Raw genomic sequence first — 57,671 nt, forward strand, 5'->3', positions numbered from 1 at the left:
TAGCGAATTAAATATTCTGTGGGAGCATTTCCTTATAAGTAGGCAGCTTTAGATATGATGAACATTTATTGCCTAGCTAAGTCATACTTTATAGACCTATATATAAGCGTATTAACCATCCTGTGTATTTTCTAGTAAGTGTTTTGAAAGTATGAAGCGTGCAAGGCATTGACGATTTCTTTCATAAATCATGTAAGTTTGGAAAATTGGGCATTTGTCCAAATTTGTACTGGTATTGGCAAAAGTTAAATCTGTGGTGGTAAAGAAGCTTGCTGTTTGCATGCTGATTCTATTTTTTATTCGTCTATTTCTGTGTTTGAACGGTATATGTGTTGAATAAGTTTCCTTTCTTCTTGTTTATACCTTTAGGTGGAATCTACCGCATTGAGTCTTTTTCTATAAATGAATTGATAAAACAAGGCTCGAATGCTTTCCCACGGAAAAAATTTATCTATATACGTGTAATTCACGGTAGAATGCCCGAAATCTATATGGCCTGAGAACAAACATGGCAAAACATACGCAAAATTCATCACCTTTGGCAGAACTGATTGCAGAACAAAAACTTTTATGTGAAGAAGTGGGTTCTGCATATGTAGAAGTGCAGGGCGATGATGTAATTGCTGTGGCTGTCCATACCTTAAATAAAGATCCAATAGTTGGTATTCGTAAGCCTGCAGAAGGTGATGAAAATGTCAGTTGGTATATTTATGGTGGTGAGCTTGAAGGCGCAGATAACTTTGAAACAATGACTGTGCGTAAACTGCAAGATATCGTGCCTGAAGTGCTACCGTATTTAGCTTTGGATGTAGGCTATCGTTTTATGATCGATGCTGATGATTATGAAGATGTCTGGAAAGAAGGTGATGAGGCTTAATTTATGCATTCTCCATTGATGTATAAACTTTATGTCTTTATTTTCTCAGTGTTTACTGCTTCTTTATTATATGCAAATGTGAAAGAAACGGTTACGCCACAACTGACTCAAGCCGAATATAATGCTCAGATACAAGCATATACTGAGCAAATTAATTCAACCAAAGCTATTTTGGATGATCCTGCATCTACTGCAACGGGTCAGCAGCAAACTCAAGCATTTTGTTTAAGATTGAATGCATATCGACAGATTTTAGAAATATCTCAGCAAAACTCAGCTCTTGAAATGGCCAATCTAATGCGAGTGGCTTCACAGCATTATTTACAACAACAGCAACAGAGTATGCAGTCATCTGGCTTAAACGAAAGTGCATTTTGTTCGAGTCCTACAAAATAATCTAGGTTTAAATTTCTCTTCTAAAGCTTTTGGGCTCTAGTCTAACTTTTTTTCATTTTGTTCTATTTTTCATAATTCGAAATGGTCTAATATTTCAAAATTATTACAGCATTATTCACTATAGGTACAGTTTCTAATAATATTAGAAATTGAAAATGCAGATTGTCAGGAAATGATATGAAATATGCTTAAAATGATAAGTCCATCACATTATTATGATCAAGTTAGAACGATTTATATGCAACAAACATCCCTGGTCCTGTTGCATAGGTCAGTCCTAATACATCAACTTGTTGATGTCGTTCTCTTTTGGCCACTGAATAAGTGGCTATTTTTTTGTGAAAAATTAAATGCTTAATCAGATTATAAATCGAATTTGGATAAAATTTAAATTTTTCATGATGTGGCATCCCCATACATTGACTCATATGTGCAGTTTGGTTCGAGGAATACAATCAAATGATTAAATCACTTTGTATTTTATCATTTCACTCTCGGTATGACTGATGGATAAATAGACAAATATTGCAAGTATGATAAGATAATTGAACACATTATTTTTGATGTTTGAGGAGTTGTTTACATGACAGCTTATACTTCAGTAATGAAAGCAAGCCAATATGAGGACGATATGATCCCGAGCCTTGCTATCCATGCATTTCGCCATGCTTTTGAACAAGCAAGTGCGTCATCCACTGTGGTTTATGTAAAAGGTCTACAACTGGTTCAACGTCTACAAAATGGTCAAGAAGTACAATTAAAAGATGTTTCAGCCGACTTTGTACAAGTGGATGATCTACCAAAAATTTTAAAACGAAAAAAGAAAATAGAGGAAATTGTTTAATACATGCCTCCACAACCTCGCATTAGAATGTTCGCGGGTCCAAATGGTTCAGGTAAAAGCACAGTTAAAGAATATTTATTGCCCCATCATATTGGGGCATATTTAAATGCGGATGAACTCGAAGCTCAACTGAAACATTCACACCGGCTCAATTTGTTGGATTACCATCCCGCTTTAAAATCCGAAGCACTAATTGACTTTCTATATACGAAAAAGCGTCCCGCTGATGGAGAATTTATTCCGCTATTAGCACGTAAACCTCAGATATTAGATCCGTGGAAAATTGAGTTTCATCCAGATCAGATTGACTCATATCTTTGTGCAAGAATTATCGATTACATTCGTTTGCAGTTTTTAGAACTAAAAATTAGTTTTACCTTTGAAACGGTGATGTCCCATATTTCAAAGGTGGAGTTTCTACGCGAAGCAAAAAGAAAAGGCTTTAAAACCTATCTGTATTATGTTTCCACTATTGATCCTGTTATCAATATTTCACGTGTTCAGTACCGAGTGAAAACGGGTGGACACGGAGTGCCAGAACAAAAAATTCGCGAACGTTATTATCGAAGTATGGATTTGTTAATGCAGGCGGTAGAAGCAACGGATCGTAGTTATTTATTTGATAACTCTGCCGATGGACAGCATGCTTCTTTCATTGCGGAAATTGAACAAGCTGAAATTTTAAAGATGAATTCAGGTATTCAGCGTTTACCGTGGTGGTTTGTAGATAAGGTGCTTAAAGAGTTTGAGCCAAATTAATATCAACTGAATATAATATAAAACAAAATAACAGGATGAACCTATGCAAAATAACGACTATAAATTACAACAACATGCAAACTCATCTTGATCAAGCCATTGAGCCGCAAGTTGAACAAGAACAGCAAAAAAATAGTACATCATCTGATCCGTTGTCTTCTGTAGATTTGACTGACTTAGCTGAAATTGGTTCGAATATTATAGAATTGGGCTCAGATGCTTTAACGTGGGTGAGCGATGCACTCAGCGATATTAGTATTGATCTATAAATTATTTATTATTTCAATTAACTTCATAATAAACAGCCTTTATTGAAAAATCTCCGAGGATATATTTTGTGATTTTTCAAGTTTATAAATTAATTCTAAATAAAACTAATCAAACACTCTTGAAACGTTAAATTTTTCAATCAGGAAAGGCATGTCAGAATGAATATTTAGACTGGTGGCAGTTGGTTACTTCAATAAAATAGCCTAAGTATATAATAGATTTTAGAAACGCATGTGCACGCAGATCACTTAACCGCATCTCAATATTTAAAACAAGTTCTTGGTGGTAAAATTGCGATGAGCCATAACATCAAGATTGTGCAGGAAACATTCAGCGCCATTTATAATTTTGATGTGAAATATTTTAATTCACATCAGTCTTTTGATTATTTATTTGCAGATCATGAGGCATTTAAAATCGGTGCATTAAATGCGTATAACAATTCAACGCCTGAACATACACCTGCTTGTCTGAGCTATGTGGTTGTTGATGATACTGTGTTTGTCTTTGATAGTTTATTTATGCATGATTTTGGGCACAGCACATTGTGATTTTCCCAAGGGCAGTGCGGCAGTATTATTCGACTCTGTACAAAAGATTTATCAGTTAGCACTTGAAAATGCGCGTGTTTTTATGTCATGACTATTTACCAGAAAACCGGTCAAAATACTGCTGCGAAAGCAGTGTGCATGCGCAAAAACAGCAGAATATTCATATCCACGTTGGTACGAAAAAAGAAGATTTTGTCACAATGCGAACTCAGCGTGACGCAAATTTGGCTATGCCAAAACTGATTTTACCTGCAATACAAATCAATATGGATGCAGGTAAATTTCCACAACCAGAAGGGAATGGTATCCGTTATTTAAAAATTCCTTTTAATTACTTTAAATCTGCAAATTAAAGACAAAGAACCTTTAGGTCGAATGCGGTTGGCTATTTCATTTTATAAAATAGCCTAAGCAAATTAAATATTTGCTACCTACAAATAGCCTAAGTAATATTAATAAGTTTTAACTGTCATTTGATTTCATTCATTCAACTAGGCATCATAATATCAACATAGCAAAGTATTCAAAAATGATCCTAAATTACGAATATCATCAAAAATTAGAAGGCGAAACACACCCACTTGTCTTTATTCACGGTTTATTTGGAAGCCTCAGTAACTTAGGGATGCTTGCCAGAGCTTTTCAAAATTCATATTCTGTCATTCAGCTTGATTTACGAAACCATGGTAAATCACCTCAAAGTACAGAAATGAATTATCGTGAGATGGCAAACGATGTACTCGAAACATTAGATGCGATTGGCATCGATAAGTTTTCAGTGATTGGCCATTCCATGGGTGGCAAGGTCGCAATGCAATTGGCTTTAATTTCAGAGCGGGTAGAGCAACTTGTTGTATTGGATATCGCGCCCTTTGCATATCAAGAACGTCATCATGATGAAATATTTAAAGCTTTGATCGCTGTACAAAATGCGCAAATTCAATCTAGACAACAAGCGGTTGAAATTATGCGTGAGTATATTCATACAGATATGGTGATACAGTTTCTACTCAAATCGTTTAGTAAAGGACAATGGTTGTTTAATGTAGATGCGTTGTATAAACAGTATGACCAAATTATTGGTTGGGAAAATATCGGAAATATTTGGCAACAGCCTGCATTGTACCTCAAAGGTGGACAGTCACCTTATATTTCAAAAGCAGAACATATCAATGCGATAGAACAACAATTTCCACATGCGAAAATTGTAGAAATAGAAGGTGCAGGCCATTGGTTACATGCAGAAAAAACAACTGACGTTTTAGAGCAAATACAAAATTATTTAAATTAATACGGTGTGCCTTCAATTATATTTTGCAGGCACAACATCGAAATTACTCAATCGAAATATTATTGGCTTGAAGCTGACCTTCAGAGGTCAGTAGTGCGGCCATCTCTGCAGTTTTTTTCAGGCCTGGCATACGATATTCAGTATGACCATAATCTTGAATAGATTTCCAGCGTCCACCCCATGTTAAACCGACAGACTCAGCGGCTTGACCATAAAGTTGATAACCACGCATAGCCCAAGGGTCTCGTTCAGTAATGACCACTTTGCCATTGCGTTTAAAGGCGACATCAGCTGCTAAACCAAACTGATGATAACTTTGGAAACCACGGGCACGAGTGGTATTTTTATTGGTGGCTAAATTATTTTGACGTTCAGGACTACGATAACCTTCAAGCAAAACCATTTCATAACCATGCTGTTCACGCATAATTTTAAATACCATTAATAAGCGCTGCTTATAACGAGGGTTCATTTTATGCCATTTACGATCTGCTGAAGGCACATCTGTAGAATATGAATGCGTATGTATATCTTGAACTTCTGGATTGAAACTTGAGGCCATAACAGATGGCTGCTCAATCATTGCTGCTTCTTCAGCGATCGCTTCTTGAACAAGATATTCTTCAACCTCAGGAGGCGCATCTAAAACCTGTCCATCAAGCATGGCGTAAATTTGTGGGTCGACTTTACGCAAATAATCAGCTTCCACTTTACTTGCAGTAATCGGGCGAGTAAAAGCAAATAATAAAATACTGGCAAACAGTAAGAAGCCTGCAAATAAAATCCACCATTGTTGTAAATGCCAGTGTGATTGAATTTGTTGTGGTGCTGCTGCATAGTTCAGTTCATAAGCAAAATTTTTGGCGTGCTGAATTCTTTTTTTACTTTGTGGAATGATTTGAAAGAAAAAATCCTGAACTTTAACTCTGAGTTCATAAGAAAAACAAAGCACTGTCACCAGTGCTAAGACAAAGAAACAACTAACCAAAAAGATGATCATGGGGAAACTGTAGCGCTCACAGTCGCATTAGCAGTGTTTGTTGCAGCAACCACTTTCGGACGTTTGGTTTCAGAAATTTGCGTTCCACCCATCGGTTCTTCAAAGTATTCTTCTTCTTTTGCTGCTTTCGTAGAAGGCTCTGTAGGTTTGGTCACCTTAGCTGTTGTTGGCGCAGCTTTTGGTTTTACTAATGTAGTTGGAATATGTTGTTTAACGGTTGTTGTAGCAGCTACAACAGGGCGCTGCGGTTGGGTAATTTCAAAAGGCGAACGGTTATTCGCTACAGCTTGAACAGGCTGAGTCACTTTAGCCGTATTGCCATGATTGAAAGCAGTAGCTAAATCATTCGAATATAAACCATTATCCTGATCTTTTTCGTCCATAGCATGAACGCTTTGCAGTGCTTTTTCAGCTGAAGATTGCTCATTTTCACTTTGACGGGGTGCAGTGGTTGCTTCAGTTTCAGCTTTATCTTCAGTTGGGGCAGAAGTAGTCATTTCTGTATTTGCAGGCTGATCGTCAGAACTTAGATAAAAATATCCCAGGCCAGCAACAATAATGACCGCTGCACCAACAAGAAAGCCAATCGCAGCATGAGCTAAAGGCGGTAAATTATTCTTTTGAGTCGACTGTAAAATTCTAACGTTATTCGATTTTTCGTTTGCCATGGTGTCTAAGTCTTATGGTAAATGAATGGTGATATAAGCCTGTTCCGATGGTGCAGTTATGACATTTTGATATTGTGATAACGCCTGATTATTTTGACTGGATAACATATATTTCAGTCCACCAAATGCTAATACAGCAAACAATGCCCAAAAGATAATGATCCAAAAAAATGGTAATTCACGGTGAATAATGTTTTTAATTTGATCCGGCAGTGCCGCGAAAGGCGAAAACGCCTTTTTACCTTTCATATAATCAATTTCATCACCGACACGTGCAACGAGTGAATTGAGCATTTCAATCGATTCAAGTCGGTATTTACCATGAAAACCAAGGAGCATGCAGTAATGATAAACTTCAAGTGCTGCTAAGCGATCTTTATTCTTAGAACGAATTTGCTCTAAATTTTCAAAAAAACGATAACCTGCTAGCTGTGAACCAAAAAGACTTAATTGCAGTGGATTCATCATCCAATTGTTTTGTAAATCAAAAAAACGTGCATCTTGTTGGGTGACAATGGTTTCATCTAATAAAGCGCAATAGGCATATTTTGCGTCCGTGATATCTTCATTGCTGAATTGAAGCTTACGGGCTTGGCTTTCAAATCGGTTTAATAGATCCATAATTTTTGTCCTGAAACTTTCAGGGCTGGATGGAACATATTGATTTTTGAGTAAGAATACGATGTAAAAACCATCATGCAGTAGATCAACTAAATTGGTTGAACTGTTGATTTTCGGTTCAGCACTTGGTTTTGAAGAGCCTAATCCAATTTGACCGTCGTCAAAAAGTGAAGGGGCATTATTTGAAATATTCATGATTGCTCCTTAACCATTCATCACTGCAATAAGTTCAATCGAGATATCTTGGAAGCCAGCTGGTATGTAAACGCAGATCGATTCAGAATCAAGCATACGCTGATACAAATCATTATTTGGCTCAATTTCAAAATAACTCACACCTGAACGAACTGGAATTGCTGTTGGCACTTGCATCATATGTTGCAATGGAACAGCAGGTAATGCTGCCATGACACGCTGTTCAACATCAACGGTATTACCGACTTTAAAGCGCAGTGGTACATAAGAAATAATGTCATGTGTAGGCATCACACTACTTGAAACAGCTAAATACAGGCGCGAATCGCGAGTAATTTTGTCACTTTCAAGACTGCCCACCCAGTAGGATTGACGGGTTTCTTTCAAGTTAATACTGATATATCGATTTGAAATAATCGTATCGAGCAACTCACGTAAAATCACATCTAATTGAGCAAAACTTTCTTGCAAATTATGATGTTGATACTGTGGGAGTTGATCTACTTCATAAGCTGTAGAGAAGGTGAGTAAAGAACCTGTCAGACGCAATAATTCAAAATACAAACGTTCAGGATGAATCAGTGGATATTGCAATAAATGATTTAAGGTCGCATGTGCAGTATTCAGCGCATTAACCAACCAAAATGAAACGATATCACCAGAACGGAATTCAATTAACTTTTGTTCGTTTTCACGATTATTCGATTGAATAGTTTTAATTTTAGCTTTGATAATATTGAGCGTTCGTTTAAGCCCAGTAATCAGTGAATCACACGAACTAATATGTAATATTGGTGGGATAAATTGATAATCTAAAACAAAATTACCTGAACTTTGGCGCTTGATGCGGCCTATAGGCATGTAAAGAAAACCATCAAGATTGTGCTGTGGTTCTTGGCCTAATTCAAAGATTTTAAACTCTGCACGGCGGCGTAATAAAGTGATTTCAGCAGCCGTCGCATCTGTAAACAAATCATGAGTTTCAGTCAAATGTGAATGATAGCGACTCGATTGGGTATTTTCTTCAAAATTGACGTTTCGTTTATTCGGTTGAACAATCGGTAATGCTAAATAAATTTGCATTTCACCGCGTAAATTTAATGAATCAAGTAGTACAGGCTCAGGTAATAAGTCTTGTGCAGGTGCTTGATAAATCTCACCATCTTGCCAAATCATTTCGACTTTATTCAAAGCTAATGTGTTGGTACTGAGTTGCGATTCATCAAAAATTAAACTTTGAATACCATAAGCGAACGGTATTGTTGCGCGAACCGTATGGTTTAAACGCTGTTCATGATAAGCATCTTGTAATTGAAAGTGTTGCGGGCGTAAAAATAATCCTTCACCCCATAAAATTTTTTCTGCTTTAAACATTGTTTTTACCAGTCGCTATTCGATTCATTACTTTGTTGCTGAACACCTAACATTTCTTGTACAGCTTCAAGAGGGTTTTCATCCTTAATCACATGAGTTAACCATTCATGCAGTGGCATTTGTGACCATTTAATGGTTTTTTGCAGCATATAACTGACAGGGCTATGCGGCTCATTCACTTGGAAATAGTCCGCAATATCTTGCAAGACTTTCATGGCTTGTTCACGGTTTTCAAGATGATTTTGCACTTGAGGTTTAAATTGCTGTGTATGCTGTTGTTGTATTATTTGCATATCATTCTGCACGGAAGTTACAGTGGAAAGTGTTTGGCTTTCAATTGGAGAATTTGATTGAACCTGTTCAGCGCTCGATGAATTGATAAAAGCATCTGCTTTATAGATTTTTTTTAAGCTCAAGTGAATCATTTCGATTTGAGAGTCAATGCCAGCAAAGCTTGGCGCATCTAAACCCATCAAATCATCAAGAGTCGTTTTTAAGTTTTCCCAATGGTTTAAAATATCTAAAAACTGTTGGTAATACTGGTATTGAATTGATTTTGACGTATTGAACAAGGCATGTTCAAACTGTTCCATACCATTAAAAGACTCTTCTTGATCATCATCTTCATGGTTGGATTTACGTCTTTGGTTTTGAACATGAAGTAGTCGATCATAGTCGGATAGGGAATAAGCTACCGCGCCATGAACAATTGAAACTGATTTAATTAATGTTGGGATTTGATTAATTATCCCTTGTAATAAACCTAGACGTTGATCAAGGTCATCATCTTCAATTTCAGGATGAAGTTGTAGCCAAAAGTCTTGCAAACTTTTTTGTGTAAGTTCAATCCCTTTGGCAATCCCTTCGAAACCATGAATGTGAGTCCACGCTTCAAGCAACCAACCATATAAGCGAATATCTTTTGTATGTTCGCGAAGTAGATCTGACGATTTTTGGTGCACAAAGCCCCAATCTGCCTGTTTTGGTTCTGCGATCCAGTCGCCTTGATCCAAGAGCGGGTCATCTTGTGTTTTAGCTTTTTTAATTGCATGAAAATCATTTGAAAATGAAAAATCACTACCGCAAGGTAAATCATCCGTAATCGGTTGCAATAAAGCGTCGAGCTCTAAACTCATATTCTACATCGTTCCTAACTTATGCTTCTAAGGTTTTAGTCTTTTTGCTGCTGCGTTTTTTCGCAGGTTTACTTTTAGGATCTAAAACATAAATAATTTCATCGTCTTTGACATCGATTTCAATGACTGATGGAATCTTTTGTTCACTCATCGCCATCAACAATTCAGTGGCTAAAGCAGGTAAGACCGTCGCATTTAAAATGTTGTCGACATTACGCGCACCACTATCGACCTCAGTACAGCGACTTAATAATAATTCGACTAAATCATCGGTATAGCGTGTTTGCGTACCATATTGTTTTTCAATACGCGCGGTGATTTTGCCTAATTTATGCTGAATAATGCGTACGAGCAGATCATCGTGCAATGGGAAATACGGCACGATACGCATACGACCTAAAAATGCCGGCTTAAATTGTTTATATAAAGCTGGTTTTAATACATCTAGAAGTTCTTCTGCTGACGGCCATTCTTCTACTGGCTGATTTAAACAAGCCTGCATAATGGCACTTGAACCTGCATTTGAAGTCAATAAGATCGTGGTATTTTTAAAGTCAATGACACGACCTTCACCATCTTCCAAAGTACCTTTATCGAATACTTGGTAGAATAGCTCTTGAACATCGCTGTGTGCTTTTTCAATCTCATCGAGCAAAACCACACTATATGGATTTCGGCGAACTGCTTCTGTCAGTACGCCACCTTGGCCATAACCGACATAACCTGGAGGAGCACCTTTTAAAGACGAGACGGTATGTGCTTCTTGATACTCAGACATGTTAATGGTGATTAAATGAGACTCACCACCATATAACTCGTTTGCTAACGCAAGTGCAGTTTCGGTTTTACCCACACCACTTGGGCCAACCAGCATGAAAACGCCTTGAGGTTTATTTGGATCTTCCAATTTTGCCTTGGAGGTTTTAATGCCTTGTACCAGTTGATGCAGTGCATAATCTTGACCCATCACACGTTGTTCTAACTGTGCTTCAAGCTTCAAAATTTGCTGAATTTCATCATTCACCATTTTACCAACAGGGATGCCGGTCCAGTCTGAAATGATTTCATTAATAATTTGAGCATTTACACGTTCAAAAACCAGCGGCGTTTGACCTTGTAACGTTGCCAGTTGGTTACGAATATTGCTTAAAGTTTCAATATTTTCTGGTTTTTGCTCGGACTCTTGTTCAAGCGTTTTAATCTGTTGAATGATTTCGAGTTCTTTTTTCCACTGCGTTTCTGTTGACTGAATCTCTTGTTCAAGCGCGGATAATTGTGTTTTTACACTTTCAATGCGTTCGTGGTGAATCGGAATATTCTTATGTTCATTTTCAAGAATCGCCAATTCAAGCTTCAAATTATGTAATTGAGCTTGAAGTTGATCCAATTTTACAGGTTGTGCATTTTGCGTTAACGCAACACGCGCAGAAGCTGTATCTAAGACACTAATCGCTTTATCAGGTAATTGACGGCCAGTGATATAACGGTGCGAAGCATGGACTGCAGTAACGATAGCTTCATCGTCAATTTGTAAATTGAAATGTTTTGCCATCACTGGAATCATGGCACGCAGCATATCGATTGCGACTTCTTCAGTCGGTTCTTCAACCTGAATTACTTGGAAGCGTCGGCTTAATGCGGCATCTTTTTCAAAATACTGCTTATATTCAGCCCATGTAGTTGCGGCAATGGTTCTTAACTCACCACGTGCAAGCGCCGGTTTTAACAGGTTTGCTGCATCATTTTGACCTGCTTGACCACCCGCACCAATCAACGTGTGTGCTTCATCAATAAATAAAATGATTGGATGTGCAGAGGCTTGAACTTCATGAATGACTTGTTTTAAGCGATTTTCGAATTCACCTTTAACACTGGCACCCGCTTGTAGTAAGCCCATATCTAAAGTATGAATGCTGACATTTTTTAAAGCATCTGGAACTTGGTTGGTTGCAATTTTTAATGCAAGACCTTCAACAACGGCCGTTTTACCAACACCAGGCTCACCCGTTAAAATCGGATTGTTTTGACGACGACGCATCAAAATATCGAGCATTAAGCGGATTTCAAACTCACGACCAATCACAGGGTCAATGCCACCATTTTTAGCTTTTTCAGTAAGATTAATGGTGTATTGGTCTAGAGCTGGTGTTTTAACTGGCGTAGTTGCATTCGTTTGTGCTGCTGATTTTTCATCTGGTGATGCAGTTGCTAAATCTTCATTTTCAATGCTCTTTAGGCAAAGATCTAAAAATTTATGTTTAATCGTATCTATAGGTAATAAATCGAAAAGAGAAGAAGCTCTTGCTGCAATTTGGTATAAATCTGGCGCGGTAAGGAGCGCAACAAGTAAATGACCACTACGAATTTGTGGATTTTGTTCAGCAGATGCTAATAACCAAGCTTGTTCAAGTAAGCGCACAATGGATTGGGCAAAAATAGGAGTGCGCGTATTTCCTTTTGGAAGTTGAGCAATACTTTCTTTGAGGTCATCTGCCAAACCATCTGCAGAAACTTTGTATTTTTCTAAGAGTATTTGAAGGTCATTTTTATTGTTATAGGTTAATAATTCGAGTAAAAAATGTTCAATTTCGATTTCATAATTTTGCTGTGAAATACATGTATTGGCTGACTTTTCGAGTGAAATGCGGGCGTGAGGTGAAAGTTTAGTAATTAAAACTTTTAAATTATTCATAAATAACTCATCAAATTTAGAATCCACAGTACAAAATTTTACAAGTTTGACTGTGATCTCTTTTTTCTTGCTATAAAAATAAAAACTTTAAAATCAACACCTTATATATTATTAGTGTCTTGCTTTAGGCGATATAATACAGACTAAATAAAAAAAGGAAAAAGATTTTTTTATAAAATGAAACAAAAAAAAACAAATAGTCAACAAACTTTGGAGTATTTGGCACATTTTTGTATTGACTCTATGTGCTTATTTTTTGTTAAATCTGCAGCATATTTTTAATTTTGATAAATGAAGAGAAAACCCGCGGGAAAATAAGTGGTGATTTCTCCACATAAATTAAGTTTTAGCACGTAGAAATACAGAGGCAATTTTGAATAAATTTAGTGTTTTATTACCTATAATTTTAGCAGCCAGTTTAACACAAACCGTTTTTGCAAAAGATAAAGCGGCATCTGTGAAAAAATCCTGTTTAAAGGATTATCCACTGGCAGTAGGTGATACAGATCCAGAGATTATTGGTTTTTATAATCAGTTATGTGACAAAAAAAATAAGAAAAATGAGAACTTAAAAAATGAAATTTTTGTAGATATTGCCAAAAAATATCAAGCTAATGGTTACAATTTAAAAGCATTGCAAGCGGTCAATCTGCTGCGAGAAAAGAACTATCAGTCGCCTGAACTTACTGATGTTACTTTTTTAGCAGGTATCGCTATTTCTTATAATGCGCTGAATCATATGCGGAGTAATGAAAATCGTACTCTAGATGAACAGACCTATTCTCCTGCCAAAGTGTTGTCGGATAATATTCGTTATATTCAGCCGACGATTGATAAATCTACGTCTGCTGCAGCAGATGTTCGTGAAAAAAGTACAGAATCTTCGAGCAATGTGAAATCTAAACAGACAACACCAGCTAAAAAACGAACCAATACAGCGTCTACCAAGTCTAAACAAACGACTACAGCAGCAAGCAAAAAGAAAACTACCACGACAGCAAAAACGCAGACTACAGCGAAAAAACCTGCTGCCAGTGGTTCACCTTTCGATACATTAAAAAATAAATAACAAGGAAAAGCACTCATGGCAAAACGTGAAAGTGTACAGAAAAAACTTCAACGAATTCGTCCTCCTCGTGTTCAATTGACTTACGATGTTGAAGTTGGCGACGGTAAAGAAATTAAAGAATTACCATTCGTTGTAGGGGTGTTGGGTGATTTCTCAGCGGCATCTGAAGTCGAGAAAACCAAATTAAAAGACAAGAAATTCATTAATGTTGATTTAGATAATATTGATGAAGTCATGGAGTCTTTAGCGCCACGTGCTAATTTTCAAGTTGAAAATACCTTGACTGAAGATGGTGGAAAAATGTCGGTAGATCTTACATTTAAGAGCATGGCCGATTTTACTCCTGAGCAAGTTGTACAACAGGTTGATCCACTACAAAAGTTAGTTGCTGCGCGCGAGCGTCTGTCTGACTTGCGTAATAAAATTTCAAATAATGAACGCTTAGAAGATTTATTGGATGAAGTGTTACATAACACTGATCAAATTCGTAAGTTGAGCGTGGAGGCAGAAAATGAGTAATTATAATACTGCTACTGCTGCAAACGTTGAAGCAACCGAAGAATATTCACTTTTAGATTCAATTGTCGAACAAAGTCGTATCGCGCGTACAGATCAAGAACATGATCGTGCAAAAAGTTTGATTGGTGAACTTGCTAAAGAAGTGATGGCAGGTACCATCACCGTTTCAGACAATATGACTTTATCAATTGATAAGCGTATTGCTGAAATTGATGCGTTGATTTCATCTCAGTTAAGTAAAATCATGCACCATGCTGAATTTCAAAAAATTGAATCGACATGGCGTGGTTTGTATTATTTCTGCCAAGAAACACCTTCAAATTCTTTAACAAAAATTCGTATGTTAAATACGACGAAAAAAGAATTGATTAAAGATTTCCAAGGTGCGACCGATTTTGACCAAAGCACGTTGTTCAAAAAAATCTATGAAGAAGAATATGGATCATTCGGTGGTGCGCCTTATGCAACATTGATTGGTGACTTTGAGTTTGACCGTACACCATCTGATATGTATTTGCTTGAGCAAATTTCACATGTCGCGGCGGCTGCACACGCACCGTTCATTTCGGCTGCAAGCCCAAATATGTTGGGTCTAGAATCTTTTACTGATATTGATCGTCCACGCGATGTTTCTAAAATCTTTGAAACCGCTGAATATGTACAATGGCGTTCATTCCGTGAAAGTGATGATGCACGATATGTTGCATTGACAATGCCACGTGTATTGGGTCGTTTGCCATATGATCCAAAAGAAGGTATTGCCACTGAAGGCTTTAACTTCGTTGAAGAAGTTTCCGGCGAAAACCACAATGAATATTTATGGATGAACGCGGCTTATGCCTTTGGTACACGTCTAACCAATGCTTTTGATATGCATGGTTGGTGTGCTGCGATTCGTGGTGTAGAAGGTGGTGGTTTAGTTGAAGGCTTGCCTGTCCATACGTTCAAAACCAATGATGGCGAAGTGGTCTTTAAATGCCCAACTGAAATTGCCATTACTGACCGTCGTGAAAAAGAACTGAGTGATCTTGGTTTTATTCCGTTGGTACACTGCAAAAATACGGATTATGCAGCATTTTTTGGTGCGCAATCGACGCAAAAACCTAAAAAATATGATAGCGATACAGCAAATGCCAACTCTGCATTGTCTAGCCAGATCCAATACATCATGGCAGTTTCACGTATTGCACATTATTTAAAAGCAATGATGCGTGACAAAGTGGGTAGTTTTGCATCAGCGGGTAATGTTGAGACCTTCTTAAATGAATGGTTATCGCAATATGTATTACTCGATGATGGTGCATCTCAAGAAGCTAAAGCTCAGTATCCATTGCGTGAAGCTTCTGTAAAAGTTGTAGAAAATCCAGCTTTGCCTGGTCACTACAAATCTGTGGTTTTCTTAAGACCACATTTCCAGTTGGATGAGTTGTCAGTTTCATTACGACTTGTGACCGAGTTACCTCAGTCCTCAAATTAATTTTGGGTCAACACTATAATAACTTTAAATAAATAGGTATTCAGAACAATGAAAGATATATACATTCAATTTCGTGGTAAGTACAAAGTAGACGGCGAATCTCGTGATGCAGAGCACAAGAGTTGGTTAGAAGTTAACTCTTGGACGCATAACATCCGTCAACCTAAATCTGCGACTTCTTCAAGTGTGGGTGGTCACACCGCAGAACGTGTAGAACATTCTGACATGGTTTTTGTTAAAGATTTAGATGCGACAAGCCCTAAACTTTGGGAAGCATGTTCAGCAGGTTATACATTTGATGAAGTTCAAATTGATTTTTACCGTGCGAATGGCGACAAACGCATTAAATATCTTCAAATCAAACTGAAACATGTGTTGGTTTCTAGCGTGACACCAACTGTAAATGATGAAGGTGTTCCACACGAATCATTTGGTTTGAAATATGCTGCAGTAGAGTGGACATATAACCAACAAGATATTAACGGTACTGCGAAAGGTGCTGTTACTAAGAAGTGGTCATTATCTAACAACACTGCTTCATACGCAGCGTAATAGATGGATTCAGATAGAGGCTTACTTGGGTAGCCTCTATTTTCATTTTTTTAAATATTTATAAGAAGATATGAATCTCGATCAGCTTTATCCTTATGGTTTTAGAACGACTTTATTTGACCGCTTATTACCAGCAGATGCTCAGCAGACTCAAGGTCTGTCTTTGCAAGAACTTCGTGAATCTGTTGCTTCCGATTTAGAGGATCTCCTCAATAGTCGGGTGGCAAAGTTAGATGAACTGATTGATGACTTTCCATTAGCAAAAAAGTCTATTTTGCAGTTTGGCATTATCGATTTTGTGGGCTTATCGACAGCAAATCCATCGGATCGTGACAAAATTTGTCAGTCAATTGAACAATCGATTGCTGCACATGAACCGCGTTTAAAGCAGATTCGAGTCGAAATGCTCATGGATGGCCATAATATGGGGGCACTATGTTTAAGTATTCAGGCATATTTAAATATTCATCCTTTATACGAACCAGTTATTTTTGATGCCTTATTAAAACCAACAACACAACAATATGTTATTTCTCCAAGAGCTTAATGAAGTGGGTTATCTGTGATTGAAGAGCTGTTACCGTATTACGAAAAACAACTACAGGAATTTGGACAACAGTCCCGTGAGTTTGCCAGTAAATACCCCAAAATCGCCCAGCGTTTGTCTTTAAACCAAGAACAAATAGATGACCCGCATATTGAGCGTTTAATTCAAGCCTTTTCTTTAATTTCTGCACGGATTGATAAAAAACTTGCAGATAGTTATGACGTTTTTACCCGATCAATTTTTGAGGTGATGTTTCCTCAATATTTAAAACCATTTCCTGCATGTTCTGTGGTGAGCTTCGAAGATATAAATAAAATTAAGCAATTAACAGATCGACACGTTATTCCAAAGGCGACCAGTCTAAAAGCCAAAAGTACGCGCGGTGTTCAATGTGAATATCAGACGGTACAAGAAGTCACATTATTACCGATTCAATTAAAACAGCTCAATTTCAAAACTCATCCATCGGCACATATGCATTTAAATCAAAATGCCACATTGAGCTTAGGATTTGAAATTTTTTCGAATAAGCACGCTTTACTCAAAAATGAAACTTTGCCGATCTTTTTAGACGCTATTTCTAATTTTCCTTTGCAGGTTTTGGATAGTATTTTTAAATCCACTACAAGTTTTTCGATTCGTGTAGGGCAGCACATTTTTGATATTGCCAATCCATTTGAAATTATGGGCTTTGATGAAGTTCAAAGTGTTCTACCTATCGATCAACATACGCATCATGCATATCGTTTATTGATGGAATATTTTTGTGTTCCTGAAAAATTCAATTTTTTAAATCTAAATCTAGATTTCATTAAGTTTTTAAGTTTAGAACATAGTGAATTTGATGTTCAAATGCACTTTAAACTCAATTTAAATGATCAAGCAGCGATTCGAAATTATTCTGAATTAAATGCTGCAAATTTTAAATTGTTTGCTACACCAATTGTTAATCTTTTCAATAAACAAGCAGAGCCGCAAAAGATTAATCATAAGCGAATGGAATATCCATTGGTGACAGATGCACACCATCCTGAATATTTTCAAGCCTATAGCATTTTAAAAATGAATATGGTGCGTGAAAAAAGTAACCAAGATGAAGTGTATTATCCGGTACTGCCTTTTTTTGCAATGAGTCATTATCATCAGGATAAAGTCCAGTTTTTTTATAGTTTAAATCCGCAGCAGATGAAGAATAAACATCAGGAATTAAACTATTCAATCATATCTCGTGCTTTAGACCCACATAGCACTCAGTCCGATTTTATTAGTACTGAACTACTATGTAGTAATCGTGAGTTACCTTACGAAAGTTATAATAAAGATCAAAATGCATTAACTCTGAATGATAGTAATTTGGCACGTCGTGCTCTGATGCTCAAACGACCGTCGTTACCGTATTATTTTGAGCAAAATAAACAAGAACAGTGGCGGGTCATTTCACATTTATCTTTGAATAATATGTCTTTAATGAAAGGCGATGCGGTCTCTCATATTAAAGAACTTTTGGAATTGTATAATTTACCTAAATCAAAAGAAAACCAAATTATTATCGACTCCATAAAAAATATTCAGTTTTCTACCACACAGAAACTTGTAGATAGTAAACCGTTTCCATTATTTGTCAGAGGTTTAAAAGTACAGCTCGATATCGATGCGGATATATTTAGAGGGCATAGCCTGTATATATTTAGTCAATTGCTAGCCCATATCTTTAATTTAAAAGTCAATATGAACAGCTTTGTCGATGTCTCGGTTTTTGATGCAAATAGTCAACAGGAGTTATACCAATGCGTGCAGAACGTTGGTGGCAAGAAAGCTCTGTAATTGACGGACTTTTCCAAGAACCGAAAGCCTACGAGTTTGTTCAAGCTACTCGTTTGTTAAGACATGCACCTTATGGAGCAGCTCAAGTCCATTGGGCCAATGACTTTGAGTTTAATAGTTCACTTAATTTGAACTTCCCGAACACTGAAATTGAAAGTTTAGAGTTCAACGATGAGAAAGTTGAACTGACAAATTTAATGGTGGGTTTAACGGGTATTCAAGGTGCATTACCTTATAGCTATACCAATAAGATTAAGCTCAGCGGGCGACATCAGCGACACGAAACACAAAAGTTTTTAGGGCTGTTTAATCATAAATTAACAGCACATTATGTTGATGCCAGTTTAAATTATCATTTACCTATTCGTTATGAAATCGAGCAGGATAATCACTATCTTGATATTTTACATGCATTAAATGGTTATATCCGTAGCCAGCATGATCAGCCAGATTTAGATGATTATTTTGCTGAATTCTCAGGTTTAATGCAGGGGCAAAACAATACAGCTTATGCATTAAAAACCATGCTGAATTGTATCTTTAAGCAGAAATTTGATATTCGAGAATTTATCCCTGAAACTTTTGTATTTGAAGAAGATCAGAGAACATGTTTAGGTGGATCTCAGCCGAGCTTATTGGGGCTGAATACTTTTTGTGGTGAGAAGATTCAACAGATTGACGAAAAAATTGAAATCGTGATTGGACCTTTAAATCATGAAGATTATTTAACATTTTTACCGAATCAGGCACGCAGCCTAAAATTAAAACAAATGATTCAAACTTGGTGCAGTCCAACATTAATGGTGGATGTGCGCTTAATTTTACAAAAAGAAGAAATAAAACCGGTGTGTTTAAATTCTTTGAGCGGAATTGGTTTAGCTCAGGGAGCATTTTTACAGCCGAATAAACAGGTCGATAATACAGAAACCTGTTATGCCTTAATGGGGAATTTATAATAATGCTGAAATTAATAATTGGAACCTTTAGTACGCTTTTTGTTTTGTGTACTGCTTTCGTGATTTTTTACTGGCGAGATACAGGCTATGACCCGACAGCTTTTGATCTGGTCACCTATTTTCTAATTCTTCCTGTCGCTTTATGTGCAATTATTTTGTCGCCTTATTTAATTTATAAGGGCATTCAACATCAAAAAGAAAAAAAACTTGAAGCTGAAAAACGTGCAGAAGAACAAGCTGAGCAACAACAACTTGAGGCCATTGAACAAGCAAAACCAAAGCCTGTCGATGTACAGCAATTTCGTTTAAATGTTTATTCTTCAGCGGCTTGGCATAGTTTTGGTGAAAACGAACAAATTATCCAAGATATTCAACAATTCAAAAGTCCTGAACTCGATGATAAATTATTCAATGCATACGGTTTGCCTGTTCTTTCATTTCGAATCAAAGATTTAGATGAACTTACTAGTGAAGAAGCAGATGATGAATATAGTGCCATCACCATGCGTGAAAAACGAATCCAGTCACTTATTCAGCAACAACTAGAGCAACACGTTGAAAGTCTATTTTTAATTGCTGAGCATCTGAAGCAATCAGCACTCTTTTATGATAGTGAATTGGCATATCAGTACCGTATGCATCCGGGTTGGGTGGATCCAGATTATACGCAAGATGAACATCCAGAACATTTGGCGAACAATGCACAGCAAGTTTCACGTTTAAATCGTTTAAATGTCCATATTTTGCTTGCTGATAATTTGATTCATCAATGGAATGATGATTATGCTCAAATTATTCAGCAGTATCTATCTGACGGATTTTCGATCATTCCCGAACAAATTCATATCGAGCCACATTTTATCGGCACTCAAGTCGCTTATTCAGAATGGTTAAGCATTTTAGAAATGATTTCAAAACAAAAGTTTGAAGTCAGTTTGATTCTCAATGCTGACTCTGAAATCGACCAAGAATGGATTGATGAAAAAATGTGGTTACAAGAAAAATACATTGCTGCAGAGTTTGCATCGAGTTGGTGTTTGGCTGCTTCAGACGTTCAAGTTCGAGGTTTAACTCCAAATAAAGTGCTACAAGTGGTGGCACATGAGCCTGAGTTGAAACGTAATTTAGAGCTTAAAGCACTGAATAATTTAGATCAGTATGATCAAGAACAACCCTTTTTATTGATGTTAGATGATGCAACGGATATGAAAGTGGTGAAAAAATTACAGCATAAATTTAATGAAACCGCGATTGAAACCTATCATTTTTTATATACAAAACAGAATCTTGGAAATACCCAGCAATTGGCAAAAATTTTTGGATTCATGTTGGGTATGCACTTGCCAGAAGAGTTAACTGCCATGATTTATAGCACAGACCAAGAATCGACATTTGCTTTTATTCAAGCATTTTCAGTAGAAGATGAACTTGAACAAGAAACTGTTTAATTAGAATTAAGACGAAATTGAGAACATTGTGAACACACTATTTTATACGATCCTCGGTTATGTTTGGCAGTACGTCACCAATCCTAAAGCGATGGTGGCTTTGTCATTTTTTGTGGCTATTGTTGCCATGCATAATTCGATTCCGCAAAAGACTTTTTACATTGTGGTTGCTGTTTATATTCTCGGATTAATTCTGTGGGGTATTTATGAATTAGTGCAGCATTATCGTCATAAACAGCAAGGCGAAGAGCTTGCTGAGGCGATTGCCAAAGATAATGAAGCTGAATACGGTAAACAAAAGAATAAAGAAGAACTTGCGCTGATCAATCAGCAAATGAAAGACTCGATTCAACTTATCCGTAAATCAAAACTCGGCGACAAAAAGGGTAATGCAGCCCTATATGAATTACCTTGGTACATGGTGATTGGTAACCCAGCAGCGGGTAAAAGTTCGGCGATTTATAATTCTGGACTTAGATTTCCATTTGAAGAAACTCATCAGAAAATGGTGTCTGCAGGTTTAAGTGGGACACGTAACTGCGATTGGTTTTTCTCTACAGATGGTGTATTACTCGATACCGCAGGTCGATATTCTGTTTATGCCGAAGACCATTCAGAATGGTTAGGTTTCTTAAATATTCTCAAGAAAAACCGTTCTAAAGCACCAATTAACGGTTTAATCGTGATTGTTTCTGTGGCGGAGCTTGTTAGTCAAAGTCCTGAAAAATCAATCAAATTAGCCAAAAACTTACGCGCACGTATACAGGATTTGACGGAACGTTTAGAAATTTTTGCGCCAGTCTATATCGTTTTTTCAAAAATGGATTTGATTGCCGGCTTTACTGAATTTTTTGATTGTTATGATAAGGATGAATTTGATCAAGTTTGGGGTGCAACACTGCCTTATGATCCAGACTCATCTGAGCATGCCGTTGAGATGTTCGAAAAGCATTATTCAATTTTATACGATGGCTTGAAGAGCGTCAGTACTACGCACTTGAGTCGTCGTCATTCGCAAAATATTTCTCCAAGTGTAATGACATTTCCACTTGAGTTTAAAAGCTTAAAGCCTGTGTTAAAAACTTTTATTGGTACGTTGTTTCAAGACAACCCTTATCAGTTTAAACCAGTTTTCCGTGGGTTCTATTTCACCAGTGCGTTACAAGAAGGTGTAATTGAAAGTCCAATGACCGAGCAAATCGCTGAAGATTTTCATTTGGTGAAAAGTACGGATAGTGAGTTTGGCATTCCTACGAATTCTGTTTCGCAAGACCATGGTTATTTCTTAAAAGGACTCTTTTCAACCGTCATTTTAAAAGATAAAAATCTAGTTAAACAACATATCAATCCTGCACGTAAACGTCAGCGCTTTATGGCATTTATTGCTGCATTGTTATTGGTTGCTGTGGTGCTTGGGTTATGGGTTTGGTCGTATCGTAATAACCAACAACTCGTGGCGGAAGTTCAAGCTGACTTAGACAAAGTTGTGCAAATGGAAAGCCGTAGCGGAAGTGAGCTTTCGACTCAATTGGATGCATTGCTGATATTACAAGGGCATTTACAGCAGCTCGATCACTTTGATGAAGATCGTCCTTTGAAATACAGCTTTGGTTTATACCAAGGGAATAAAATCCGTGAAAAACTTAAAGTTGAGTATTTACGTGGTATTCAACAAATTGTATTGGCACCATCTCAGCAAAATATGGCGCAGTACTTACAACGCGTTAAAGCCAATGAAGCGACGTTGAAAGAAAATCACGTCAATGTGCAAATCACTCAAGCTGTGAAATCAAATCAGCCCTATTTAGAACCATCAGATACTAACCCTCAGGATGCATATAATGCACTGAAGGCTTATTTGATGATGAGCAATCACAAATATATGGAATCGAGCCATTTGAGTGACCAAGTTACTCGTTTCTGGCGTTCATGGTTAGATTCAAATCGCGGTCAAATGCCACGTGGGGAAATGATTCAAAAAGCTGAACAAGTTTTATCTTATGCGATGACTTTAGCTGCTGATCCTGCGTTCCCGCAAATGGAATCTGATCCTTTATTGGTTGATCAAACACGTCAATTATTGACGGCTGTTACTATGGGTATTCCTGCACGTGACCGCGTTTATAATGAAATTAAAATGCGTGGTTCGGTACGTTTCCCTGCAGTAACTGTGAAGCAAATTTTAGGTGAAACAGGCCAAAACAGCATGTTAGGTAGTTATGCCTTGCCGGGTATTTTTACTTACCAAGCATGGAATGATTATGTAAAAGATGCGATTAACCAAGCTGCGAATAATCCGACAGATACCCAAGATTGGGTACTCAATACCAATCGCTCTGATGACCTGACGTTTAGTGGTAGTCCAGATCAGATCAGTAAACAGTTAACCGAACTTTATAAGCAGGAATATATCGCTGAATGGCGTAAATTTTTAAATGCTGTGCATTATGGAAAAGGTGCAGATGTTGCTCAGCAGTCACGTTTTATCGATATTTTAGGTGAACCTGAGAATTCGCCAATTCGTAAAGTGGTGGACCGTATTGCGAAAGAAACCAGTTGGGATAATCCAATTGTTCAAGCAGAACTGGCTGCACCTCAGAAAGGCTTTATTGCGTGGTTTAAACGTAAAGTCCTCAGCCGTGATGATGCGCAGCAGGCACAGCAAGTTGCTTCTAAAGCCGGTCAAGGTGTTATTGCAAAAGAATTTGATGTGTTCTATCAATTGGTTCGTAAGCGTGATGATCAGCAAAACAAATCTATTTTAGATGAATACATGCTGTCTTTGAGTCAAGTGCGTAGTAAGTTCAATGACTTAAAGAGTGGCGGTGATATGGGACCTGCAAGCATGACATTGGTGAAACAAACCATCAATGATCAAAGCTCTGTCTTTAATAGCACACAAAAATTCGTAGATGAAAAAATGTCTGTGGGTCTAAATGAATTAGATCAACAGTTGATTCAAAAACTCTTTATGCAGCCGGTAACTCAGTCATTTGAAGTTCTTTTGATCCCTGCTCAAAACGAAATTAATAAGTTGTGGGCAATGCAGGCGTATCAACCATTTACAACCAATCTTGCACCTAAATATCCATTTAATAGCAATGCTACTTTACAAGCGACCAGTAATGAAATTAGCCAAATTTTTGGTGAAAACGGAAGTATCGCTCGCTTTGTAAAAGAATATTTAGATCCACTGGTGATTCGTCGTGGCTATACCTTAACCACGAAAACATGGAAAGATTTGGGCATTGGTTTAAATCCACAATTTGTAGCGAATTTCCAACGCTATGTTGCGCCAAGTAATGGCGTTGCTACAGGGGAATTGAGTCAAGCAGCACCTGCGGCAACCAATCAATCGAACTTCCAATTCTTCCCATTAGAAAATACACAGTTGCTTTCATATACCATCGATATTGATGGTCAGCGTATGGTGTATGAAAACGGTGTTCAGCAATGGGTGAACTTCGTTTGGCCAAATAAAGGGGCAATTCCGGGTGCACGTATTACCGCGATTGACTTGGAAGGTCAAACGCATACGATTTTTGATGAGCCGGGTGAATATGGTATTAACCGATTGGTTGAAGGCGCTCAGCGTACACAAAATGGTAATTCATTTGAAATGGTGTGGCGTAGCAAACAAAATCCAAAAGTGTTTGTTAAAGTGAATTTCCGTTTAATTAGTGGTAACGCATCTGGCCCAACTACAGGTTCAGGCTATTCAGGTATGACTCTTGTTGATCAAGTGGTGACGAATAAAGGTGTTCGTGTCGTCGCAGCGCAAACGATGCCTGCAGGACAAGCGCCTGTAGCGCCACCAGCGACTTCACCGATGAGTGTTGTACAAGGAACAGCAACACCATGATGATGAATTTAAAAATGAGAGCGGTGGCATTCGTGCAAAAGAACAAGGAGTGTGACGATGTATGAAGTGAGAACGACACCGCTGTATTATGGAAAATGTCCAGCTCGTGGTGACTTCTTAAAGAGCCGTGAACAATATTCACTGATTCAGTTAATCGATCAGTGGATCACGGAGGCGCTTGAGTTCGCTATGCGTTCAGACAATTTTAATGCAGCGTATAACTCACTACCTTCATTAGATTTCTTTATTGCCAGTCCAAAAGATAAGCGTTTTTTGGTTGCCAATTTGATTAGCAGTGAAGACAGTTCAAAGCGTCAATTTCCAATGGTGCTGGCTCATTTGCTAGAAATTGATGATCCTTTCGATAATATTTTGTATGCACCATATCGTTATAAACAGACCTTAATTGACTTATATCAGCGTAACCGAGTGATGCGTTCTATTCGCGATCCCGATATTTTGCTCGATAAATTAGGCAAACTGAATAACGAAATTCAAGTGTTCGGGACAGAAGAAACCTCTTCTTTTTATGAGCATCATACGTTGCATTCATTTGCACGTTTATTGAATTTTACGCCTTATCAGTTGGCGCAAAGCATGATTGGTCTCGGTTTGCTGCTACAACCGATTATTCATCAGGGTACGTCTCGGTTGAATAAAGTGTTGATCTTACCGATCAATAATATTAGTTACTGTTATGAAATTGCGGCTTTTTGGGTCAATTTAATTAGTCGCTTTGTCGAAAACCAAGATGCTGAGTTACTCATTGGCATCCTACACAGTGATTCACCTGTTTTACTATTTGGTTTTCAAGGTGCTGATATTACTGCACTCAATGATGTTTTTACCCAAAATATGCAAAGTGATCATTGGGTTTCCCTGATCGATGCCAGTTGGATTGATCCTTATCTTGAACAAAATGCAGGCTTAGCCGTTTTGGAACAGTCTTTGAGTGAGCGTCAGATCAGCCTTATTCATGGCATTAAACTTTTTAGACAGACTTTTATAGAAGAATAATGATGCAAAGAATCTTACCAATGTTGCCCAAATTTATTGCGAGTGTATGCATTTTAGGTTGTTCGACTTTGCTTTGGGCAGAGCCTATTGTGATTGAAGGTGCTGTACCGAATGAAGCAACCAAGCAAGAAATATTAAATAAAGCCTATTTGACCTATGGTCAGGCAAATGTGGTTGATAAAATTCAGGTTCGAGCGGTTACAGCACCTAATGGTTGGGGTAATAGCGTAAGCCAAATGATTAATGATGACCTAAAAAAAGTAAAACAGGGGAAACTCTCTGTACGCGGAACGCAAGTCGATTTAAGTGGCAAGATGTCAAATCAAAATGATATCCAACCCACGACCACCAAGTTTCAGTCTTTGGTCACAGCACCTTTTCGTTTCAATGCACAGCTTTCTGTCAATCAGGCTGAACAAGCCATTATTGATGCGGCTTTACGTAATCGTATTATTGAATTTGAATCGGGCAGTGCTATTTTAGCGCCATCTGGGGTACAGATCTTAGATGAAATGGTTGTCGCACTGAACCGCGTCGGTGGGAAAAAAATACGAATTATTGGTCACACAGACAGCTCAGGGAATCCTGAGAAAAACTTAAGTTTAAGCCAAGATCGTGCTAATGCAGTTAAAAACTACCTAATTTCAAAGAATATTGCGGCGGCGAACTTAAGTACTGAAGGGATGGGCTCAAATAAGCCTGTAGCAGACAATGCTACGCCTGAAGGTCGTAAGAAAAACCGTCGTATTGAGTTTGAAGTACTATAAATATTGTAACTACAAAGGCAAATGCGGCGAATGAACCCAGTGTATCTAGACTGGGTTTTTTATGCCAATTGATTCGGTAGATTATTTTTATATCTAAAAAATACATCATTTAAAGCAGCAGTGTGCATGCACATTAAAAATATAATTTGAATTGGGATGATGCTATTAATTTTTGCATTTTATATCACTAAAGCCTTCATATTTTGAGCAATAAAACAGTGGATTCTAAAATCAATTAAGGTTAAAACATAAGAATCAGTTTTGGATATGCGTTTCATATCTACTGCTTTCAACCTTGTCGATAAAGAATAATCACTTTTGACATGGTACAAAGTTTTAAAAATCTGCAGGACAGTGCGGAAAAACAACAACTCAATATGGATGAATGTGGGAGCAAAGAATGCTTGGTAATATGATGTTTAAACCGCTTTTGATTAGTAGCATGATTGAACATGCGGGTCGCTATCATGCGGATAGTTTAGTCATTTCAAAAAATACAGACACGACAATTACGAAAACCACTTGGGGTGAAGTCCATAAAAATTCAAAACGATTTGCCAATGTTCTTGCTTCACTCGGTTTAAATTTAGGAGATCGTGTTGCGACGATCGCTTGGAATAACCATCGTCACTTAGAGTCTTGGTACGCTATTTCAGGTAGCGGCTATGTTTGTCACACCATTAATCCGCGTTTATTTCCAGAACAATTAATTTTTATCATCAATGATGCCGCAGACCGCGTGATGTTATTTGATAAAACCTTTTTGCCTTTAATCAAAGCAGTAAAACCTTTATTAAAATCTGTTGAACATTTTATTTGTTTAGATGCACCAGATGCAGCGATTGTCGAAGCGGTGCCAGATGTTAAATTTTATGATGAACTTATCGCGGGGCAATCTGCAGACTATACATGGCCAGAATTAGATGAATTATCGGCTAGTTCTTTATGTTATACCTCGGGTACCACAGGCAATCCGAAAGGCGTGTTGTATAGCCATCGTTCAACAGTCTTACACAGTTATGCGATTTGTATGCCGGATTCATTAAATATCTCAGCGCGAGATATTATGATGCCTGTTGTGCCGATGTTCCATGTCAATGCATGGGGTACGCCGTATGCTGCGGCAATGGTAGGATGTACTTTAGTGCTGCCAGGCCCAGGTTTAGATGGTGCGAGCCTGACGCAAATGATTGATGATTATAAAGTATCCGTAGCATTGGGTGTTCCAACAATTTGGCAAGGTTTGATTAATGCTGCGCAACAAGCGGGTAGTCAGCTTGAAAGTTTAGTGCGTAATGTGGTGGGTGGATCTGCTTGTCCTCCTGCGATGTTAAAAGTGTTTAAAGAACAATTTAACTGTGAAACGATTCATGCTTGGGGAATGACCGAAACCAGTCCATTAGGTTCTTCAAACCAGTTTAAAGCCAAACATTTGTTATTATCTGAAGAAGAACAATTACAAGTACGATTATCACAAGGTCGTCCACCATTTGGGGTCGATTTACGTATTACCGATGAAGAAAACGGTACACACGAAGTTGCACGTGATGGCGAAACGACGGGTAATTTACAGATCCAAGGGCATTGGATTATTGGCAATTACTTTGGCAAAACAGAGTCTGCATTAACCTCAGATGGTTGGTTTGATACAGGGGATATTGCAACCCTGAATGAGGATGGTTTCTTAAAAATTAGTGACCGTTCAAAAGATTTGATCAAATCTGGCGGTGAATGGATTTCTTCTGTTGAGTTAGAAAATTTAGCTATGGGACATCCTAAAATTGCAATGGCGGCAGTGATTGCAGCAACCCATCCAAAATGGGATGAGCGTCCTGTATTGATTGCAATTAAAAAGCCAGATGTCGATTTATCTGATACAGAAATTTTGGATTATTATGCAGATAAAGTCGCTAAATGGCAGGTGCCAGATAAAGTGATTTTCGTGGATGCTATTCCATTGAGTGGAACAGGTAAAATTCTGAAAAAAGATCTACGTGAGCAATTTGGTGCTGTATTACTAGAAAGCTAACTTAATATAAGTCACTAACTAAATGTTGGTAAGGAGCAAAACGCAAAGGTAACATGCCTTTGCGTTTTTTTATAAAAACTTAAATTTTGATAAATACCATATGCTTAATATGAGGTTTTTAAATAAATTTTTTTCAACGAATCCATAACCAAGTTCAATGAATAATCTAGCCGTGTTGGGTCGCATTCAATTCAATAAAAGCGTAAATTGAAGAGGCATCCACCGTTAAACCACCTTTCTTATGTTTCCAGTTTGGATCTTATTCACTTTAATGGCTGCTTTTATGCAGTCATGGCGCAATGCATTTCAAAAGCAACTCAGTACCACTGTTGATGTGTATGGTGTCACCCTTGCACGGTTTATTTTTGGGCTCCCATTTGCCTGCATTTATTTATATGTGCTGTACCAACAACAGCCTGTGACTCAGGTGACCACATTTACACCTATGTTTTGGGTCTATGTGGTGATTGCTGGACTAAGTCAAATTTTAGCGACGATTTTAATGGTCTTGCTTTTTAAGCAAAAGAATTATGCCATCGGCGTCGGTTTAGCGAAAAGTGAAGCCATATTTGCGGCCATAGTGGGGGTGATTTTCTTAAGTGAACATTTAAGTTTATTTGGTTGGATTGGTGTTTTGGTTGGTGGCATAGCCGTTTTTCTTTTAAGCAAAGGTTCTCAACGACAAAAGTTATCTTTGCCAACGTTATGCATCGGTGTAGGGAGTGGATTAAGTTTTGCAATTACCTCTTTATTGGTTCGTGAAGCCAGTTTAGAGCTAAGCGATATACCGACTTTGCATCGTGCGGCGTGGGTGTTGTTGAGTGTAATTGGCTTTCAATGTGTGATTATGCTGCTGTACCTCAGTCTATTTAGCCGTAAAACGCTCATTGCTATGTGGGATAGAGTCGGTCTGACCTTTCGCGTTAGTGTCTGTAGCTTTCTAGCGTCTTTGGGCTGGTTTACTGCTATGAGTATGCAAACGGTTGCGATTGTCAAAACCTTAGGTCAAATCGAAATCTTATTTAGCCTCTTAATCTCTGCATATTTCTTTAAGGAAAAACTCGCAAGAACCGATCATTGGGGATTAGCCTTAGTGGTGATTGCGGCCATTATGGTGATTTGGGCTTAATGTGTGCTTTAAACAATCATGAAGGCAAATAAAGGCCGAATTTAAGTCAGTTTTTCGAATATATTTTTAATTAAAATATGAGAAATATTCCATGTCCACTAGGATATTGATTATGGAATTGTTTATGATTTAAAGGATGACTAAACTTTGAACATGATTGAAAATGTTCAAGTTGTATATTTATTTTTCGAATTTTAGCGTTAATTTTTTTTAATTATTTTTTATTTATATTGCTAATATAAACAATGTATTGATGGGAGGGCTTAAATTTGGAAATACTCATACAAACATTATCCTTCCCAGCATTGTTAACTATTTTAGCTTCGGCTTTAGGTTGTGGACTGCTCATCGGTTTGGAGCGTCAACGTAACAACAATTTGGACAGTGAACAGAGTTTTGCTGGTTTACGCTCATTTACCATTTGCGCGCTGTTTGGAGCATTGTGTTTTTTAATCCATTTAGCTGTTGGTGTAATCGGTGCAATTGTCGTCAGTATGTATAGCTATTATGGATTAAGCCAGCAAAAACAAGATATTGGCACAACCACAGAACTTGCTTTTGTTATGACCTATTTAATCGGCGCTGCTTGTGTATTTAATATTCCATTGGCTGCGTGTTTGGCTGTGGTGCTGACCCTCATATTAGTTGGAAAGAAAGACTTACATCATTTTGCAGCGCATTGGATCAAAGACTATGAGTTAAGAGATGGAGTCTTTTTACTGGCATTGATCCTAATTGCCTTACCTTTAACGCCGAATCAAGCCTATTGGGGTTCAGTATTAAATCCCTATGTGATTTTAAAATTACTGATATTGATCTTGGTGGTGCAGTCATTAGCACACATTTCCAAGCGGCTATTATCCTCTGATAAAGCCATTATTTTATCGACCTTGGCATCAGGTTTTGTGTCGAGCACAGCAACAATCGCAAGCTTAGGCATGGAAGTACGAGCAGGAAAAGCCAGTGCCAAAAGTAATGCAGGGGCAGGACTTTTTTCATGTGTTGCGACATTGGTTCAACTCTTGATCATCGTCCTTGGGGTGAGTTTTGCATGGTTTAAAATATTAGTTATACCAAGTATCGTCGGCATCTTGATATTAGTCCTTGCTGCGCTATATCTGATTTATGGCTCATCTCAAGTTCAGCATAATAAAGAGACAGAACCCGAAAAACTTTTTGTAGAAGCGAATGAACCAGCGCCGTTAGAAAATACCGATAGTCGAATGTTTAGCTTAAAACAGGCGGCAATCATTGCCATCACGCTTACTTTTATCCAATCACTTGTTTATGGATTAAATCTCGCTTTAGGTGATAAAGGCTTAATTTTAGGGACATTATTAGCATCACTCTTTGAAGTCCATGCAGCTATGGCAACCGTTGTGATGCAAGGTAATATCGATAATTTGACACTGGTTTATGCTGTGGTGATTGGATTATCAGCCCATGCAATTTCAAAATGTGTGAATGCATTTCTCACAGGTGGCTGGAAATATTTTCTATATTTTGCACCAACACAGTTACTTCATATGCTGTGCCTAATCGCGGTTTTGTTATTCAGTTTAAGATAAATGAGCCAAGTGACTGCTTCATATTATTCATGGCGCAATTGCATTAATTTGGCTTTTATTTGTGGCCAGCTGGTTGAAATCCAACATACCAGCGAACCTAATGTCACCAAAATGGCACCATGCCAAAAACTTAAACTCAGTGGTGTCTGTAATATAAACATTGAAATAACCGAAGAAAAAATCGGACTAAAATACGATAAAGTCACCAATATCGTAATATTGCCTTTAATAATACCTACATTCCACGCTGCATAACCCAATGCGGTCACGATGGACACGATTAACATATACTTACCGGTATGTAAGTCTACGGCAGGCATTCGCGGGATACCGTGAAATATCAACATTTTTAGCCATAGCACAATGGTGATCACGACGAAAAAGAATGAAATAGGGTTATGTCCATGACTGTATTTACGGGTAATCACACAGTAGAGTGACCATAAACTCGCGCCCATAAAAGCAAGAAAATAGCTTAATGGATTGGACTGAATGTTGGTAAAGACTGTAGACCAGTTAAAACTTCCGTTAACAGTTTGGATTAAAATAATGCCGCCCAAACTAATGGCTAAACCAATGATTACGAAAAAGTTAAACTTTAATTCTTTAAATAAGATTAACGCGGCAATTGTCAGACTCGGCCATAAATAATTGACCAAACTGATTTCAATCGCTTGTTGAGCTGTTTGAGCCAAAGCAATGGCATACGAAAAACACAACTCATAAATCACAAATAAAAGGGTGGCGTATATCAAAAATTGGCGCGGAACCAGTTTAAGGTTTGGAATTTTAAATAAGAGCAATAGAATAATTGCGCTCAAGGTATACATAAAGAGCACAGCAAGATCAGGGCCAATACTGAAACTAATTTTCTTAAGTAAACCAACAATAGAAGACCATTGTAAGATTGCACTGAATCCAATCAGCGTTGCAAGATTTTTGGACATGATTGCTCGAAGATTTCGCAAATGGCGAATGAATTTTTAATTTTTATTATAGTCTTTATTCAGTCGTTTAGTATAAGCGTGAAATTATCAAACTCTATTTAATTAAAAATATTTAGAGCTCGTCGTACGTCAAGAGCAGCATGGCGATGAACTAGGTTTAGGTTCTGGTTTAGTAACACAAGATTTAAAACTTGGACAATGTATTCATGCCTATATTCGTGCGAATCCAAATTTTGACTTAGCAGAGGGCGTTAAGTCGGCAATTATGATTGGCAATGGCTCAGGAATGGCGGGTTTGCTTTCACATCTTAAGCAACGTGTCGCAACAGAGCACTATCAAAACTGGTTAATTTATGGTGAGCGTCAACAAGCTTTCGATGCAATTTTTGCTGATGAACTGCATGAATTACAAAACCAAGGTAAAATTGCAGAAATCGATCGGGTATTTTCTCGTGATGGATTTGCTGAAAAGTATGTGCAAGATGTCCTAGTTGTAAAAAAGCTGAATTGATTGATTGGCTAGAGCAAGGGGCTTGTCTCTATATCTGCGGCAGTTTGAATATGGCTAAAGCGGTAGATGCCACTTTGCAAGAGATACTGGGCATTGAACAACTGCATACACTGCGTAAAGCAGGTCGTTACCGCCGTGATGTGTATTAAATAATTGATGTCTACTGAAGAAGTAAAGTAATGATGCAGTTCGTAATGAGATGGATCGATAGTTTAAAAAGGAATAATAATGGATAAATTTGTAATTAGAGTTTATCACGATTATAAAAGGCTAATTATAGCTATTTTTTTTTATTATTGAGTTTTTGATTTTTTTAATAAAGTATTACTTTTTTGGGATAGGTTTCTGGAGTTTTATTGGTGCAGTAGTTTTTTTTATTATCTTTGTTGATCTAATTTATAATGGGAGTTATTTGTTGATCGGGAAGATAAAAAAAGAAAGTGAAGTTTATGAATATTATATTAGGTTTATCTATATTTTTGTAATTTATTTATTTTCAATATATTGCATTGTTGAGTGAAGAGTAAAATTTAAAATTATGAGTAAATATTTTTTTTAATATTTTGTAGAGTTTTGCTCGTTTATAGCTCTATTGCATAAAGATTCTTAAGGCAGACCACCATAAGTCACTAAAAATTAAGTAACTTACTTGGATATGAGGTGGGCCTAATCAAAATGTTTTGTCTTCTCCAAAGCATGGATTAATCAATTGCTAGCCAATCTTATTGTTTGAATCTTTTATTTGGAACTGAGTGAAAATGACTTATGAGTATAAATTAATTTTCAGAGTTAGGTGTTTTGATTTTACAAAGATATTTGATCATGATGCTTTAAATTTAAGTATAGTTATACCATTAAAAAATTTACTAGATTAAAAAATCAATGAGAATGCATATTTTTTTAAATTCCTTACTTACGATGTATTGTTCAATTTCAATATTTATGGTCATTTTTATATATTTTTTATCTAATTGGAAAATATGGGAAAAACATTTTACATTCATTAGCATAATTTCTTTTTTAATATTGGCAATTTGTTTTTACTGTAAATACAACGAAAAATTGAATGATGGTGATATTTTATTCAAACAGTTACCAATGAAAGTGAAGCTGCCAATAAGAACTACAACAATATTGTTTTTAAACATAAATTTTGGTTTTGTCTTATTTATATTGGCAGTGCTTACGATAGTAATTACAGCTAATATATGGTTTTTTACACTTTGTATTTTTATTATTTGGAATGCAATAGTTTGTCATCCTCATATTTGGTTTGTAGATTCAATTGATTTAAAACAAGATATAAAAAATAAAACAAACGAATTTGAAATTCTAAGACAGGATAAAGGTGATTTTGAATATTTTAATGATGGTTTCACATACACTATAACTGGGCCTGAAATAAGCACTAAAACTATATTATGGAAAGATATTCAAAGTATAGATGTCGTACGCCAAGATCTTGGAACCATTGATGAGATTCAACTCTATATATTGTGTTCAAATACAATCATTTATATTACGGAAAATACACCAGGTTATTACTATTTCATTGATCAACTGCATCAGAATTTTCCAGAAATAGATGAAATTTGGCAAATTTCAATCATTGCAGATGATTCAGGGCAACCATTCAATATCTTAAAAAAAGGCAATGGTCATTGATATGAAAAGCTATTTAGCCGTCTACGACATTGGCGCATAATTTGCTTGTTTCTAACTAATTTTTTACTGTTTGATATAACAAATTAGGAAGTTGAAGTGACTACAGGCTACTTACGCGGGCAAGACTTAATTGACCAGATCCAACAACAGGATTATTCCAGAGACCTAATTGGATATCATGGCGATGTACCTCAAGTCGTATGGCCTAATCAGGCACGTATCGCAGTGCAGTTCGTGTTGAACTATGAAGAAGGTGGAGAAAACCACATCGAACATGGGGATGCAGGATCAGAACAATTCTTATCCGATATTATTGGAGCGGCCAGTTTTCCTGCCAAACATATGTCGATGGACTCGATGTATGAATATGGCTCCAGAGCCGGTTTTTGGCGGATTCATGCAGAATTTAAAAAACGTGATTTACCCATGACGATCTTTGGCGTTGGTATGGCTCTAGCGCGCAATCCTTATATCGTCGATGCGATCAAACAATCCAACTATGATGTGGTTTCACATGGTCAACGCTGGTTACATTATCAAGATATGCCGATAGAGCTAGAACGTCAGCACATGGATCAAGCGATTAGTGTGCTTGAAGCTTTATTTGGAAAGACACCTATTGGCTGGTACACAGGGCGTGACAGTCCCAACACACGTCAGCTATTGGCTGAATTTCCGCAAATCAAATATGACTGCGATCACTATGGTGATGACCTGCCTTTTTGGAGTCGTTTGACAAATGAAAATGGTCGAACCCGTCCACATTTAATTATTCCTTATACACTTGAAAGCAATGATATGAAGTTTTGTTCACCGGGTGGTTTCAACAGTGGTGAACAATTTTATCAATACCTTAAAGACGCATTTGATGTGCTATATGAAGAAGGTGAAAGCGCGCCAAAAATGTTATCGATTGGGATGCATTGTCGTATTTTAGGGCGACCAGGCCGTTTTAAAGCACTACAACGATTCTTAGATTATGTGCAATCACATGAAAAAGTGTGGATCTGTCGCCGTGGTGATATCGCGGAACATTGGTATACACATCATGCAGTCTAATAAAAAATATTTGGATAAAGAGGAGCTTAGCTCCTCTTTTTTTAGGCCTGTACTTAGGTAACTGACATCATAGACCTAGGTTGGCACTGATATTGCAAAACTAAATTTGAACAATCATTCAATAATTTTAGGCGATTTTATAGTGCAACTTGTTGAATTTAATAAAGCATCCGAAGCAGATGTAAAAACTTTTTTAAAGCACTGTGTGCAAATTGAAGGCTGGGCAGAACACATTGTAGCGCAGCGTCCTTATACCTCTGTCACGCAAATCACAGAGCAAGCAGTAAAAGCCGCAAATGCTTGGACTTGGGATGAAATCAAAAATGCTCTAGATAACCATCCACGGATTGGTGAAAAAAAGGCACAGGCTGAATTAAGTAGTTTGGAGCAACAATTTTCTAATCGAGAACAGTCTGAAATTTCAGCAGATGAAGAAACTCAGTTTGCATTGCTCAAAGGCAATATCGCGTATGAGAAAAAGTACGGATATCTCTTTTTAATCAAAGCTTCTGGCCTCAGTAGTGAAGATGTACTACAGGCGCTGCAATATCGATTATTGAATGATCCTGAAACCGAAAAACGAATTGTTCATCATCAACTGGCTGAAATTGCCTTATTAAGATTAAAACAGGAGCTTAGCGCATGATTAGCTCACATATTTTAGATACCAATCTAGGCAAACCCGCAGCGAATGTCAGCATTCAATTATTTAATGCGGAAGGTAAGTTACTAGGTTCAGCCCAAACCAATGCGGATGGTCGCGTTAATGATTTTGCGCTGAAGGACTTTACAGCAGGTGCTTATAGCCTTGAATTTGCGACAGCTGAATATTTTCAGACTTTAAATACCGAAACCTTTTTTCCAAAAGCTGTGATTCATTTTTATGTAAAAGATGCCTCGCAGCATTTTCATATTCCTTTACTCATCAGCCCATTTGCATATTCAACGTATCGTGGCAGTTAAGAGCAAAGTTAAAAAAATAGGGGATATAAAAATGACAGAACAAGATAAAACAGTTTCACCAGAACATGAATATTTAGGCGCAGCAAAAAGCCTTGCCTATGGTCTACAGCATGTATTAACCATGTATGGTGGTATTATTGCTCCACCATTGATTATTGGTACAGCCGCGGGACTTGAACCTGCGCAAATCGGTTTATTGATTGCGGCAGCACTTTTTGTCGGTGGCTTGGCGACCATACTACAAACTGTAGGTGTGAAATATATCGGTGCAAAATTACCCTTAGTTCAAGGGGTTTCATTTGCAGGTGTGGCGACGATGATTGCCATAGTAACCGCAGGCGGTGGGCTTTCTGCTGTTTATGGTGCGGTGATTGTTGCATCTCTAATTGGCTTTTTCCTAGCACCTTATTTTTCAAAAATTATTCGTTTTTTCCCACCGATTGTGACTGGCTGTGTGATCACTGTGATTGGTCTTTCATTGCTGCCTGTAGCGGTACGCTGGATGATGGGGGGAAACAATAAAGCACCAGACTGGGGAAGTGCTGAGAACATCAGCTTGGCATTTTTGACTTTGGGTATTGTGATTGCGCTGAACTTAACCCGTAATGCAACCATCCGACGTTTATCTATTTTGTTAGCCATCGTTTTTGGTACGGTGCTGGCTTATGCCTTTGGCTTTGGAGATTTTTCTAAAGTTGCAAATGGTAACTGGATTCAATTTCCAAGCTTCTTTGCTTTCGGTATGCCAACTTTTGAGTTAAGTGCCATTATTGCCATGCTGATTGTGACTTTAGTGATTATGACTGAAACCACAGCAGACATTATTGCCGTTGGGGAAATTGTTGGTACTAAAGTGGATGCTAAGCGCATTACCAATGGCTTACGTGCAGATATGCTATCTAGTGCAGCAGCACCAATCTTCGGCTCATTCATGCAAAGTGCTTTTGCACAAAATGTCGGTTTAGTAGCGATTACAGGCGTGAAAAGTCGCTTTGTTGTTGCAGCGGGTGGAATGATTTTAGTCGTATTAGGCGTTCTGCCAATTATGGGTCGACTGATTGCAGCAATTCCAGTCCCTGTCTTAGGTGGTGCTGGTTTAGTTTTGTTTGGAACGGTTGCGGCAAGTGGTATTCGTACCTTGGCGAAAATTGACTATAACGAGCAAAAGAACCTCATCATTGTTGCGACTGCGATTGCAGCAGGGATGATTCCAATTATCGATCATTCTTTCTATGCAAACTTCCCGAAATGGGTGCAAACACTCTTTCATTCAGGTATCAGTTCAACTTGTTTGATGGCGATTATTTTAAATATTGTATTCAATCATTTAAATTTATTTAAAAATAAAGAAGTGATTATGAGCAAAGATCAGGTTAAAAAACCAAGCATGGCAATAGATGTGCAACATTAATCATGGCAGATTTTAAGTCTTGAACCTTGCGATGATGCATAAAATATAGTTTGTATAGAATAAATAAAGCCCTCTAAATTGAGGGCTTTTTATTGCGTAATATTTAAATAAATTAATACCAAGACATGAAATAAGATATTTACTAACAATTGGTTAAGTGATTTTTAGTCTATTGAACTCTAAGTATTTAAGCTAAAAATACATTAATTTGAAATGTGAATAGGCGTTGGGAACTGAAACACATCACAATTATGCCCAGCGCCAATACGATCGATGACGGCAAAGCTACTCGGTGCTTCGAGTGTTAGGAGAGGATGATGCCATGTTCCTGCACGATAATTGACTCCTTGGCTACCATCAGTAATGAAAGCATATAGCTGTGTAAGATCGGGACTGTGATCATCTAACGCAGGTGCAACAACCACTAAAAAAGCCTGTGCTTGCATTGGAATAAAAGCTTGCGAGCCGTTGGGATGCCGCTCTAACATCGAAATCGTAAAAGGCAACTCAGTCGTTTTGATATTTCTGAAGATGCTAATTCCAGCAACCGCATCACCTGAAATTTCTGCTTCCACGAGCGCATGATATCGCTCTGTATGTGCGTCATTGATATGGAAAAAATCATGTCCAGTTGTACAAATAACCTCACCAAAAGGCGCAAAGCCTTCAATACTTAGAGCTTGTAATTTTATGCTGTGTGTCATGTTTAGATATCTTATAGGGCATTTAATTAAAAAAATTGAAACAATACAAATAGGAAGCCCGAAGGCTTCCTATTTGATTAACACTGCAATTAAAGATGTATTTTTCCCCATAACCGTATGCGACTAATGCCCCCGTCAGGAATCATATTGATGCGGATATGCGATATTTTTTCATGCTTTAAAATCTCACTGACAAAGCTATGAATATGATCCATCTGCATGTCTTGTGCATCGAGTAAAAACGGCCAGAACATACTTTGCGGAATCAGTTGAGGGTCAGTGGCATCTTCTACATAAATCGCTTGTATGGAAACCTGCGCAGGGAAGTTGCCTTTAAAATGGGCAGTATCAATATCAATTTTCTCTATTGCACCAGATTGGCCCAAAGCCAAAATGCACCAGTCAAAACCTGGTGCACGGCGACGTTTAGTTTCCCAACCATCTCCCATATTGATGCCGCGACCAGGGTTAATTAAGTTTCGTGGATGTCCAAAGTGAGCATCACTATAAGCAATAACACGTCCACCATTTTCTAGTGCAACGAGGTCTAATGTGCTCGTACTGTCTTGAATTTGAACCTGAACTTCACCATAGACTTTAAATCGTGCAATACCGCCGTCTGGATATATATTTAAACGCACATGGGTAAAAACCTGATCAGTTGAGACCTTCAATATATGGTGTTGGCTCGGGCCCAATACGGTATTGCCTAAGATATTGACCCATGCTGCCTGTGCTAGTTCACCACTCGGTGCAAAGCAGGCTTCAACTGATGCGGAAGCTGGATAATTCCCTGTAAAGAATGTTGTATCAATATCTAAGGCTTGAATTCGACCAGCGACACCGAGTTGGATAATTGCCCAATCATAACCTGCATGGCGTTTACGACGGGTTTCCCAACCATCCATCCATTTGCCATGATCATCAAATTTATCTTCGACAAAGATTGGTGCATTAAATTGCAGCATGCGTTTTGCTTCTGCAAAAAAATCATCTGAACAATCAAGTATTTTTGCACCAATACGGTCATCAGCTAAATTTGTAAGTGCCTGTAATTGTGCAGGAATATCAAAACTTGGTGCGAGTAAAGTCGCCATATATAAAATCCATTCACTATTTTCATTTAAAACATATGCATTTTGTTTTCAGTGTTAAAAATTTAACATTTGATAAAAACAAGCATTTACACGTGTTTAGAAGCACAGCGTGTGCCAACTTTAGATTTTTTATTGCTTGTTTGAAAAAATGGCATGCTTTTCGCTTTTTAGGAGAAAGATATTTAAAAAACACAGGGGAGTTATAGATGGACATTACAATTATTGGTGCAGGTATGGCGGGCCTAACGACTGGGATCGCTTTGAAAAAATTTGGACACCAAGTAACCATCTATGAACAGGCAGAACAAATTTTACCTGTTGGAGCCGCTATTTCTTTATGGTCTAACGGTGTCAAATGTTTGAACTATTTGGGGCTAACCGAACAAGTCGAAAAGCTCGGTGGCAAGATGGATCATTTAGCCTATATCGATGGCTTAACGGGCGATGTTATGACGCAGTTTAGTCTGTTTCCTTTAATCGAAGAAGTTGGACAGCGACCTTATCCCGTTTCACGTGCTGACTTACAAAATATGCTTATGGATGAATTTGGTCGTGAGAATATTCATCTAGGCAAAAAAATGGTGAGCTTCTCAGAACAAGATGATCAAGTGATCACACATTTTGCTGACGGAAGTGAGGTTCTGGCTGATTTATTGGTTGGCGCCGATGGTACACATTCATTGACACGGGCGTATGTATTGGGGGAACAAGTTGAGCGCCGCTATGCAGGTTATGTCAATTGGAACGGTTTAGTCGATATTTCAGAAGAATTTGCTGCGGAAGATCAGTGGACGACATTTGTAGGTGAAGGTAAACGCGTTTCGCTGATGCCCGTTGCCGACAACCGATTCTATTTCTTCTTTGATGTCCCTTTAGCAGCAGGCTTAGAAAATGACCGCACACAATATAAGGCCTTATTTAAAGAATACTTTAAGGGCTGGTGTGAACCGGTGCAAAAGCTAATTGATGCTGTAGATGCCCAAAAAACCAATCGGGTAGAAATTCATGATATTGAACCTTTTGCAGATTTCTACAAAGGTCGCGTGGTGATTGTGGGTGATGCAGCACACAGTACAACGCCGGATATTGGACAAGGCGGCTGCCAAGCAATGGAAGATGCAATTTATTTAGCTCGTTCTTTACAAATCAATACTTTGGGCTTGCAAGATTCATTGCGTCGTTATCAAAATAAACGTAATGAACGTGCCAATGAATTGGTTCTGCGAGCGCGTAAGCGTTGTGATGTGACCCATATGAAAGATGAAAGTGTGACGCGTGAATGGTATGCAGAACTGCGTAAAGAACAAGGCAATCATATTATGAAAGGTATTATCAGTAATATTGTAGGTAATCCATTGGATTAAAAATAAACTAATAAAACTTTAGCTTTCAGCAGCCAGTACGAATTATTCGCACTGGATTTTTTTTACAAAAAATTAAGTGACAAAAAAGCTTAAATAATGGTTTTAAGGGTTCAAAGATTTTAAATTGATCTTAATTTCTTCCATTTTTTCCACCAAAAGATTAATCATGATCTGAGAAATTCGAGAGGTTTGGCGCTTCGATGCGACACATAAAGCGATGGTCAAACTGTGTAAGCCTTTTTCACGTATCGGTTTAAAAATAATCTTATTATTCTCAAGCAGTGGTAAAGCATCCATGTATGACATCAAACTGATACCTAATTGCTGTTGAACCAATGACAATATCATTCTAATGTCATTACATTCGATCTTTTGAATCGGACTAAACTTATGATGTTTATATAAAGTCTGTACATATTCACTAATAATGAGTGGATCACTCGGCAAAATATGCCGTTCATTTAACGTATCTGAAAGATAAATTTTATCCATCCCACCCAAGGTATGATGCGGCGACATCACAAAACCCAAAGGAATTTCTATAAAGGATAAAATCTCTAATTGGCTATGGCTTTTGGGATTTAAAATAATGCCAAAATCTAATTCTGCATCGACGATTTTTCTGGATATATCATCACTGCTATTCATGCTGATGTTGAGGTTGATCCACGGATAAGTTTCAGCCATCTTTTGAATGCAGTCGACGACAAAACTGTCATTCAAAGCCGCAATAAAGCCCATTTCAATGTTTCCACGGTTTAAGCCTTGGATTTCATCAAATCGAGTTCGTGTCAGTTGATATTCTTTTTGCCATTTTAATAAATCGGCATACAGTAATTCACCCGCAAGCGTCAGTTTTAAGCCCTGAGGTAGTCGTTCAAATAGGGCAACCCCCAGTTCTTCCTCTGCTAAAACGATTTGTCGATGTACTGCCGAGACTGAAATAAAGAGTTGTTCAGCAGCTTTGCGTAGACTTCCAGTCCGTGCAACCGCAATAAAATATTCAGAAAATCTAGAAAAAGTAATTGACATACAGGCTTCAATCTCTATCGCGTCATCAGCGAATCATAATGTTATGCATTTTAAGCGATATTCATGCCAGCTTTATCAAATCAAGCAGTAATCAACGCTTAATGTTCTAAAAAACAGAACAATCTATGCAAATCATTCTAATAGACAGAAATGTGTTTAGATTTTAATTTCGACTTAGAAAATAAGGATTTAGCAAAAATTAAATGGCGCTAAATGCTGAAGAAATATTGAAAATGTCGAGATGAACTATGAATGCCATTCCAGTACTCAATTTATTTACCCAACCTCAGTGCAGTACATTTGATGCCAACGACTGGAATATTTTGGCGCAGCATTGGTATCCCGTTGCACGTGTAGAAGATGTTTCGATTGAACCGCAACAAGTGCAATTACTCGATGTTAAAATGGCGTTATATCAAACTGAAAGTGGGAAAATTCATTTGGTTCGTGACATCTGTCCACATCGTGGGGTGCCATTAACCAAAGGCTGGGTCAAGGGTGAAGACATCATTTGTCCATATCATGGTTTACATTATAACGGTGCAGGAAAGTGTGTAAAAATTCCTGCACAGCCTGAGTTGACACAAATTTCAGAGCGTTTTTCATTAACTAAATTTCCAGTTGTATTGAAATATGGATTGGTGTGGACCAGTTTATTTAATCGAGATGAATCTACAGCCAATTTTCCAAATTTAGACACGTGGGATACCGAGCAGCACCAATCTATATTGCCACCTCATGTTGATATTGGAGGTTCAAGTGGACGTCAGCTCGAAGGCTTTATTGATGTTGCACATTTCGCATGGGTGCATCATGAAAGCTTTGCAGACCGTGAAAACCCTAAAGTACAAAAATATTCGACAGTACGTACGGACTATGGACTACATACAGAGTATCTTAGTGATGTGAGTAATTATCCGCATGGCTTACAACATTTAGCGCCAGATGATTTTTTATGGAAAAGAACGTTTGATGTCTATCCACCATTTTCTGCAATTTTAACCATTGATTTTCCTGAAAATGGGGTGTTAAAAATCTTAAATGCCTGTTGTCCTGTATCGCATAATAAAACCCGTTTATTTGTGCCTTTAACTCGAAATTTTGATACCACAGGAGATTTACAAGCAGTTTATGATTTTAATGCACAAATTTTTGCTGAAGATCAGGACATGGTGGAAAGTCAAAAACCAGAGGAATTGCCACTGGATATTAGTATGGAGGCGCATTTCGAAGCAGATCGCTCATCGACAACTTATCGTCGCATATTAGCCGAATGGGGGCTAAGCAAACGATATACCGTATAATTTTTATAATCGCATAATTTTATATTTGAAGTTTTCATGTAAAAAAGCGACTCAATCGAGCCGCTTTTTGAATTTGTACACTAAGGATTAGTTTACACGTATCCATGTTTGGCTGCGTCCAAGCGCAGATACACCAATATAACCACGACCATTCAAAGTCTTGCCGTCATTCGACATTTTGGCATTGAAGCTATAGGTTTTACCATTTTTCGGGTCAGTAATTTTACCGCCATCATAGGTATTTTTACCGGTATTTTTCAAACCATTCACGATTTGTACACCGAGTAATGGTTTATTGTGGAATTTACCAACACATTTTTGGCAATTTTCTGCTTCACCCGGGGTGAGTACATCAACGATTTTTGCAGATAAAACGCCATTTGAGGTTTCGTTAAATTGAACTACAGATAAAGGTTTTTTGGTTTGGTCATCGATGGTTTTCCATTTAGTACCATGCAATGGATCAGCAGCCAATGCTAAGCTAGACACCAGTGATAAACCGATTAGGCTAAGAGTTGTTTTTATCATTTTAGAACCTCTATTGAACATAGTAAGAGATGTGCATCCCTGATCTTCCAAAAGGTGGATACACAAGACTTGGAAAATTACAAAGCATCAGCCTTGCTGTCTTCAAGGGCTATATTCACAAAAAAATAAGTATATATTGTGGATTTTATATAATGATTTTGAATATCTAGAATCTGGATCGTGTAGAAAAATAGAATAAATGTTGAGCTTTGTTTATAACATTTGGGGTTTGTATCACTTTTATAAATATCAAACGCAGTTTGAATTAAAAGAATTGGAGCTACAATCCGTAAAAAAGTAGGAGCTAATAGGCTCATTTAAGCTTTCATTTTTTATTGTAATCATGACGAATTACATTCATTTGATTTTAAAAAATAACGCTAAAGTGCTATGTATAGCATTCATATTTTAGAATTAAATAAAATCATTTCATTCATAGATTAGAACTCGTTAAGCTTGTGCTATGAATAATACGAAAATGCGGCTTGATCACTGAACTAGATTAAGTATGTATAGGAATAACGATGAAAAATTTTAACAACAAAGTCGCAGCCATTACTGGAGCAGGTTCAGGTATTGGACAGCAATTAGCCATTCAACTGGCTCAATCAGGTGCGCATCTAGCATTAAGTGATCGCAACCTCGACGGTCTTGCACAAACGGCTGAAATGATTAAGCACACCAGTGTGAAAATAACTCAGACCCAGTTAGATGTATCTGATCGTGCCGCTGTCGAGCAATGGGCGGCTGCAACCCAAGCTGAATTTGGTCAGGTCAATTTGATCTTTAATAATGCGGGTGTCGCGCTAGCCAGTACAGTAGAAGGTATGCATTATGATGAAATTGAGTGGATTATGAATATCAATTTCTGGGGCGTGGTGTATGGGACAAAAGCATTTTTACCGTACTTAAGACAAAGTGGCGATGGACATATTGTGAATATTTCCAGCTTATTTGGTTTGACAGCTCAACCGACGCAAAGTGCCTATAATGCAACTAAGTTTGCAGTCCGTGGTTTTACAGAATCTTTACGTCAAGAATTAGATTTGGAAAATGTCGGAGTAAGCGCTACCTGCGTGCATCCGGGTGGAATTCGAACCAATATTGCAAATAGCGCACGTATGAGTGACAGTATTCGCGCGTTGGGTATGAATCCAGATAGAGCCACGAAAGCCTTTAATAAAGTGCTGAAAACACCGCCTGAAGTTGCAGCAAAAGTGATTTTAGATGCAGTGAAACAGAATAAACGTCGTGTTTTAATCGGCAATGACGCCAAAATCATTGATTTAATTCAGCGGATTGCACCTACACGATATGCCCAAGCCATAGATCTGCTCAGTGGTAAGAAAAAACGTAAATAATTCAAAGATCAATAACAAGGGATGATGCAACATGATCCCTTTTTTTGATTCTGTATTGTCAAAATATTTATTTGAAAATGTATTTCTAATATGAATTTAGCAGTATTAAAGAAGATGCACTTTTGAAATCACAAAAATTTAGCATAAGTTCAATTGATTAAAAATTTTGAACTATTTAGAAGTAAAATATGAGAAAAAATGATATTTAAATAAAAAATGAACACTTCACCACAAAATATAAGACTATTTTAGCTTGCTAACAGAATTGTATTAAAAACGTCCTAAGGATTGGACTACACAGGTGACTTAAATGGAATTAAGACATTTAAAATATTTTGTCATGGTTGCACAAGAACTTAATTTTAGCCAAGCGGCCTTAAAACTTTATACGGCTCAGCCTTCTCTTAGCCAACAAATCAAAGACCTCGAAGAGTTTATTGGCGTACAGTTATTTATTCGCTCTAAACGTAAAGTTGAACTGACCGATGAAGGAATTGTGTTTTTAGAACATGCCAAAAACATTTTAGAAAGTGCCGATAAAGCAGTTGCAATGACGCGCCAAGTCAAAAAAGCCAAAGACCAAAAAATCACCATTGGCTTTGTACCAGTTGCAGAAATGAAAATTTTCCCTTTTATTATTCCGAAACTCACAGAGATGTTTCCTGACTTAAAAGTTGAACTTTTGAGCTTAAATGACACGCAAATCGTCAGTGATTTACATAATGGGCGTATTGATATCGCCATTTCTAGGGCAGATGTTAATAACCATGAAATTTCGAGTCAGTTGATATTTAAAGAGCCTTTGATTTTCTTGATGAATAATCAGCATCCATTTGCAAATCAAAATAAAATATCAGTCAAATCTTTAGAAGAAATAGATTTTATTATTCCGGCTGAGGAAGTGTCGTCAGTTTTGCATCATAAGATTTTAAAATTTGCAGAAGACAAAAAGATCAACTTAAAAATTATCCAGCGCGCCAGTAATATTTTATTCAACATTAATTCAATCAATATCACACAGTCGTGTACGATTTTACCGAGTTATATTGCAGATATTGCTTATGAAAATATTATTGTCAAAAAGTTAGATACGGACCTTCCAACAATCAACTTATATATGAGTAAGCGCAGTACAAATACATCACCTAGTGTGCAAGCATTTATAAATTTAATTAACGATTTTTTTCATTTGAAGTTTGATTGAAGTTTATCATTTAGTTAAGTGATTCTATTCAATAAATAATCTTCTCAGGGGGGTAAAAACCTTTAAATTTACGCTGCTGATAAAGTTTATGTCGGTTCAAATTAGATGGTTTTTTTTAAACTAAGGCTAGGTGGCGATTACTTCATCATAAAAATTGAATCTGTGCGTTGCTATGCTTATTTGCCTAAAGGGTTCACTGGATTGCCAAAGTTGTAGAGCTTTTATTGACTGCTGTGGGATTAGATGTTCAAGAAGCTTTTGAAATCGCTCATCGAGAATTGCCTGAATTAACCGAAGTCTAAATGAAAGCATTTTATTTTTGATTAAACAAAGAAGATGTAATTTTCCATCTTCTTTGTATTAGCAATGCGTTTGGATATTATGAACTTTTAGAATCTTGAGTCGTTGTCATTGGCGCTTGTGTAGTTACACGGTTGGTCAAAATGACATGTGCCGCAACACCGATACAAATCCCCCAAAAAACCGAGCTTAGCCCTAAAAAATGCATACCTGAGGCTGTCGCTAAAAAGGTGATCAGCGCTGCATCACGGTTGGCCTCATTTTTCATCGCAACCGACATATTTGTTCCAATCGCACCTAATAACGCTAAACCTGCAAGTGCAGCGACCAACTCTTTAGGTAATAGGCTAAATAACATGACAATGCTGCCTGCAAATAAGCCGCCTAAAATATAAAAAATACCATTGGCAATACCGGCTATATAGCGTTTTTCTTTCAGTTCATGTGCATCTTTGCCCATACACATGGCTGCGGTGATAGACGCTAAAACAATAGTAATGCCTCCGACACATGCGACAGCGAGCGAGGCAATACTGGTCGCTGTGATAATCGGCTTGGCTGGCGTGTCATATCCACTGAGTTTCATGATCGCCATCCCCGGAAGGAATTGACCACTCAGACTGACTAAGATTAAGGGAATTGCCAAATTTAAAGTTGAGTTCCAAGTCCAAGTTGGAGCAATAAACTGTGGTATAGCGAGCTGAAAATTTACATCAACAGGATTGATTTTCCCTAATGTAAAACTCAGGACAACACCAGTTAGCAAGACCCAAATCATCGCGTAGCGTGGCGATAGTCTTTTAGAAATCAGAAAGACCAGTAACATGCCAAAGACAATGATCGGCATACTATCTGTAGCAGTGAACAGTCCAAGCCCAAACTGAAATAAAATACCTGCCATCATTCCCGCAGCGACATCTTGAGGAATCCATTTTAGGAGTTTGTCAAAATAGCCGGTGATGCCAATCAAAAAAATAACAATAGCAGACGTGATATAAGCCGCTATGGCTTCATTCAGCGAAATATTCGGAAAGAGCGTGACTAAAAGAGCCGTACCGGGCGCTGACCACGCGGTAATCACCGGGGTTTTATATTTAATAGAGAGATAAATACCCGCCAGTGCTGCGCCAATAGAAATCCCCCAAATCCATGAAATCATCATGGCTGGGGAAACTTGAGCTTTTTGTGCGGCTTGGAAAAAAATAATTAGTGGGCCTGAATATGAAATCAGCACGGCTAAAAATCCTGCAACCGTCGCTGAGATCGACCAATCTTCTTTTAATGTATTTAACAGGGGTGCCATCGCTTTTGCCTCCATGCGACTATGTCAATGAACCTGTTGAATTTAACCAATGATTTTTAGAGATTAACCTTGATCTCCACCACCAACAGGGACGACTGTTCCTGTCATATAAGATGAATCATCGGATGCCAAAAATAAGATGGCATTGACTTGTTCCTGAATTGTGCCATAGCGGCCTAAGAATGTGCGGTCAATGGTTTGATCGACCACGTCTTGCATCCATTGTTTTTCATGATCTGACAATGGGTTGGCGTTTCTAGGTACTTTTCGTGGTGGTGCTTCTGTGCCACCTGTGGCTACGGCATTGACTCGAATACCATCTTTTGCATGCTCAAAAGCGAGTGCAGCGGTTAAGCCATTGACCCCACCTTTTGACGCTGAATATGGCACACGGTTAATACCACGGGTTGCAATAGAAGATACATTTACAATCGTCCCTTGCTGATTTTGAATCATTTCAGGTAACACGGCTCGGCAGCACCACATAGTTGGAAATAATGAACGATTAACTTCCTTAATGATTTCTTCTTCTGAAAACTCTTGGAAGGGCTTCATCCAAATCGCACCTCCGACGTTATTGATCAAGATATCAATTTGGCCATATTTTTCAATGGCTTGGGTAGCAACTGATTGAGCGCCTGCATATGTTTCAAGATTGGCTTTAACAATAATGGCATCGCCATTATGGGCTTGAATATCGTTCAGCGTATCTTCAACAAAATCTGAGAGATCTGCCAATACCACTTGAGCGCCTTCCCGTGCCACTTGTAGTGCGACTCCACGACCGATACCTTGAGCGGCACCGGTTACAATCACAACTTTATTGCTAAATCTGGCTTGTTCTGACATTAAACTATTCTCCCTTAATTCGCTGAGAATTTTTCAAACAAGAAGTTTGCAGGTTTAACGCCTTCTGTATCTAACCAGCCACGTACAGCTTCAACCATCGGTACAGGACCACAGAGATAAATATCTACATCGCCGTTGTTTAACCAATCTTTTTCAACATGACTGGTCACATAGCCTTTACGTTCATGCTGTGACTCAGGGTGAGCGACCACAGTACGGTATTCGAACCAAGGGAGTTTGCTTTGTAATTCATCGAGCTTGTCTTTTGCCACGATGTCAAAGTCATTGGTTACGCCAAATACAAGACGAACAGGTTGTTCAGAACCTTTTTCTTCAAGCACTTGTAACATGGACATAAACGGCGCAATACCTGTACCACCTGCAAGCATGACCACAGGGCGGACTACATTACGCAGATAAAAACTACCAAAAGGACCTTTGAAGGTCATTTTGTCGCCGGCTTTCGCATCGGCACTCAGGAAGGTACTCATTTTTCCTTCAGGGACATTACGAACCACGAAGCCTGTTAAACGATTGCCCGGCTTTGAACTAAACGAATACGAACGAGTTTCTTCAGTCCCCGGAATGCCGACATTGACGTATTGACCTGCCAAGAAGTTAATGTCAGGTTGATCTTCATCCAGTTGAATATCAAAGGTAATCGTAGAATCCGACATATTTTCAACACGAGACAATGTGCCTTGAAACTCATGAATTTCAGTTTTACACACGTCAGATGATGCACTGATTTGGAAAACAGCATCTGAACTTGGACGACATTGGCAAGCTAAAATATAACCTTGCTCAGCTTCTTCGGGGGTTAAAGCATCTTCGATATAAGATTCTTCAGGCATGTCGTAAGTACCCGACTCACAAAATGCACGGCATGTCCCGCATGCGCCATCACGGCAATCTAGAGGGATATTGATTTTTTGACGATAGGCTGCGTCGGAAAGGGTTTCACCTTGAGCAACACTAATAAAACGAGTAACGCCATCTTCAAATTGAAGTGCAACATTATGGTTTGACATGGCTGAATATCCTTTTGAAAATCTGGTATAACGTGTCCTTTCAGCCAAATATCCTTCTGGCTGAAAGTAAAACCTTGCTTAGTGAAATAAGCTTTTAGAGGTGATAAATATCAATAACTTGGTTGATATAATCGTTTTTCAGAACAACATATTTGCTGAGGATTTTTGGCTGCTCACCTGAAAAATCAATTTCATAACGTGACATGCCAAAGTAGCTATAGTTGGTTTTGTAGCGGAAACTTAAGGTGTTCCAGTTAAAACGCACCGTCACTTTGTCGCCATCACGTTCAATAATCTCGACGTTATTAATGTTGTGGCTGGTTCGGGTATCTGGCATCGTGGCAGATGAACGCTCGGTTTTAATGCGGAAGACACGGTCTTCTAAACCTTGACGGTCTGGATAATAAATCAAAGAAATCTCAGACTGAGGATCTTCTGTCAGGCGGTCATCATCATCCCAAGCAGGCATCCAAAATGATGCAGATGGGGCATAGCACGCTAGCCATTCATCCCACTGTTCATCATCTAAAAAACGCGCTTCGCGGTAGAGGAACTGAGATACAGCTTCAATGCTTACGCTGTCTAAATGTGCAGTTGCATTCATGCGACATCTCCTTGTTCATTTGCGACTTGTTCAGCTAGTTCTTTTTCTTCAGCGATGGCATGTTTCATGGTTTTTAACCAATATTGATGCTGAGCAAGGTAAAGACCTTCATCTTCCGTTTTGATGCCACTTAATAGTGGTTTTAATCCAATTTCATTGGCTGCATCATCCGGTCCATGAATCCAGTGTTTTGAACCACGGCACATGTCGTTCCATTCCAATTCAATCCCTGCATAACCTGCTTGGCAGGCACGGAATTCTTCTAAATCGTCAGGTGTTGCCATGCCTGAAGCATTAAAGAAGTCTTCATATTGACGAATACGACGTGTACGTGCTTCTGGCTCTTCACCGACAGGGGCGATACAGTAAATGGTGACTTCAGTTTTATTGACAGAAATCGGGCGTAAAACGCGAATTTGTGAACCGAATTGATCCATCAAATAAACGTTTGGATAAATACATAAGTTACGTGAACGTTCGATCATCCATTTCGACATCGGCGCGCCAAATTTTTCGGTATATTCATCGGCTTTGCTAAAGTTTGGACGGTCTTCTGGGTTTGCCCATTGGGTCCATAACAACATGTGACCACTGTCAAAACCATAAGAACCACCACCTTGCTTGCCCCAAGAACCCGCACTCATAGCACGAATATTATCTGCCGCTTGTGCTTCTTTACGGTGCTGTGTGGTTGCTGCATAGTTCCAATGCACGGCTGAAACGTGATAGCCATCTGCGCCATTTTCAGCTGTCAGTTTCCAGTTACCTTCATAGGTATAGGTAGATGAACCACGTAAAACTTCCAAACCGTTTTCCGACTGACCTTCGATCATGTCGATAATTTTGGTGGTTTCACCTAAGAATTCTTCAAGGCTTGGAACATCAGGATTTAAGCTACCAAATAAAAAGCCTTTATAACTTTCAAAGCGCGCGACTTTTTTCAAGTCATGTGAACCATCTTGGTTAAAGCAATCTGAATAACCCGCTTCAGCAGGGTCTTTGACTTTGAGCAATTTACCTGAGTTATTAAAGGTCCAACCATGGAATGGACAGGTGTAGGTCGCTTTGTTGCCTTTTTTATAACGACATAACTGTGCGCCACGGTGTGAGCAGGCATTGATCATTGCATTCAGTTCACCATTACGGTTACGTGCAATGATGATCGGCTGGCGACCGATATGAGTCGTGTAATAATCATTGTTATTTGGAATTTGGCTTTCATGTGCCAAATACACCCAGTTACCTTCAAAAATGTATTTCATTTCAAGATCAAATAACGCTTGATCGGTAAATACTGAGCGGTGCAGTTTAAATTCACCAGTGTCAAAATTATCGACAAGAAGTTCATCAATACGATCTAGATGGCTGGTGTTAATTACAGGAATACGTGGCATGTCCATTCTCCGACTGTCCAATGAGGGGATAGTCGCCGAGTTGTCAAACTTGGATGAGACAGCTCGGCTTCCTTTGAGTGAGTAATTAAGCGCTAGCGCGTCGACGATCTACTTCAGTATTTGGTGCTGCAGCTTGTTCTTTAACTAACTCAACATTAAAGCTAATGTGTTTAAACGGTTGGTTTAGGCCACGACGCGCAATTTCAGCTTCGTCTGTGACATCAACAGCAGTTGCCACCAGACCATCACGAGTTGCAAAGGCAAAGTCGTCCCAAAGGTATTTATCACCTTCGATGTTGAATTGAGTAGTTAGCTTGCGGTAACCCGGTGCAGAGATAAAATAATGTACATGTGATGGACGGTTACCATGACGGCCTAATTTGTCTAAAACAAATTGAGTTGTACCTTCTGGGGGGCAGCCATAACCAACGGGCATCGTAGTTTGTGCAACATATTTACCGTCTTGGTCAGAAAGAATCGTACGGCGAAGGTTAAAGTCTGATTGAGACTTATCAAAGAAAGAATAGTTACCCAAGCTGTTGGCATGCCAAATTTCAACTTTAGCGCCTTCAATGATGTTGCCTTCGGTATCTGTTACTGTACCTTCAATAAACAGAGTTGGAATTTTATCGGTTTCCGTACCATCATCCATACGAGCAAAGCCCACTGATTCAGGTGCGCCAGCCACATATAAAGGGCCTTCAATGGTACGTGGTGTACCACCTGTAATACCTGCTTTCGCATCAGCTTCATCGGCACGTAAATCTAGATAGTGCTCTAAACCTAAACCTGCGGCTAAAAGACCCAATTCGTTTGCTTGACCCGCATCTGTAAAATACTCTAGACCTTTCCATAGTTCAGTTTGAGTAATATCTAGATCTTCAATCGCTTGGAATAAATCACCCAATAAACGTACCACAACTTGCTGTACACGTTGGTCAACAGGCCCTGTCGCTGTATCTACGTTCATTTGTTTAACCAGAACATCAATCTCTTGACGGTTCATACTATATCTCCTTAAGTATGCATTTAAGTATGGGTGGCTATCACTCGATAAAAGAGGTCTTTGGCTGCCACGTTCCTTGTTTGGTTGTCTAACAATACTTTTTAAGTTGTTTCGTGTAGCGGCTGAAGCTTCTTTCAGGGAATGCACTGCACGATGTTTTTGATCTGTTGGATGGGATTAAATTTGCTTAATCCTGTCTATGTGATATACCTTAAAAGAATAAAATCTTCACGTCGAAGATCAAATTTGCATTTTATTATACTTAATAGGTATCGATAACCATGGAACTAAGACACTTAAGATACTTTGTCGCGGTGGTTGAAGAGCAGAGTTTTACTAAAGCGGCAGAAAAACTATATATAGCTCAACCACCTTTGAGTCGGCAGATTCAAAATTTGGAACATGAGCTTGGAATTCAGTTATTTGAACGCGGTAGCCGTCCGCTTAAGACTACAGAAGCAGGTCAATTTTTTTATCATCATGCTTTAAAACTTTTGTCTAATGCAGAAGAAATTAAATCAATGACGAAACGAATCGGTTTGACAGAACGGACCGTGACAATCGGTTTTGTGAGCTCTTTATTGTTTGGTTTACTTTCGAATATTTTGTATTTATTTAAACAACAACATCCACATTTAAAAATAGAAATGGAGGAAATGGCCACCACAGAACAAATCAAAGCATTAAAAGAAGGCCGTATAGATGTCGGCTTTGGGCGTTTGCGTATTTCAGACCCCGCGATCAAACGGGTTTTACTGCGTGAAGAACGCTTAGTGGTAGCCTTACATGCAAGTCATCCTTTCGCACAAAAAAAGGAAGGAGTCTATCTTGCAGATCTGATCGATCAGCAATTGATTTTTTATCCAAATCACAATAAACCGAATTTTTCGACCCAAGTGCGTGGCATATTTTCAGAGTATGGTTTGGAACCAAAAAAAGTACGTGAAGTTCGTGAATTACAACTGGCATTGGGCTTTGTTGCAGCGAACGAAGGGGTTTGTATCACCCCAATGAGTGCCCAAAGTGTGCAATTAACACATTTAACCTTTGTTCCTATCTTAGATGAAGCCGCGATTAGCCCTGTATTTATGGCTGTGCGTCATATGGATGAGAGCGAAGATATTCGTGGTTTATTTGATAGTGTTTATCAAGTATATGATTTAGAAGCGATTCCATATGATCGTGCTGTGTTTTGAGTATGCTGTCGCTAGACGTTCAGATGAACTGCAGTTATGAAATGATCTATTTAAATAAAGCGGAATCAAGGGATTAATTTGTATTTAACTTTTTAGGTATACAAACATGCCTAATCGGTTTTGGACATTAAGCACCAACTTATTCATTGTGAAAAGCGAATTTTACAAGCTTCACAATTAGGAGGTGGGCTATGCAAAACCAGAAAATTAATATTAATACCTTGGTTGATGAAGCCAAATTTACGCCATTTCATTGGGGTGTTTTGATTTGGTGTCTTTTGATTATTATTTTTGACGGTTATGACTTGGTGATCTATGGCGTTGCCTTACCGTTGTTGATGCAAGAATGGTCATTATCTGCGGTACAAGCGGGCTTACTGGCAAGTACGGCTTTATTTGGCATGATGTTTGGTGCAATGTGTTTTGGCACACTGTCCGATAAAATTGGTCGTAAAAAAACCATTATGATCTGCGTCGGTATTTTTAGTGGTTTTACCTTCTGCGGCGCTTTTGCAAGTACTCCAGTTGAGTTTGGTATTTTACGCTTTATTGCCGGTCTAGGCATCGGTGGCGTTATGCCGAACGTTGTGGCATTAATGACAGAATACGCGCCAAAACGTATACGCAGCACCTTGGTTGCACTAATGTTTAGTGGTTATGCCATTGGTGGTATGGCTTCAGCATTATTGGGAGCTTGGTTAGTGCCAGTATATGGCTGGAAAATCATGTTTTATATTGCGATTATTCCATGTCTTGCACTGCCTTTAATTTGGAAATTCCTCCCTGAGTCATTGATGTATTTAACCTCGAAGCATCAAACAGATACGACTCGAACGATTGTCTCAAAAATTGCCCCTGAACATGTCCTCACAACGGATACTCAATTTGTACTCAATGAAATTTCTGAAGAAGACAAAGCTCCATTAAAAGCATTATTTCAACAAGGCCGTAGTTTCAGTACGTTCATGTTCTGGATTGCATTTTTCATGTGCTTACTGATGGTATATGCACTTGGAAGTTGGTTACCAAAATTGATGATTCAAGCTGGCTATTCGCTTGGTGCAAGTATGATTTTCCTCTTTGCGCTGAATATTGGTGGAATGGTAGGTGCTATTGGTGGTGGTGCTTTGGCAGACCGATTCCATATCAAAAAAGTACTGAGCATCATGTTCATGTGTGGCGCGTTGGCTTTAATCTTACTGGGCTTTAACAGTCCGCAAATGGTTCTGTATACCTTAATTGCTGTAGCAGGCGCAGCTACCATCGGTTCACAAATCTTACTTTATACCTTTGTCGCACAATACTACCCAACCACGGTACGTTCTACAGGTATGGGTTGGGCATCGGGTATTGGACGAATTGGTGCAATCGTTGGGCCGGTACTTACTGGTGCGCTTTTAACGATGAATTTGCCGCATCAAATGAATTTCTTGGTGATTGCCATTCCGGGTGTCATAGCTGCTTTAGCAATATTTATGGTGAATTTGCAAGCGTCTGTAGAGGCATCTACTCAAGGTCAATCGCGAAAACTCAATACGCAAGCTATCAAAAATTCAGCGAATTAAGCCGATATTTAAAGATTTAACATTACCCCAAAATTTTAAGTTTCTAGGCCCTGATGCACAGCATGAGGACTAGTGGGAAATTGTGACAAAAATAAGGAAAGGGCATCGCCCAAATCGAGGTCAGGATGAAAACTCAAAAGCTAAATTTAGTCAAAAAAACCTTTAAAATTAAACTTATGATACTGGCTTGTGCAGCCGCGTTCCCCATGTGGACACATGCGGCAGTGAGCGAAGCTGAAGTTGAACAGTTGCGTGAAGAAGTCAAAGCGTTAAAAGCCATGATGCAGCAATATATTCAACAACAAAACACCTTGTCGAGTGAAATCAAAGACGTAAAACAAGGGCCTGTAGTTGCTGTGCAGAATCAAAAACCGACTCAAACACCGAGCCTGAGTTTAAATACCAAATCGGGCGCTGAGTTTAGCTTGTATGGCAATGTGCGTGCAGATGCATCTTATCAGGCAGAAGGCGGCAGCTTATCTCGCCTGTATAACCAAATGAATAGTGTTCCGCTAGAAGGGAATGCTGAAAGTTCAGATCGTTTAAAAGCAACACTTGCTGCCACACGTTTAGGCCTAGACTTTAAAACGCCGACTCAAGTGGGCGATGTAGGCGGTAAAATTGAAGTCGACTTTTTGGGCGCAAATGATGGACTGCGGATTCGTCATGCCTATTTGACCTATGGTGATTGGTTGGTGGGGCAAACATGGTCTAACTTTGCTGTACCTGATTATATGCCTGAAACCATTGATGCATTGGGCTATGTCGGTGGTGCTGTTAAACGTACACCGCAAGTTCGCTATAGTCACAAATTTAGTCCAGAGACAAATCTTGTACTCGCAGCAGAAGATTCTAAGGATGACAGCTCAAATATGCGTTTGCCTGCATTAACAGCGCGTTTAAACCATAAAATGACAGATACGCTGATGTTAAGCGCACGTGCGATGGGTGCTGAAAAGAAAACAGATACGGATACAGAAACCGCATGGGGACTTGGTCTGGGCGCAAAACTGGATTTGACTGATAAAACCGTGCTCAAAGCGGATTATTACCATGTCAAAGGCGACAGTAGTTTTGTGTCATGGACCAACCAAGGTTTTGTCACTAATGCGGATAAAGACATCATCGCCACCAATGAATTTGACTCGATTACAGTAGGTTTAACTCAACAAATTTCAGCACAATGGCGCGGAACATTGGGCTATGGTTATATGAAAGCAGATAATAATGCAGATTATGTCAATTCATTAGTCGATAAAACCAAGGCCAATAAAAACTTGTGGCAAGCATGGGCAAATGTATTTTACAGCCCTGTTAAGCCAATTAGTTTAGGTCTGGAGTACGTCTATGGTGAACGTGAAGCTTTTGGCGCCGCACCAAATGGCAGTACGAAGGGTGAAGATAACAGAATCAATGCAGTCGCGATGTATAACTTCTAATGTCGTTACAGAGAATTGTTTAATTTAAATTGCCTTAGAAATTTCAATATCAATTTAACGAGAGCGTGATTAGAAGTATGTTCAGGATTTGACATCTAACTTTCCAAAATCTTTCAATGCGTACTCTTAATCAATACACGCCCTTGATCTTTATCGATTGAGGGCTTTTATCTTATTTAGAAACTTTTATTTTTTGACTAAAAAATATAATTATCTGTTTTATTTCATTTAACAAATCATTTGAATATAAAAATACGAAGAAGGATATTGATAAAAATCATGAATTTTGAAATATTTTGATACATACATGATGATAAAACACACTACAATCCTTGCCGTCAATTTCGTTTCACTTAGAAGACGCAATCATGGATGTCCCTCAATTTCCCAAATATA

At 38.2% G+C, this 57,671-nt stretch carries 54 protein-coding genes and 1 pseudogene (1 of these 55 only partly in view); 36 read left to right on the forward strand and 19 right to left on the reverse strand.

The features are described 5' to 3' along the window. Nucleotides 1–111: 111 nt before the first annotated feature. Nucleotides 112–282, reverse strand: coding sequence for a hypothetical protein (locus FTT99_RS03860; protein ID WP_180132032.1), 171 nt, complete (start codon nucleotides 280–282; stop codon nucleotides 112–114). A 226-nt stretch (nucleotides 283–508) separates the two neighbouring features. Here FTT99_RS03860 and FTT99_RS03865 point away from each other — a divergent pair, with 226 nt between their 5' ends. Continuing rightward, complete coding sequence (locus tag FTT99_RS03865; RefSeq protein ID WP_180132033.1) at nucleotides 509–877, forward strand: hypothetical protein; 369 nt, start codon at nucleotides 509–511, stop codon at nucleotides 875–877. 3 nt (nucleotides 878–880) lie between these two features. Further along, nucleotides 881–1,273: a hypothetical protein gene (locus FTT99_RS03870; protein ID WP_257229306.1), complete on the forward strand. Its 393-nt coding sequence runs from the start codon at nucleotides 881–883 to the stop codon at nucleotides 1,271–1,273. Nucleotides 1,274–1,497: 224 nt separating this feature from the next. Here FTT99_RS03870 and FTT99_RS03875 read toward each other — a convergent pair whose 3' ends face one another. After that, a complete protein-coding gene (locus FTT99_RS03875) occupies nucleotides 1,498–1,689 on the reverse strand; it encodes a hypothetical protein (protein WP_180023739.1) in 192 nt (63 codons plus the stop codon). Between the two features lie 167 nt (nucleotides 1,690–1,856). Here FTT99_RS03875 and FTT99_RS03880 point away from each other — a divergent pair, with 167 nt between their 5' ends. The 5 genes and pseudogenes from FTT99_RS03880 to FTT99_RS03900 all read left to right on the forward strand — a co-directional run bounded on the left by FTT99_RS03880 (nucleotide 1,857) and on the right by FTT99_RS03900 (nucleotide 4,988). Then, nucleotides 1,857–2,117, forward strand: coding sequence for a hypothetical protein (locus tag FTT99_RS03880; protein ID WP_180005523.1), 261 nt, complete (start codon nucleotides 1,857–1,859; stop codon nucleotides 2,115–2,117). 3 nt (nucleotides 2,118–2,120) lie between these two features. Then, entirely contained in the window at nucleotides 2,121–2,876 is a 756-nt protein-coding gene (locus FTT99_RS03885) for a zeta toxin (RefSeq protein ID WP_228157210.1), read from the forward strand. Between the two features lie 74 nt (nucleotides 2,877–2,950). Continuing rightward, the gene (locus tag FTT99_RS03890; RefSeq protein ID WP_180035250.1) at nucleotides 2,951–3,145 is read left to right on the forward strand and encodes a hypothetical protein; all 195 of its coding nucleotides are present in this window, start codon (nucleotides 2,951–2,953) and stop codon (nucleotides 3,143–3,145) included. A gap of 219 nt (nucleotides 3,146–3,364) precedes the next feature. After that, nucleotides 3,365–4,050 (forward strand): annotated as a pseudogene (locus FTT99_RS03895) (MBL fold metallo-hydrolase); the annotation flags it as partial. A 176-nt stretch (nucleotides 4,051–4,226) separates the two neighbouring features. Further along, the gene (locus FTT99_RS03900; RefSeq protein ID WP_180131929.1) at nucleotides 4,227–4,988 is read left to right on the forward strand and encodes an alpha/beta fold hydrolase; all 762 of its coding nucleotides are present in this window, start codon (nucleotides 4,227–4,229) and stop codon (nucleotides 4,986–4,988) included. A 43-nt stretch (nucleotides 4,989–5,031) separates the two neighbouring features. On the opposite strand, the gene FTT99_RS03905 is transcribed toward FTT99_RS03900, so the two are convergent. From FTT99_RS03905 to tssH, 6 genes are read right to left on the reverse strand one after another with little or no spacing between them, the layout of a single operon-like run. Beyond that, on the reverse strand, nucleotides 5,032–5,988 hold the full coding sequence (locus FTT99_RS03905) for a M15 family metallopeptidase (protein ID WP_078193371.1): 957 nt from the start codon (nucleotides 5,986–5,988) through the stop codon (nucleotides 5,032–5,034). Then, complete coding sequence (locus tag FTT99_RS03910) at nucleotides 5,985–6,656, reverse strand: hypothetical protein (protein ID WP_180102271.1); 672 nt, start codon at nucleotides 6,654–6,656, stop codon at nucleotides 5,985–5,987. Before FTT99_RS03910 ends, FTT99_RS03905 begins: the two co-directional genes overlap by 4 nt. A gap of 12 nt (nucleotides 6,657–6,668) precedes the next feature. Beyond that, the gene (gene icmH / locus FTT99_RS03915; RefSeq protein ID WP_078190778.1) at nucleotides 6,669–7,472 is read right to left on the reverse strand and encodes a type IVB secretion system protein IcmH/DotU; all 804 of its coding nucleotides are present in this window, start codon (nucleotides 7,470–7,472) and stop codon (nucleotides 6,669–6,671) included. 9 nt (nucleotides 7,473–7,481) lie between these two features. Further along, complete coding sequence (gene tssK / locus FTT99_RS03920) at nucleotides 7,482–8,846, reverse strand: type VI secretion system baseplate subunit TssK (protein WP_111885478.1); 1,365 nt, start codon at nucleotides 8,844–8,846, stop codon at nucleotides 7,482–7,484. A gap of 5 nt (nucleotides 8,847–8,851) precedes the next feature. Beyond that, nucleotides 8,852–9,982 (reverse strand): type VI secretion system protein TssA, encoded by a 1,131-nt coding sequence (gene tssA, locus FTT99_RS03925; RefSeq protein ID WP_111885477.1) that lies wholly within the window; start codon nucleotides 9,980–9,982, stop codon nucleotides 8,852–8,854. Between the two features lie 19 nt (nucleotides 9,983–10,001). Beyond that, complete coding sequence (gene tssH / locus FTT99_RS03930; protein WP_180161249.1) at nucleotides 10,002–12,674, reverse strand: type VI secretion system ATPase TssH; 2,673 nt, start codon at nucleotides 12,672–12,674, stop codon at nucleotides 10,002–10,004. 373 nt (nucleotides 12,675–13,047) lie between these two features. On the opposite strand from tssH, the gene FTT99_RS03935 reads away from it, so the two are divergent. The 14 genes from FTT99_RS03935 to FTT99_RS04000 all read left to right on the forward strand — a co-directional run bounded on the left by FTT99_RS03935 (nucleotide 13,048) and on the right by FTT99_RS04000 (nucleotide 31,438). Further along, a complete protein-coding gene (locus FTT99_RS03935; protein WP_111885475.1) occupies nucleotides 13,048–13,743 on the forward strand; it encodes a hypothetical protein in 696 nt (231 codons plus the stop codon). Between the two features lie 15 nt (nucleotides 13,744–13,758). Beyond that, on the forward strand, nucleotides 13,759–14,262 hold the full coding sequence (gene tssB, locus FTT99_RS03940) for a type VI secretion system contractile sheath small subunit (RefSeq protein ID WP_078193364.1): 504 nt from the start codon (nucleotides 13,759–13,761) through the stop codon (nucleotides 14,260–14,262). After that, a complete protein-coding gene (gene tssC, locus FTT99_RS03945; RefSeq protein WP_180050798.1) occupies nucleotides 14,255–15,739 on the forward strand; it encodes a type VI secretion system contractile sheath large subunit in 1,485 nt (494 codons plus the stop codon). Before tssB ends, tssC begins: the two co-directional genes overlap by 8 nt. A 48-nt stretch (nucleotides 15,740–15,787) precedes the next feature. Next, nucleotides 15,788–16,291: a type VI secretion system tube protein Hcp gene (locus tag FTT99_RS03950; RefSeq protein WP_078190771.1), complete on the forward strand. Its 504-nt coding sequence runs from the start codon at nucleotides 15,788–15,790 to the stop codon at nucleotides 16,289–16,291. 70 nt (nucleotides 16,292–16,361) lie between these two features. After that, nucleotides 16,362–16,838, forward strand: coding sequence for a type VI secretion system baseplate subunit TssE (tssE, locus tag FTT99_RS03955; protein ID WP_078190770.1), 477 nt, complete (start codon nucleotides 16,362–16,364; stop codon nucleotides 16,836–16,838). A gap of 15 nt (nucleotides 16,839–16,853) precedes the next feature. Further along, complete coding sequence (gene tssF / locus FTT99_RS03960; protein WP_180102273.1) at nucleotides 16,854–18,662, forward strand: type VI secretion system baseplate subunit TssF; 1,809 nt, start codon at nucleotides 16,854–16,856, stop codon at nucleotides 18,660–18,662. Then, nucleotides 18,626–19,618, forward strand: a complete 993-nt coding sequence (tssG, locus tag FTT99_RS03965; protein ID WP_180005370.1) for a type VI secretion system baseplate subunit TssG — start codon at nucleotides 18,626–18,628, stop codon at nucleotides 19,616–19,618. The genes tssF and tssG overlap by 37 nt, the downstream gene beginning before the upstream one ends. A 2-nt stretch (nucleotides 19,619–19,620) precedes the next feature. After that, the gene (locus FTT99_RS03970) at nucleotides 19,621–21,066 is read left to right on the forward strand and encodes a hypothetical protein (RefSeq protein ID WP_180131920.1); all 1,446 of its coding nucleotides are present in this window, start codon (nucleotides 19,621–19,623) and stop codon (nucleotides 21,064–21,066) included. A 28-nt stretch (nucleotides 21,067–21,094) separates the two neighbouring features. Continuing rightward, nucleotides 21,095–24,928: a type VI secretion system membrane subunit TssM gene (gene tssM / locus FTT99_RS03975; protein WP_180059869.1), complete on the forward strand. Its 3,834-nt coding sequence runs from the start codon at nucleotides 21,095–21,097 to the stop codon at nucleotides 24,926–24,928. A gap of 57 nt (nucleotides 24,929–24,985) precedes the next feature. Beyond that, nucleotides 24,986–25,945: a type VI secretion system-associated protein TagF gene (tagF, locus tag FTT99_RS03980; protein WP_168379476.1), complete on the forward strand. Its 960-nt coding sequence runs from the start codon at nucleotides 24,986–24,988 to the stop codon at nucleotides 25,943–25,945. Between the two features lie 20 nt (nucleotides 25,946–25,965). Then, a complete protein-coding gene (locus FTT99_RS03985; protein ID WP_257229303.1) occupies nucleotides 25,966–26,712 on the forward strand; it encodes an OmpA family protein in 747 nt (248 codons plus the stop codon). A 400-nt stretch (nucleotides 26,713–27,112) separates the two neighbouring features. Next, nucleotides 27,113–28,741, forward strand: coding sequence for a long-chain-fatty-acid--CoA ligase (locus tag FTT99_RS03990; protein ID WP_180161251.1), 1,629 nt, complete (start codon nucleotides 27,113–27,115; stop codon nucleotides 28,739–28,741). A 241-nt stretch (nucleotides 28,742–28,982) separates the two neighbouring features. Beyond that, entirely contained in the window at nucleotides 28,983–29,870 is an 888-nt protein-coding gene (locus FTT99_RS03995; RefSeq protein ID WP_180131912.1) for a DMT family transporter, read from the forward strand. Between the two features lie 269 nt (nucleotides 29,871–30,139). Next, entirely contained in the window at nucleotides 30,140–31,438 is a 1,299-nt protein-coding gene (locus FTT99_RS04000) for an MgtC/SapB family protein (RefSeq protein ID WP_180131909.1), read from the forward strand. Nucleotides 31,439–31,461: 23 nt separating this feature from the next. Here the strand turns inward: FTT99_RS04000 and yddG are convergent, their stop codons facing one another. Continuing rightward, nucleotides 31,462–32,385, reverse strand: a complete 924-nt coding sequence (gene yddG, locus FTT99_RS04005; RefSeq protein WP_180161253.1) for an aromatic amino acid DMT transporter YddG — start codon at nucleotides 32,383–32,385, stop codon at nucleotides 31,462–31,464. Nucleotides 32,386–32,650: 265 nt separating this feature from the next. On the opposite strand from yddG, the gene FTT99_RS04010 reads away from it, so the two are divergent. The 7 genes from FTT99_RS04010 to FTT99_RS04040 all read left to right on the forward strand — a co-directional run bounded on the left by FTT99_RS04010 (nucleotide 32,651) and on the right by FTT99_RS04040 (nucleotide 37,994). Next, a complete protein-coding gene (locus FTT99_RS04010; protein ID WP_180079171.1) occupies nucleotides 32,651–32,896 on the forward strand; it encodes a hypothetical protein in 246 nt (81 codons plus the stop codon). Next, nucleotides 32,893–33,045 carry a hypothetical protein gene (locus tag FTT99_RS04015; RefSeq protein WP_180131906.1) on the forward strand — a complete coding sequence of 51 codons (153 nt, stop codon included), beginning with the start codon at nucleotides 32,893–32,895 and terminating at the stop codon, nucleotides 33,043–33,045. Before FTT99_RS04010 ends, FTT99_RS04015 begins: the two co-directional genes overlap by 4 nt. A gap of 913 nt (nucleotides 33,046–33,958) precedes the next feature. Next, nucleotides 33,959–34,561: a hypothetical protein gene (locus tag FTT99_RS04020; protein ID WP_180161255.1), complete on the forward strand. Its 603-nt coding sequence runs from the start codon at nucleotides 33,959–33,961 to the stop codon at nucleotides 34,559–34,561. Between the two features lie 96 nt (nucleotides 34,562–34,657). Next, nucleotides 34,658–35,620, forward strand: a complete 963-nt coding sequence (gene puuE, locus FTT99_RS04025) for an allantoinase PuuE (protein ID WP_111886081.1) — start codon at nucleotides 34,658–34,660, stop codon at nucleotides 35,618–35,620. 142 nt (nucleotides 35,621–35,762) lie between these two features. Next, nucleotides 35,763–36,266, forward strand: coding sequence for a 2-oxo-4-hydroxy-4-carboxy-5-ureidoimidazoline decarboxylase (gene uraD / locus FTT99_RS04030; RefSeq protein ID WP_078190752.1), 504 nt, complete (start codon nucleotides 35,763–35,765; stop codon nucleotides 36,264–36,266). After that, nucleotides 36,263–36,583 carry a hydroxyisourate hydrolase gene (gene uraH / locus FTT99_RS04035; RefSeq protein WP_111886083.1) on the forward strand — a complete coding sequence of 107 codons (321 nt, stop codon included), beginning with the start codon at nucleotides 36,263–36,265 and terminating at the stop codon, nucleotides 36,581–36,583. Before uraD ends, uraH begins: the two co-directional genes overlap by 4 nt. A 31-nt stretch (nucleotides 36,584–36,614) precedes the next feature. Next, on the forward strand, nucleotides 36,615–37,994 hold the full coding sequence (locus FTT99_RS04040) for a nucleobase:cation symporter-2 family protein (RefSeq protein ID WP_180131796.1): 1,380 nt from the start codon (nucleotides 36,615–36,617) through the stop codon (nucleotides 37,992–37,994). Nucleotides 37,995–38,197: 203 nt separating this feature from the next. Here FTT99_RS04040 and FTT99_RS04045 read toward each other — a convergent pair whose 3' ends face one another. Next, entirely contained in the window at nucleotides 38,198–38,698 is a 501-nt protein-coding gene (locus FTT99_RS04045) for an ureidoglycolate lyase (RefSeq protein ID WP_180131794.1), read from the reverse strand. An 89-nt stretch (nucleotides 38,699–38,787) separates the two neighbouring features. Further along, nucleotides 38,788–39,795 (reverse strand): allantoicase, encoded by a 1,008-nt coding sequence (gene alc / locus FTT99_RS04050; RefSeq protein WP_180131791.1) that lies wholly within the window; start codon nucleotides 39,793–39,795, stop codon nucleotides 38,788–38,790. A gap of 206 nt (nucleotides 39,796–40,001) precedes the next feature. On the opposite strand from alc, the gene hpxO reads away from it, so the two are divergent. Continuing rightward, nucleotides 40,002–41,159: an FAD-dependent urate hydroxylase HpxO gene (gene hpxO, locus FTT99_RS04055; protein WP_180131788.1), complete on the forward strand. Its 1,158-nt coding sequence runs from the start codon at nucleotides 40,002–40,004 to the stop codon at nucleotides 41,157–41,159. A gap of 102 nt (nucleotides 41,160–41,261) precedes the next feature. On the opposite strand, the gene FTT99_RS04060 is transcribed toward hpxO, so the two are convergent. Further along, nucleotides 41,262–42,191, reverse strand: coding sequence for a LysR family transcriptional regulator (locus FTT99_RS04060; protein WP_180131785.1), 930 nt, complete (start codon nucleotides 42,189–42,191; stop codon nucleotides 41,262–41,264). 248 nt (nucleotides 42,192–42,439) lie between these two features. On the opposite strand from FTT99_RS04060, the gene FTT99_RS04065 reads away from it, so the two are divergent. Beyond that, on the forward strand, nucleotides 42,440–43,495 hold the full coding sequence (locus tag FTT99_RS04065; protein ID WP_180131781.1) for an aromatic ring-hydroxylating dioxygenase subunit alpha: 1,056 nt from the start codon (nucleotides 42,440–42,442) through the stop codon (nucleotides 43,493–43,495). A gap of 87 nt (nucleotides 43,496–43,582) precedes the next feature. Here FTT99_RS04065 and FTT99_RS04070 read toward each other — a convergent pair whose 3' ends face one another. After that, nucleotides 43,583–44,023 carry a DUF2147 domain-containing protein gene (locus FTT99_RS04070; RefSeq protein ID WP_078190743.1) on the reverse strand — a complete coding sequence of 147 codons (441 nt, stop codon included), beginning with the start codon at nucleotides 44,021–44,023 and terminating at the stop codon, nucleotides 43,583–43,585. 524 nt (nucleotides 44,024–44,547) lie between these two features. On the opposite strand from FTT99_RS04070, the gene FTT99_RS04075 reads away from it, so the two are divergent. Both FTT99_RS04075 and hcaR read left to right on the forward strand, forming a co-directional pair. Beyond that, on the forward strand, nucleotides 44,548–45,384 hold the full coding sequence (locus tag FTT99_RS04075; protein WP_180131778.1) for an SDR family oxidoreductase: 837 nt from the start codon (nucleotides 44,548–44,550) through the stop codon (nucleotides 45,382–45,384). 310 nt (nucleotides 45,385–45,694) lie between these two features. After that, a complete protein-coding gene (gene hcaR, locus FTT99_RS04080; RefSeq protein WP_180131777.1) occupies nucleotides 45,695–46,588 on the forward strand; it encodes a DNA-binding transcriptional regulator HcaR in 894 nt (297 codons plus the stop codon). 379 nt (nucleotides 46,589–46,967) lie between these two features. On the opposite strand, the gene benE is transcribed toward hcaR, so the two are convergent. From benE to catA, 6 genes are all read right to left on the reverse strand, one after another. After that, nucleotides 46,968–48,191 carry a benzoate/H(+) symporter BenE gene (gene benE, locus FTT99_RS04085; protein ID WP_180131774.1) on the reverse strand — a complete coding sequence of 408 codons (1,224 nt, stop codon included), beginning with the start codon at nucleotides 48,189–48,191 and terminating at the stop codon, nucleotides 46,968–46,970. Nucleotides 48,192–48,254: 63 nt separating this feature from the next. Beyond that, nucleotides 48,255–49,040 (reverse strand): benzoate diol dehydrogenase BenD, encoded by a 786-nt coding sequence (gene benD / locus FTT99_RS04090; RefSeq protein ID WP_180131771.1) that lies wholly within the window; start codon nucleotides 49,038–49,040, stop codon nucleotides 48,255–48,257. Nucleotides 49,041–49,054: 14 nt separating this feature from the next. After that, nucleotides 49,055–50,071: a benzoate 1,2-dioxygenase electron transfer component BenC gene (gene benC / locus FTT99_RS04095; RefSeq protein WP_111884641.1), complete on the reverse strand. Its 1,017-nt coding sequence runs from the start codon at nucleotides 50,069–50,071 to the stop codon at nucleotides 49,055–49,057. Nucleotides 50,072–50,165: 94 nt separating this feature from the next. Next, nucleotides 50,166–50,675, reverse strand: coding sequence for a benzoate 1,2-dioxygenase small subunit (gene benB, locus FTT99_RS04100; RefSeq protein WP_078190730.1), 510 nt, complete (start codon nucleotides 50,673–50,675; stop codon nucleotides 50,166–50,168). Next, nucleotides 50,672–52,069, reverse strand: a complete 1,398-nt coding sequence (gene benA / locus FTT99_RS04105; protein ID WP_180093889.1) for a benzoate 1,2-dioxygenase large subunit — start codon at nucleotides 52,067–52,069, stop codon at nucleotides 50,672–50,674. The genes benB and benA overlap by 4 nt, the downstream gene beginning before the upstream one ends. Before the next feature lie 85 nt (nucleotides 52,070–52,154). Beyond that, nucleotides 52,155–53,075, reverse strand: a complete 921-nt coding sequence (gene catA / locus FTT99_RS04110) for a catechol 1,2-dioxygenase (RefSeq protein WP_111884643.1) — start codon at nucleotides 53,073–53,075, stop codon at nucleotides 52,155–52,157. A gap of 281 nt (nucleotides 53,076–53,356) precedes the next feature. Between catA and FTT99_RS04115 the strand changes: the two genes are divergently transcribed. The 4 genes from FTT99_RS04115 to FTT99_RS04130 form a co-directional block, all read left to right on the forward strand. Then, a complete protein-coding gene (locus tag FTT99_RS04115) occupies nucleotides 53,357–54,271 on the forward strand; it encodes a LysR family transcriptional regulator (protein ID WP_180131769.1) in 915 nt (304 codons plus the stop codon). 191 nt (nucleotides 54,272–54,462) lie between these two features. Then, a complete protein-coding gene (locus tag FTT99_RS04120) occupies nucleotides 54,463–55,836 on the forward strand; it encodes an MFS transporter (RefSeq protein WP_180131766.1) in 1,374 nt (457 codons plus the stop codon). 125 nt (nucleotides 55,837–55,961) lie between these two features. After that, nucleotides 55,962–57,275 (forward strand): DcaP family trimeric outer membrane transporter, encoded by a 1,314-nt coding sequence (locus FTT99_RS04125; RefSeq protein WP_180131762.1) that lies wholly within the window; start codon nucleotides 55,962–55,964, stop codon nucleotides 57,273–57,275. Between the two features lie 368 nt (nucleotides 57,276–57,643). Then, nucleotides 57,644–57,671: the start of a TonB-dependent receptor domain-containing protein gene (locus tag FTT99_RS04130; RefSeq protein WP_180131759.1), read on the forward strand. It continues 2,102 nt past the right edge of the window; only the first 28 of its 2,130 coding nucleotides appear in the window; its start codon is at nucleotides 57,644–57,646; its stop codon lies off the right edge, out of view.

This window comes from Acinetobacter sp. YH12040, assembly GCF_013420005.1.
Lineage (GTDB): Bacteria > Pseudomonadota > Gammaproteobacteria > Pseudomonadales > Moraxellaceae > Acinetobacter > Acinetobacter amyesii.

Bases quoted from the DNA above. Each gene is read 5' to 3' on its own strand.
- alc (WP_180131791.1), bottom strand. From the start codon at position 39,795: ATGGCGACTTTACTCGCACCAAGTTTTGATATTCCTGCACAATTACAG.
- FTT99_RS03865 (WP_180132033.1), top strand. From the start codon at position 509: ATGGCAAAACATACGCAAAATTCATCACCTTTGGCAGAACTGATTGCA.
- hcaR (WP_180131777.1), top strand. From the start codon at position 45,695: ATGGAATTAAGACATTTAAAATATTTTGTCATGGTTGCACAAGAACTT.
- tssE (WP_078190770.1), top strand. From the start codon at position 16,362: ATGAATCTCGATCAGCTTTATCCTTATGGTTTTAGAACGACTTTATTT.
- benD (WP_180131771.1), bottom strand. From the start codon at position 49,040: ATGTCAGAACAAGCCAGATTTAGCAATAAAGTTGTGATTGTAACCGGT.
- FTT99_RS04120 (WP_180131766.1), top strand. From the start codon at position 54,463: ATGCAAAACCAGAAAATTAATATTAATACCTTGGTTGATGAAGCCAAA.
- benB (WP_078190730.1), bottom strand. From the start codon at position 50,675: ATGAATGCAACTGCACATTTAGACAGCGTAAGCATTGAAGCTGTATCT.
- FTT99_RS04075 (WP_180131778.1), top strand. From the start codon at position 44,548: ATGAAAAATTTTAACAACAAAGTCGCAGCCATTACTGGAGCAGGTTCA.
- FTT99_RS04115 (WP_180131769.1), top strand. From the start codon at position 53,357: ATGGAACTAAGACACTTAAGATACTTTGTCGCGGTGGTTGAAGAGCAG.
- tssH (WP_180161249.1), bottom strand. From the start codon at position 12,674: ATGAATAATTTAAAAGTTTTAATTACTAAACTTTCACCTCACGCCCGC.
- tagF (WP_168379476.1), top strand. From the start codon at position 24,986: ATGTATGAAGTGAGAACGACACCGCTGTATTATGGAAAATGTCCAGCT.
- FTT99_RS03890 (WP_180035250.1), top strand. From the start codon at position 2,951: ATGCAAACTCATCTTGATCAAGCCATTGAGCCGCAAGTTGAACAAGAA.
- tssA (WP_111885477.1), bottom strand. From the start codon at position 9,982: ATGAGTTTAGAGCTCGACGCTTTATTGCAACCGATTACGGATGATTTA.
- FTT99_RS04045 (WP_180131794.1), bottom strand. From the start codon at position 38,698: ATGACACACAGCATAAAATTACAAGCTCTAAGTATTGAAGGCTTTGCG.
- FTT99_RS03985 (WP_257229303.1), top strand. From the start codon at position 25,966: ATGTTGCCCAAATTTATTGCGAGTGTATGCATTTTAGGTTGTTCGACT.
- hpxO (WP_180131788.1), top strand. From the start codon at position 40,002: ATGGACATTACAATTATTGGTGCAGGTATGGCGGGCCTAACGACTGGG.
- FTT99_RS04065 (WP_180131781.1), top strand. From the start codon at position 42,440: ATGAATGCCATTCCAGTACTCAATTTATTTACCCAACCTCAGTGCAGT.
- benA (WP_180093889.1), bottom strand. From the start codon at position 52,069: ATGCCACGTATTCCTGTAATTAACACCAGCCATCTAGATCGTATTGAT.
- tssB (WP_078193364.1), top strand. From the start codon at position 13,759: ATGGCAAAACGTGAAAGTGTACAGAAAAAACTTCAACGAATTCGTCCT.
- FTT99_RS03970 (WP_180131920.1), top strand. From the start codon at position 19,621: ATGCTGAAATTAATAATTGGAACCTTTAGTACGCTTTTTGTTTTGTGT.
- FTT99_RS04070 (WP_078190743.1), bottom strand. From the start codon at position 44,023: ATGATAAAAACAACTCTTAGCCTAATCGGTTTATCACTGGTGTCTAGC.
- FTT99_RS04010 (WP_180079171.1), top strand. From the start codon at position 32,651: ATGATTGGCAATGGCTCAGGAATGGCGGGTTTGCTTTCACATCTTAAG.
- FTT99_RS03875 (WP_180023739.1), bottom strand. From the start codon at position 1,689: ATGGGGATGCCACATCATGAAAAATTTAAATTTTATCCAAATTCGATT.
- FTT99_RS03885 (WP_228157210.1), top strand. From the start codon at position 2,121: ATGCCTCCACAACCTCGCATTAGAATGTTCGCGGGTCCAAATGGTTCA.
- FTT99_RS04040 (WP_180131796.1), top strand. From the start codon at position 36,615: ATGACAGAACAAGATAAAACAGTTTCACCAGAACATGAATATTTAGGC.
- FTT99_RS04125 (WP_180131762.1), top strand. From the start codon at position 55,962: ATGAAAACTCAAAAGCTAAATTTAGTCAAAAAAACCTTTAAAATTAAA.
- icmH (WP_078190778.1), bottom strand. From the start codon at position 7,472: ATGAATATTTCAAATAATGCCCCTTCACTTTTTGACGACGGTCAAATT.
- FTT99_RS03870 (WP_257229306.1), top strand. From the start codon at position 881: ATGCATTCTCCATTGATGTATAAACTTTATGTCTTTATTTTCTCAGTG.
- FTT99_RS03900 (WP_180131929.1), top strand. From the start codon at position 4,227: ATGATCCTAAATTACGAATATCATCAAAAATTAGAAGGCGAAACACAC.
- uraH (WP_111886083.1), top strand. From the start codon at position 36,263: ATGATTAGCTCACATATTTTAGATACCAATCTAGGCAAACCCGCAGCG.
- FTT99_RS03880 (WP_180005523.1), top strand. From the start codon at position 1,857: ATGACAGCTTATACTTCAGTAATGAAAGCAAGCCAATATGAGGACGAT.
- tssK (WP_111885478.1), bottom strand. From the start codon at position 8,846: ATGTTTAAAGCAGAAAAAATTTTATGGGGTGAAGGATTATTTTTACGC.
- tssC (WP_180050798.1), top strand. From the start codon at position 14,255: ATGAGTAATTATAATACTGCTACTGCTGCAAACGTTGAAGCAACCGAA.
- tssG (WP_180005370.1), top strand. From the start codon at position 18,626: ATGCGTGCAGAACGTTGGTGGCAAGAAAGCTCTGTAATTGACGGACTT.
- benE (WP_180131774.1), bottom strand. From the start codon at position 48,191: ATGGCACCCCTGTTAAATACATTAAAAGAAGATTGGTCGATCTCAGCG.
- yddG (WP_180161253.1), bottom strand. From the start codon at position 32,385: ATGTCCAAAAATCTTGCAACGCTGATTGGATTCAGTGCAATCTTACAA.
- FTT99_RS03905 (WP_078193371.1), bottom strand. From the start codon at position 5,988: ATGATCATCTTTTTGGTTAGTTGTTTCTTTGTCTTAGCACTGGTGACA.
- benC (WP_111884641.1), bottom strand. From the start codon at position 50,071: ATGTCAAACCATAATGTTGCACTTCAATTTGAAGATGGCGTTACTCGT.
- FTT99_RS03910 (WP_180102271.1), bottom strand. From the start codon at position 6,656: ATGGCAAACGAAAAATCGAATAACGTTAGAATTTTACAGTCGACTCAA.
- FTT99_RS03990 (WP_180161251.1), top strand. From the start codon at position 27,113: ATGCTTGGTAATATGATGTTTAAACCGCTTTTGATTAGTAGCATGATT.
- FTT99_RS04060 (WP_180131785.1), bottom strand. From the start codon at position 42,191: ATGTCAATTACTTTTTCTAGATTTTCTGAATATTTTATTGCGGTTGCA.
- FTT99_RS03995 (WP_180131912.1), top strand. From the start codon at position 28,983: ATGTTTCCAGTTTGGATCTTATTCACTTTAATGGCTGCTTTTATGCAG.
- FTT99_RS03950 (WP_078190771.1), top strand. From the start codon at position 15,788: ATGAAAGATATATACATTCAATTTCGTGGTAAGTACAAAGTAGACGGC.
- catA (WP_111884643.1), bottom strand. From the start codon at position 53,075: ATGAACCGTCAAGAGATTGATGTTCTGGTTAAACAAATGAACGTAGAT.
- FTT99_RS03860 (WP_180132032.1), bottom strand. From the start codon at position 282: ATGCAAACAGCAAGCTTCTTTACCACCACAGATTTAACTTTTGCCAAT.